The 57,671-nt window shown below is 46.3% G+C and carries 57 protein-coding genes and 1 riboswitch (2 of these 58 cut by a window edge); of the genes, 9 read left to right on the top strand and 48 right to left on the bottom strand.

Features of this window, described 5'->3' with window-relative positions; all coding sequences use genetic code 11:
• Window positions 1–342: the 3' portion of a hypothetical protein gene (locus BLR65_RS09390; RefSeq protein ID WP_093793934.1), read on the top strand. 252 nt of this gene lie to the left of the window's left edge; the window shows 342 of its 594 coding nt (coding positions 253–594); its start codon lies beyond the left edge, outside the window; the stop codon is at window positions 340–342.
• Window positions 343–437: 95 nt separating this feature from the next.
• On the opposite strand, the gene spoIIE is transcribed toward BLR65_RS09390, so the two are convergent.
• The 6 genes from spoIIE to yabP form a co-directional block, all read right to left on the bottom strand.
• Window positions 438–2,894 carry a stage II sporulation protein E gene (gene spoIIE / locus BLR65_RS09385; protein ID WP_093793933.1) on the bottom strand — a complete coding sequence of 819 codons (2,457 nt, stop codon included), beginning with the start codon at window positions 2,892–2,894 and terminating at the stop codon, window positions 438–440.
• 215 nt (window positions 2,895–3,109) lie between these two features.
• A complete protein-coding gene (locus tag BLR65_RS09380) occupies window positions 3,110–3,529 on the bottom strand; it encodes a S1 RNA-binding domain-containing protein (protein ID WP_093793932.1) in 420 nt (139 codons plus the stop codon).
• A 104-nt stretch (window positions 3,530–3,633) separates the two neighbouring features.
• Window positions 3,634–3,861, bottom strand: coding sequence for an FtsB family cell division protein (locus tag BLR65_RS09375; protein ID WP_245692649.1), 228 nt, complete (start codon window positions 3,859–3,861; stop codon window positions 3,634–3,636).
• Between the two features lie 155 nt (window positions 3,862–4,016).
• Window positions 4,017–4,499 carry a spore cortex biosynthesis protein YabQ gene (gene yabQ / locus BLR65_RS09370; RefSeq protein WP_169716716.1) on the bottom strand — a complete coding sequence of 161 codons (483 nt, stop codon included), beginning with the start codon at window positions 4,497–4,499 and terminating at the stop codon, window positions 4,017–4,019.
• Between the two features lie 67 nt (window positions 4,500–4,566).
• Window positions 4,567–5,295: a lytic transglycosylase domain-containing protein gene (locus BLR65_RS09365; RefSeq protein WP_093793929.1), complete on the bottom strand. Its 729-nt coding sequence runs from the start codon at window positions 5,293–5,295 to the stop codon at window positions 4,567–4,569.
• A 1-nt stretch (window position 5,296) separates the two neighbouring features.
• Window positions 5,297–5,578, bottom strand: a complete 282-nt coding sequence (gene yabP / locus BLR65_RS09360) for a sporulation protein YabP (RefSeq protein WP_093793928.1) — start codon at window positions 5,576–5,578, stop codon at window positions 5,297–5,299.
• A 140-nt stretch (window positions 5,579–5,718) separates the two neighbouring features.
• On the opposite strand from yabP, the gene BLR65_RS09355 reads away from it, so the two are divergent.
• Window positions 5,719–5,949, top strand: coding sequence for a hypothetical protein (locus BLR65_RS09355; RefSeq protein WP_093793927.1), 231 nt, complete (start codon window positions 5,719–5,721; stop codon window positions 5,947–5,949).
• Window positions 5,950–6,073: 124 nt separating this feature from the next.
• On the opposite strand, the gene BLR65_RS09350 is transcribed toward BLR65_RS09355, so the two are convergent.
• Genes BLR65_RS09350 through BLR65_RS09335 form a run of 4 tightly spaced genes read right to left on the bottom strand, consistent with a single transcriptional unit; the run spans window position 6,074 to window position 11,066 of the window.
• The gene (locus tag BLR65_RS09350; protein WP_093793926.1) at window positions 6,074–7,294 is read right to left on the bottom strand and encodes a Ger(x)C family spore germination protein; all 1,221 of its coding nucleotides are present in this window, start codon (window positions 7,292–7,294) and stop codon (window positions 6,074–6,076) included.
• On the bottom strand, window positions 7,291–8,436 hold the full coding sequence (locus BLR65_RS09345; RefSeq protein WP_143122541.1) for a GerAB/ArcD/ProY family transporter: 1,146 nt from the start codon (window positions 8,434–8,436) through the stop codon (window positions 7,291–7,293). Before BLR65_RS09345 ends, BLR65_RS09350 begins: the two co-directional genes overlap by 4 nt.
• Window positions 8,381–10,045, bottom strand: coding sequence for a spore germination protein (locus tag BLR65_RS09340; protein ID WP_245692646.1), 1,665 nt, complete (start codon window positions 10,043–10,045; stop codon window positions 8,381–8,383). Before BLR65_RS09340 ends, BLR65_RS09345 begins: the two co-directional genes overlap by 56 nt.
• Before the next feature lie 55 nt (window positions 10,046–10,100).
• On the bottom strand, window positions 10,101–11,066 hold the full coding sequence (locus BLR65_RS09335) for a SpoIID/LytB domain-containing protein (RefSeq protein WP_093793923.1): 966 nt from the start codon (window positions 11,064–11,066) through the stop codon (window positions 10,101–10,103).
• A 158-nt stretch (window positions 11,067–11,224) separates the two neighbouring features.
• Between BLR65_RS09335 and BLR65_RS09330 the strand changes: the two genes are divergently transcribed.
• The 3 genes from BLR65_RS09330 to BLR65_RS09320 all read left to right on the top strand — a co-directional run bounded on the left by BLR65_RS09330 (window position 11,225) and on the right by BLR65_RS09320 (window position 16,153).
• Complete coding sequence (locus BLR65_RS09330; protein ID WP_169716715.1) at window positions 11,225–13,117, top strand: GGDEF domain-containing protein; 1,893 nt, start codon at window positions 11,225–11,227, stop codon at window positions 13,115–13,117.
• A gap of 184 nt (window positions 13,118–13,301) precedes the next feature.
• Window positions 13,302–14,480, top strand: a complete 1,179-nt coding sequence (locus tag BLR65_RS09325) for an MGDG synthase family glycosyltransferase (RefSeq protein ID WP_169716714.1) — start codon at window positions 13,302–13,304, stop codon at window positions 14,478–14,480.
• Window positions 14,477–16,153 carry a CYTH and CHAD domain-containing protein gene (locus BLR65_RS09320; RefSeq protein ID WP_093793920.1) on the top strand — a complete coding sequence of 559 codons (1,677 nt, stop codon included), beginning with the start codon at window positions 14,477–14,479 and terminating at the stop codon, window positions 16,151–16,153. The genes BLR65_RS09325 and BLR65_RS09320 overlap by 4 nt, the downstream gene beginning before the upstream one ends.
• A gap of 21 nt (window positions 16,154–16,174) precedes the next feature.
• Here BLR65_RS09320 and pstA read toward each other — a convergent pair whose 3' ends face one another.
• From pstA to BLR65_RS09305, 3 genes are all read right to left on the bottom strand, one after another.
• Window positions 16,175–17,035: a phosphate ABC transporter permease PstA gene (gene pstA, locus BLR65_RS09315; protein WP_093793919.1), complete on the bottom strand. Its 861-nt coding sequence runs from the start codon at window positions 17,033–17,035 to the stop codon at window positions 16,175–16,177.
• Complete coding sequence (pstC, locus tag BLR65_RS09310) at window positions 17,035–17,922, bottom strand: phosphate ABC transporter permease subunit PstC (RefSeq protein ID WP_093793958.1); 888 nt, start codon at window positions 17,920–17,922, stop codon at window positions 17,035–17,037. Before pstC ends, pstA begins: the two co-directional genes overlap by 1 nt.
• Window positions 17,923–18,156: 234 nt before the next feature.
• The gene (locus BLR65_RS09305; protein WP_093793918.1) at window positions 18,157–19,023 is read right to left on the bottom strand and encodes a phosphate ABC transporter substrate-binding protein; all 867 of its coding nucleotides are present in this window, start codon (window positions 19,021–19,023) and stop codon (window positions 18,157–18,159) included.
• 177 nt (window positions 19,024–19,200) lie between these two features.
• Between BLR65_RS09305 and BLR65_RS09300 the strand changes: the two genes are divergently transcribed.
• Window positions 19,201–20,988, top strand: coding sequence for a sensor histidine kinase (locus BLR65_RS09300; protein WP_093793917.1), 1,788 nt, complete (start codon window positions 19,201–19,203; stop codon window positions 20,986–20,988).
• Window positions 20,989–21,193: 205 nt separating this feature from the next.
• Here BLR65_RS09300 and phoU read toward each other — a convergent pair whose 3' ends face one another.
• The 7 genes from phoU to BLR65_RS09270 form a co-directional block, all read right to left on the bottom strand.
• The gene (gene phoU / locus BLR65_RS09295) at window positions 21,194–21,790 is read right to left on the bottom strand and encodes a phosphate signaling complex protein PhoU (RefSeq protein ID WP_373657735.1); all 597 of its coding nucleotides are present in this window, start codon (window positions 21,788–21,790) and stop codon (window positions 21,194–21,196) included.
• Window positions 21,791–21,865: 75 nt separating this feature from the next.
• Window positions 21,866–22,621: a phosphate ABC transporter ATP-binding protein PstB gene (gene pstB, locus BLR65_RS09290; RefSeq protein ID WP_093793915.1), complete on the bottom strand. Its 756-nt coding sequence runs from the start codon at window positions 22,619–22,621 to the stop codon at window positions 21,866–21,868.
• A 221-nt stretch (window positions 22,622–22,842) separates the two neighbouring features.
• Window positions 22,843–23,988 carry a tyrosine-type recombinase/integrase gene (locus tag BLR65_RS09285; protein ID WP_093793914.1) on the bottom strand — a complete coding sequence of 382 codons (1,146 nt, stop codon included), beginning with the start codon at window positions 23,986–23,988 and terminating at the stop codon, window positions 22,843–22,845.
• A gap of 203 nt (window positions 23,989–24,191) precedes the next feature.
• The gene (locus BLR65_RS09280) at window positions 24,192–24,593 is read right to left on the bottom strand and encodes a hypothetical protein (protein WP_093793913.1); all 402 of its coding nucleotides are present in this window, start codon (window positions 24,591–24,593) and stop codon (window positions 24,192–24,194) included.
• A gap of 1 nt (window position 24,594) precedes the next feature.
• Complete coding sequence (locus BLR65_RS09275; protein ID WP_093793912.1) at window positions 24,595–24,783, bottom strand: hypothetical protein; 189 nt, start codon at window positions 24,781–24,783, stop codon at window positions 24,595–24,597.
• Entirely contained in the window at window positions 24,780–24,926 is a 147-nt protein-coding gene (locus BLR65_RS29665) for a hypothetical protein (RefSeq protein ID WP_169716713.1), read from the bottom strand. The genes BLR65_RS09275 and BLR65_RS29665 overlap by 4 nt, the downstream gene beginning before the upstream one ends.
• 130 nt (window positions 24,927–25,056) lie before the next feature.
• On the bottom strand, window positions 25,057–25,260 hold the full coding sequence (locus BLR65_RS09270) for a helix-turn-helix domain-containing protein (protein ID WP_169716712.1): 204 nt from the start codon (window positions 25,258–25,260) through the stop codon (window positions 25,057–25,059).
• Between the two features lie 550 nt (window positions 25,261–25,810).
• Between BLR65_RS09270 and BLR65_RS09265 the strand changes: the two genes are divergently transcribed.
• The gene (locus tag BLR65_RS09265; RefSeq protein WP_093793910.1) at window positions 25,811–26,176 is read left to right on the top strand and encodes a hypothetical protein; all 366 of its coding nucleotides are present in this window, start codon (window positions 25,811–25,813) and stop codon (window positions 26,174–26,176) included.
• Window positions 26,177–26,535: 359 nt separating this feature from the next.
• Here the strand turns inward: BLR65_RS09265 and BLR65_RS09260 are convergent, their stop codons facing one another.
• The 21 genes from BLR65_RS09260 to BLR65_RS29655 form a co-directional block, all read right to left on the bottom strand.
• The gene (locus tag BLR65_RS09260) at window positions 26,536–26,856 is read right to left on the bottom strand and encodes a hypothetical protein (RefSeq protein WP_093793909.1); all 321 of its coding nucleotides are present in this window, start codon (window positions 26,854–26,856) and stop codon (window positions 26,536–26,538) included.
• A gap of 1,009 nt (window positions 26,857–27,865) precedes the next feature.
• Window positions 27,866–28,372 (bottom strand): hypothetical protein, encoded by a 507-nt coding sequence (locus BLR65_RS09255; RefSeq protein WP_093793908.1) that lies wholly within the window; start codon window positions 28,370–28,372, stop codon window positions 27,866–27,868.
• Between the two features lie 55 nt (window positions 28,373–28,427).
• The gene (locus BLR65_RS09250) at window positions 28,428–32,009 is read right to left on the bottom strand and encodes a hypothetical protein (RefSeq protein WP_093793907.1); all 3,582 of its coding nucleotides are present in this window, start codon (window positions 32,007–32,009) and stop codon (window positions 28,428–28,430) included.
• 65 nt (window positions 32,010–32,074) lie between these two features.
• The gene (locus BLR65_RS29660; protein WP_169716711.1) at window positions 32,075–32,242 is read right to left on the bottom strand and encodes a hypothetical protein; all 168 of its coding nucleotides are present in this window, start codon (window positions 32,240–32,242) and stop codon (window positions 32,075–32,077) included.
• A gap of 29 nt (window positions 32,243–32,271) precedes the next feature.
• The gene (locus BLR65_RS09240) at window positions 32,272–32,727 is read right to left on the bottom strand and encodes a DUF6631 family protein (protein ID WP_093793905.1); all 456 of its coding nucleotides are present in this window, start codon (window positions 32,725–32,727) and stop codon (window positions 32,272–32,274) included.
• Between the two features lie 58 nt (window positions 32,728–32,785).
• Window positions 32,786–33,511 (bottom strand): hypothetical protein, encoded by a 726-nt coding sequence (locus BLR65_RS09235; protein ID WP_093793904.1) that lies wholly within the window; start codon window positions 33,509–33,511, stop codon window positions 32,786–32,788.
• Between the two features lie 79 nt (window positions 33,512–33,590).
• Complete coding sequence (locus tag BLR65_RS09230) at window positions 33,591–34,145, bottom strand: YozE family protein (protein ID WP_093793903.1); 555 nt, start codon at window positions 34,143–34,145, stop codon at window positions 33,591–33,593.
• Window positions 34,135–34,494: a hypothetical protein gene (locus BLR65_RS09225; protein ID WP_093793902.1), complete on the bottom strand. Its 360-nt coding sequence runs from the start codon at window positions 34,492–34,494 to the stop codon at window positions 34,135–34,137. The genes BLR65_RS09230 and BLR65_RS09225 overlap by 11 nt, the downstream gene beginning before the upstream one ends.
• 217 nt (window positions 34,495–34,711) lie before the next feature.
• A complete protein-coding gene (locus BLR65_RS09220; RefSeq protein WP_143122539.1) occupies window positions 34,712–36,505 on the bottom strand; it encodes a hypothetical protein in 1,794 nt (597 codons plus the stop codon).
• A gap of 62 nt (window positions 36,506–36,567) precedes the next feature.
• Window positions 36,568–37,143: a CHC2 zinc finger domain-containing protein gene (locus BLR65_RS09215; protein WP_093793900.1), complete on the bottom strand. Its 576-nt coding sequence runs from the start codon at window positions 37,141–37,143 to the stop codon at window positions 36,568–36,570.
• Between the two features lie 3 nt (window positions 37,144–37,146).
• A complete protein-coding gene (locus tag BLR65_RS09210) occupies window positions 37,147–37,437 on the bottom strand; it encodes a helix-turn-helix domain-containing protein (protein WP_093793899.1) in 291 nt (96 codons plus the stop codon).
• Window positions 37,438–37,486: 49 nt separating this feature from the next.
• Window positions 37,487–37,945, bottom strand: coding sequence for a hypothetical protein (locus BLR65_RS09205; protein WP_093793898.1), 459 nt, complete (start codon window positions 37,943–37,945; stop codon window positions 37,487–37,489).
• A gap of 438 nt (window positions 37,946–38,383) precedes the next feature.
• On the bottom strand, window positions 38,384–39,079 hold the full coding sequence (locus BLR65_RS09200) for a response regulator (protein WP_093793897.1): 696 nt from the start codon (window positions 39,077–39,079) through the stop codon (window positions 38,384–38,386).
• Window positions 39,080–39,257: 178 nt separating this feature from the next.
• Window positions 39,258–39,533 carry an HU family DNA-binding protein gene (locus BLR65_RS09195; protein WP_093793896.1) on the bottom strand — a complete coding sequence of 92 codons (276 nt, stop codon included), beginning with the start codon at window positions 39,531–39,533 and terminating at the stop codon, window positions 39,258–39,260.
• A gap of 95 nt (window positions 39,534–39,628) precedes the next feature.
• The gene (gene yabN / locus BLR65_RS09190) at window positions 39,629–41,098 is read right to left on the bottom strand and encodes a bifunctional methyltransferase/pyrophosphohydrolase YabN (RefSeq protein WP_093793895.1); all 1,470 of its coding nucleotides are present in this window, start codon (window positions 41,096–41,098) and stop codon (window positions 39,629–39,631) included.
• A 2-nt stretch (window positions 41,099–41,100) separates the two neighbouring features.
• Complete coding sequence (locus BLR65_RS09185) at window positions 41,101–42,702, bottom strand: putative polysaccharide biosynthesis protein (protein ID WP_093793894.1); 1,602 nt, start codon at window positions 42,700–42,702, stop codon at window positions 41,101–41,103.
• Window positions 42,703–42,883: 181 nt separating this feature from the next.
• Complete coding sequence (spoVT, locus tag BLR65_RS09180) at window positions 42,884–43,450, bottom strand: stage V sporulation protein T (protein WP_093793893.1); 567 nt, start codon at window positions 43,448–43,450, stop codon at window positions 42,884–42,886.
• 191 nt (window positions 43,451–43,641) lie between these two features.
• Window positions 43,642–46,950 carry a transcription-repair coupling factor gene (gene mfd / locus BLR65_RS09175; RefSeq protein WP_093793892.1) on the bottom strand — a complete coding sequence of 1,103 codons (3,309 nt, stop codon included), beginning with the start codon at window positions 46,948–46,950 and terminating at the stop codon, window positions 43,642–43,644.
• A gap of 84 nt (window positions 46,951–47,034) precedes the next feature.
• On the bottom strand, window positions 47,035–47,283 hold the full coding sequence (locus BLR65_RS09170; RefSeq protein ID WP_093793891.1) for an anti-sigma-F factor Fin: 249 nt from the start codon (window positions 47,281–47,283) through the stop codon (window positions 47,035–47,037).
• A complete protein-coding gene (locus BLR65_RS09165) occupies window positions 47,280–47,699 on the bottom strand; it encodes a hypothetical protein (RefSeq protein ID WP_093793890.1) in 420 nt (139 codons plus the stop codon). Before BLR65_RS09165 ends, BLR65_RS09170 begins: the two co-directional genes overlap by 4 nt.
• A 42-nt stretch (window positions 47,700–47,741) precedes the next feature.
• Window positions 47,742–47,891 (bottom strand): hypothetical protein, encoded by a 150-nt coding sequence (locus BLR65_RS29655; RefSeq protein WP_176772716.1) that lies wholly within the window; start codon window positions 47,889–47,891, stop codon window positions 47,742–47,744.
• Between BLR65_RS29655 and BLR65_RS09160 the strand changes: the two genes are divergently transcribed.
• Entirely contained in the window at window positions 47,886–48,818 is a 933-nt protein-coding gene (locus tag BLR65_RS09160) for a bifunctional UDP-sugar hydrolase/5'-nucleotidase (protein WP_093793889.1), read from the top strand. The genes BLR65_RS29655 and BLR65_RS09160 overlap by 6 nt on opposite strands.
• A 52-nt stretch (window positions 48,819–48,870) precedes the next feature.
• Here BLR65_RS09160 and BLR65_RS09155 read toward each other — a convergent pair whose 3' ends face one another.
• The 7 genes from BLR65_RS09155 to BLR65_RS09125 all read right to left on the bottom strand — a co-directional run bounded on the left by BLR65_RS09155 (window position 48,871) and on the right by BLR65_RS09125 (window position 55,995).
• Window positions 48,871–49,743: a peptidoglycan DD-metalloendopeptidase family protein gene (locus BLR65_RS09155; RefSeq protein WP_245692643.1), complete on the bottom strand. Its 873-nt coding sequence runs from the start codon at window positions 49,741–49,743 to the stop codon at window positions 48,871–48,873.
• A 238-nt stretch (window positions 49,744–49,981) separates the two neighbouring features.
• The gene (locus BLR65_RS09150; RefSeq protein WP_176772715.1) at window positions 49,982–51,259 is read right to left on the bottom strand and encodes an Nramp family divalent metal transporter; all 1,278 of its coding nucleotides are present in this window, start codon (window positions 51,257–51,259) and stop codon (window positions 49,982–49,984) included.
• The gene (locus tag BLR65_RS09145; protein ID WP_245692641.1) at window positions 51,259–52,539 is read right to left on the bottom strand and encodes a magnesium transporter MgtE N-terminal domain-containing protein; all 1,281 of its coding nucleotides are present in this window, start codon (window positions 52,537–52,539) and stop codon (window positions 51,259–51,261) included. The genes BLR65_RS09150 and BLR65_RS09145 overlap by 1 nt, the downstream gene beginning before the upstream one ends.
• Window positions 52,540–52,734: 195 nt before the next feature.
• Window positions 52,735–52,904, bottom strand: a riboswitch (M-box (ykoK) riboswitch).
• Window positions 52,905–53,051: 147 nt separating this feature from the next.
• Entirely contained in the window at window positions 53,052–54,017 is a 966-nt protein-coding gene (gene glpX, locus BLR65_RS09140; protein WP_093793886.1) for a class II fructose-bisphosphatase, read from the bottom strand.
• A 108-nt stretch (window positions 54,018–54,125) separates the two neighbouring features.
• The gene (gene fsa, locus BLR65_RS09135; protein WP_093793885.1) at window positions 54,126–54,770 is read right to left on the bottom strand and encodes a fructose-6-phosphate aldolase; all 645 of its coding nucleotides are present in this window, start codon (window positions 54,768–54,770) and stop codon (window positions 54,126–54,128) included.
• A 42-nt stretch (window positions 54,771–54,812) separates the two neighbouring features.
• On the bottom strand, window positions 54,813–55,562 hold the full coding sequence (locus BLR65_RS09130; RefSeq protein ID WP_143122538.1) for a hypothetical protein: 750 nt from the start codon (window positions 55,560–55,562) through the stop codon (window positions 54,813–54,815).
• A gap of 28 nt (window positions 55,563–55,590) precedes the next feature.
• Complete coding sequence (locus tag BLR65_RS09125) at window positions 55,591–55,995, bottom strand: response regulator (RefSeq protein WP_093793883.1); 405 nt, start codon at window positions 55,993–55,995, stop codon at window positions 55,591–55,593.
• A gap of 211 nt (window positions 55,996–56,206) precedes the next feature.
• Here BLR65_RS09125 and BLR65_RS09120 point away from each other — a divergent pair, with 211 nt between their 5' ends.
• A protein-coding gene (locus tag BLR65_RS09120) for a DUF6044 family protein (RefSeq protein WP_093793882.1) crosses the window boundary here: on the top strand, window positions 56,207–57,671 show its 5' portion. 284 nt of this gene lie beyond the right edge of the window; only the first 1,465 of its 1,749 coding nucleotides appear in the window; it begins with the start codon at window positions 56,207–56,209; its stop codon lies off the right edge, out of view.

Genomic DNA, 57,671 nt, shown 5'->3' with positions numbered 1-57,671 from the left:
TTGCATTTGACCAACGAAAAAAGTCTGACTGCCATCGCCAACAAATTATCGGCCGACATTGTAGTCGTTGTTGAATTGTCAAGGGCCAAACAAACTAGATTTTCCTCATTCCGTCTTGACGACACTTATGTTGAGTCTGATGTAGCGCTCACCTGCTACGCCTATTCCGCTTTAACTAAAAAATATGACGTACTGAAAGTAAAAAAATGGGAAACAGAACCGGAAAGCGTTGATACCGCCATGTCTGTAATTTTAAAAGAACTTACCGAGGAACTTTTAGTAAAGCTGCCTTATAAACGCATACCGCAAGCAGGACTAGAGAAACCCGAAAACAATGTGTAAACTTCAGTTAAAAAACACGGCTACTCATATTTCATAAAATTCCATGTGCCTCCAAAAAAACTCCCGGATTATTAGCCGGGAGTTTTTTTGCGTCATTATTGAACAAGGTCAGGTCGTTCAGTCACCCTGGCGACCAGCACGGCCATATCATCTTTGGTTACACCGCCAGACAATTCAATTGCCTGCCGCAACAGTCTGTCGGCAATATCCTGCGGCCGGTCACTGCCTATGCGGCGAAGAAGATTAGCAATCCAGTTTTCCCTATCCGCTCCATGCACAACATCGGTGACGCCATCGCTTACCATTACTACGATATCACCTGGTGCCAGCACACGCCTGACAGGCTCAATTTCAATGTGCTCAAGTATCCCTATCGGCGGCGAAGCCGGGTTGATGATTGTTACTTCCCGCACCCGTTTGATATAGCTTGGCGCTGACCCAATTTTTAAAAACTCGGTTTCACCGGTAAAGGTGTCAACGACCGCCATATCGATAGTAGCAAATGTATCGCCCGGTATTTTTATCAGCAACATAGAATTAACGGTCTTAATAGCGGTATCCACCTCAAACCCCGCAGTCAACAGCTTTTGTAAAAATTTAACTGCCTGACGGCTGCTGTTGGCCGCATTTTTACCACTGCCCATGCCGTCACTTAAAATAAGGGCGGTTCGCCCCCGGGCAAGCGGCTGAACCACACACGTATCACCACATGCATCGCCCGTATTTTTAGCGGCGGTAGCCATACCTGTTTCGATCTGATACCGTTCATCCAATTCCATGGTCAGCCTACAATTTTTGTGTCTGATTTTATTGCCACAAGTGGCATGCAACGTCATTTTTTCCTGCAATAAGTTGGCCGTTATCGGCAAAATTGTATTAACACATTCCCGCGTCCCGTTGCAGACAGTTTTTTGCGCTTCCACCATAACCTTACTCCGCTCGCTGGTTACCCGAATTCCCGCCAGCGGGCAACCTAATGCAGCCGCCCGTTCTGTCAGCATTTCAGCGACCTCGGCATCAGTCTGTGGACCTTTTCTTAACTCCTGGGCCAAATTGCCGATAATTGTTCCCGTAGCTTGCATTTGTTCCAAAGCTACTTGCCGGCATTCGCCCAATTTCTTATGCCAATAGCGGTTCGTTCTATTACTGTCCGCCACCTGCTTAATCTGGTCGAAAAGCGCCTGCCGATGAATACACGAGTCTTTCATCATAGCGGGCATTGTAGCGTCTTTCAGATTTCCACCTTCGGCCATCGCCAACATGTCAAGCATCGCCTGATAAGTTTGATAAAAGTTACGATCCCAGCATCCATCCCGCTGTGTGCAAGGACCACAGACTTTTTCACCCACACGTGAAAGCATCTCTGCCAGTTGGGCCTCCTTGATCTTCGTATCATACGCTGTACTTTCTTCTGTGCTGCCAGTACCGAAAGTACCGGCTAAATCGCCAAAAATTTCAGACATATTTTCCAGTTTATCAACAGCAGCATGAATTGCCCGCTGCGCAGCCACAGAACTATCTGCTTCCAAACTCATTTCGCGCCACCGGCCGATTTTACCAACAGGCACCAGCATAAAAGCTGCCCCGGCAACTGACGCCTCGACCAAAGCCAGCAATAACTGACTTGGTTGTCCCAAATACAGCACGGCGATGGCACTGCCAAGAATGAACCCCAACAATACGGCAGGTTTTCCCATCTCACGAAATAAACCGCCGATCATGCCAGCCAATGCATACATAGCAATGGCCGCTGCGGCATCGCCATCATTTAACCCGATTACCAGCCCAATAATAACCCCTACTGTTGTGCCAACTCCTGAACCACCGCTAAAAGCCAGTGTCATAGCAACCAGCGAGCCGGCAATATTGCGCAAGCTATAATCAAACAATGTCAAATTTCCAAAGCCGGCAACCGCCGTGGCCAGCATAATAGTGCCACACAATAAATTTTCGGCCCCGGTCTGTTCATCCTTGTCTCGGACAAGGAACAATGGCGCGCCATAACGAAAAATAAAGATTAGTGTCATACATAAGGTTGCTTCAATCGCCACCAGCATCATACTGTATAGTGTTGAGTCCCGCCAGGGCAATAACGCGGTGCCGCTTACCAATATACAGGCAAATAAAAATAGCGGAATGGTCTGCGTCTTTGTCTCATACCGTGTCAGCCTGTCCGAAAACCGCCAATACAAAAGCATCGATAATAGATAGATAACTCCCTCCTGATAAAAGCCGGCACTAAGCACGCCGGCCAGTGCCCATATACCGACAACGGCCGTTCGCTCTCTGGCCAGACTGGCAACTGCGGCAAAGAGTGCTAAACCAAATGGGGCCATCTCTCCCAGCAGAGAAACCCGGCCCATGAAAAACGCCAGGACATTGAGCGGTAAGTTTTGTTGATGAAACAATGACTTGCCGCCGACACCCACCCAGTCAAAAAACACTTGCCACGGAAACCCGGGCTTGTCTTCCTCCACGGTAGCCACTGGCGGTTTGGCAGGTGGTGCCTGCAGGACTTCCTCAGGCAGTGTAATAACAGATACTTTCGGCATGGTTCTTCACCCCTGTAAAAATGTGTCTTACACCTGTGCTTAAATTTTACAGAAGTTTCCAATAAAATATCTGTCTGTTTAAGTACCCTTACACACAAAAAAATCCGACATAAATTCAATGCAAGCGGCAAAAAACCACCTGGCTATTCCTCACCAGGCGGTTCTTAATCTACTTCACATTAAATTATTCCGTTTTTTTGTCGAGAGAAAACTATTTACTCGGCCCGGCGCGCTACGCCGCCACGGCCCCCACTACCACGCTTAGACTCAGTATTTCGTTTCAGATCAGACAACCGTTCATCACTGTCTTTTAGAAATTTACTCAACTTATCCTCAAATGTCAGGCTGTTGACTTTATTAGAACGGCGGAAATCGTTGGCATGCTGTTTTCTTGGTGCCGGAGGTTGCAGCTGCTTAATGGAAAGGCCAATTTTGCCGCGATCATCTACAGATAAGACTTTAACTTTCACTTTGTCCTGTTCCTTTAAAAAATCCTTAACATCGCGGACGTATACGTCAGCAACTTCGGAGATGTGAATTAAACCTACCTTTCCACCCGGCAACTCGACAAAAGCGCCAAAGTTAGTAATGCCGGTCACAACTCCTTCTACAACACTGCCAACTTCAATGGACATACTAATCAAATTTCCTCCTTAAAATCTTTCGTACTTTTTATTTTTAGGAACCCGCAATCCATATTATACCCTTGCCAGTGAAAATGTGTCAAGAAATGACTTACTTACCGTGACGGAATATAAGGCACTTCTCCCGGTTTCACTAACCCAAGCTGCTCGCGGGCCACCTTTTCGATATAAGTAGCTGTATTTAGCTTTTCTTTTTCAGCGACCAGACTTTTATTCAATTCAACCGCCTCAGCCATCCGGGAATTCACCATTTCCGTTTCCTGGTGAATTCTGGCCAACTCAGTCTGTTGTCCAATAATAGCATAGCAAAAATATCCTGCCATAACTAAAAGACACAGTCGAAACCAGCTAAACTTTCTGATTGTCTTCTGCCTTTCGCTCATAAGCATCACCACAATACATTGATTATTATTTTATTCGCTCTTTATACGTCAATTCCTCTTTATGCTGGGAAATTATATAAAAAATTCCTCAACATTTATTTCTGCGGTGGCGTCTCATTGGGCGGCAGCGGCGGCGATTGCCATTTTTTATACCATTTTTTGGATTTTATAGTCAGGTATCTGGCCGGCCATGAGACTGTTTTGATAAGGCAAATGACCGGCTTAACAATCGCAAACCCAAATACTTTTTTAATCATCCGCCAAACCCTGACTGTCGTTTTTAGCAAAACGACGATCATTTTCAGCACCGGCCGGCTAACCAGCCTGAAATAAAAAAATATACCGGAAAATAAGGCGATTACCACATAAAATCTAAGTTCACCCCAATTGCTGATAAGCAGGGCGGCAAATGCAATTGCCGCTGCCAGCAGGCAATAAATAAGATCAGCTACTGATGTCACTAGCCAGGGCGGCCGAAAATACCGCTGCAGCACTCTATATAGATCAAACAGCATCCCCAGGAAAACCCCTGTGGCTGCAATAATGAAAAATGTTTTAACCTGAGTCCCAAAATCCACCTGCTCCCCTCCTTCCAGCCTGCTCACTTGCCTTATATTGTATCTGTCCTGAGCGCAAAACAGCAGCTTACCGCCAATAGAAAGAATGGAAGCGTTTAAATAAGCACCTACCTGCCACGATGACCGCAGCAGCAGTGGTCATCATGCTCCAACTCAAAACCACAGTTATCTTCAGCCAAATCTCATTTGACAACAAGCCTGGTGGTAATTGTCCGCTTATCCGATACCAATAATTTATCACTCTGCCTACATATTCTTTGGTTTCGGCATAAGGCGGAATTCCTCCATATTTATCAACAGCTCCCGGTCCGGCATTATAGGCCGCCACCGCTAACTCGGCATGATTTTTGTACCGCTTCATAAGTTCACCAAGATAGCAAGTACCAACTGCGATATTTAACTCGGGATTATAAAAACAGTCACTGCCGCACTCCCCGTCGTGGCGGCCGGTACACACCAGCGCTTGACGATTGACAAGCCGCCAGGTGTCAGGCATAACCTGCATGATACCATAAGCACCGGCCTTGGAAAGAGCCCGGGGATCAAAGGCGCTTTCGGCCTTTATAATCGCAGCAACAAGTTCAGGACTTACTCCGTAGGTTTTGCCGGCCCTATTCATAAGGTCAGCATAGGGTAACCCCTTCACTTCCCGCAAAGAAGCTGTTTTTGCCGTGAAATGATCATATACGGCACGCCGACTATACTCAGCAAGGCTGATTGCCAGGCTGTAAACCATCCCTTGTACGACCAATAACAACAGCAGGAACAGCCATAGTGACAACGCCCGGCTGCGCACGCTACTTCAAAAACCGATCCAGCAGACCTTTTTTCTGGCGCAGTTCTTCTTCATAGTTTAGCCCTTTTACCGTACCTTCGATAATAATATTTCCTTCCTCTAGATTCAGTTGTTTAATATTAAGGCCTTCGCCTCTGATCGTTAATATGCCTTGTTCGGTCTCCATGACAATTTCCTTTTCGTCATAGCTTCCCAGGCTGACAACGCCGTCGACATTAAGTTCTTCCCGTTCAACAAGCGTCAACTGATGCCGCCATTTAGGAGTTTTATTATCTATCGGCATAAAATTTCCCCTCCCAGTTAATGCTATTTCAAGTTATGTATATGCCAGGAAAGCAGATAATAGTACAACGAGATGATCCTGTCACTGTTAGAAAAAAGTCCGGAGTAAACGAAAAACCGAATTTACGGGAGGCTTTAGCATTGGATATTCTAGCCTATTATTGGCAAAAACTTGCCTACCAAATCGTTCACAAGACTACCCTGTGGCTGCTCATTGTTTTTTTTGTGACAGCGGTGGTTGCCTGGGGGCTTAGCCTGGTTTTATATCAACAAAACGTCCGCTACCGTGAAGCGAATTTCGCACGCAAAACGGCGGCCTTCTATGCCGCCGCCGCACTGACCCTGTGGCTATTTACCGTTATTTTTAAATAGTTATTTGCTTTCAATCAACTGCAGACTTCCTCTACCCCTAAGATAAATTCGCCCCGACTGTTTCGTTTTCATCAAGATAGCCAGTCCTTATAACGCCTTTTAACCGCCTGCATAAGGTGCTGTTTCATTTGTGCTCACCTAATTGGTTAATAACCACATTGACCGATACCACTAACGGGACATTCGGAAAGATTTCACCCCAATGGTCTTTGATTTTCGCCCAGGTTTTAGGATAATCGGTCTTAAGCTTTGACGAAAAAGTAAGAATATCCACTCCCATTGATTGACAGGTATCTTTCCCGTACAGCACAATTCGTTTAACTTCCTCGGCTGTTTTGACCTCAATTCGCTGAATAAAAGCGGGATCCCCTGCCCCCTTCACCTGATTCCGGGCCTGATACTCTCCCAGATTTCCCCGCATAGTAATATCAAGCGTAAAATAAATGTGCTCACCATCTACATGGGGTTCCAGCTGGGTGTCATGAGAAAACAATTCATAGGTTACCACCTCGCCGGGGTTGTCACCTGGCACGGTTATAACGGCAGACTTTTCTGTTCCCCGGATATATTTTATCCCGGCTACCGCCTGCTCATCAGCATAACCGACAAACTTGTCTTTTTTAAATAAAGCAACACCTCTGGCTTTTACGATATTGTCGGTCATTTCCAGGCACGGAATACCCATATCCTGTTTATTTTCCAGCATAACACTGATATTACCAAGATCGGTTCGCGCCCCAGCAACATGGACATTTTTCAGATGGTTGCGAAGAATATTAGCCAGATAGATGCCGCCCGCTTCTTTGCTTGGCGGCGCATATTCAATGATTGGCCTGGCCTCGCCGGGTGTGACAAATACCTTTATCCGCCAGCGCATTTCCGCATCGCGCAAAAACCAGTCAAGGATAGGTTTTAACCCTGCCTGCCGTACGGCCGCTTCACTAATTACAATAGCCTGAATGTGTTCAAAATAAAGCGATTTGCTGCTTTGTCCCAGCATATCGCGCACCATTTCAAACAACGACTGGCCGGTATTTGACATCACATAGGTTCTAGGCCCCGTCTTGCCGCCTGCTTGCTGACTATCCTCGCCCCCGCCCGCTTGCCCCAACCGCAGAATCTGGAGACTGAGCCGGTACTGTTTGTCGCCATGCGGTTGGACGAAGGTTTTGGTCTGCAGCCCGGCCTGACTTTGGCCGGGCTTTTTACCGGCGTCGGCCACATCAATGGCTACCGCCAAGACAAAGTTTCTGTCCTGAAGTTCACGCCGGTCCCAACAGCCACTAATAAGTATGGAAATCAGCACAACAAACACAAGACCGGTCAACCGCCGCTTCCCCTTCACCTGACACTACTCCGCCTGCGCCGTTTGGCCAGTAGATAAACCACGGGCATAATGCCTACTGATAAGGCAAGTCCCAGCCAGGTGAGCACCTGATCAGTCAGTTTCATTAATTCCGGTCCATTCAGCAGGGTCGCTCCGGTAAAGATGACGGGGGTCAGCGCCAGCACCCAGGGCCGATGGTCAGCAAAGCCCCATAGCTTAGCCAGTGTCTGACTGCAAATATAAACAAAAATTGCCAGAGTCTTAAAAATCGAAGGGATCCAGGCGACAAGCAGGTAATTTTCCAGCCGCTCGATAAATGTGCCCGGCAGTTCAACACTTCTGACCACAACCAATGTCGGATAAGATTCACTTTTTACCCCTTCTACTGTCAAAACACCAACGGTAAAAACGACAATTATGACACTTGTCACCACAACAAAAGCTATAGCAGCGGCCAGCGCCAGGGTAAGGCTGCCTTTTTCCTTATTAATAAGCGGAAAAAACAGCAGAATTATTTCGTAGCCGCCATAGACGCCCCATATGTCAATGGCCCCCTTTACCATGCCTAGCGGCTTATCGGTCCAAAAGGGCAGCATATTTTCGGGCTGGAAATTAAAGATGCCCAGCAACCAAATCGTCCCCATCATGAGGGTAGCAACAAAGAAGTTAAACTCAACAACCCGGATAATAGTACCCAAATCCTGTAATGCACAATAAACAACCACGCCCAGCATTCCCATAATAACAACATCACTGGGTGTCCGGTCAAACATGAAAAATGTCAACGCCTGACTGAACTGGCTGAGATTAGCCCAGGAAACAATAAGAAACAAGCCAATAAATCCACCAATGACGGCCAATCCCGGCCATTTTCCCAAAAGTCTGGGTAGATATTCAGTATAGTCGCAATCAGGATAGAGTTCTCCCAGTTTCAGCATCAGCCAGGCTGCCGCGAAGAACAGGCCACCGCCGAGGATAATACTTACCCAGGCAAATTGTTCGGCCTGAGGGACAAGTTTACTGGGCAGCCCGATAATCTGGCCGCCAAACATGGCCGCAGTCACTAAAATAGCAAACTGGGCAACCGACATTTTGTTTTTAACTTCAAGATTGACCATAATCTGTGCCGTCACCACGCCGTTTTTTGTCTTGCGCCCCAAATTCAACCGGCCTGCTCTTCATAAACTTATGCGGCAGCCGGACAAACCCGTCTTTCCAATCAGTCAAAAGATTCACATCCAATATACCGCCTAAATAAGATTCGCCGAAATTTTTTAAGGAGCACAAATGAACCGTAATAATAATGACACCCAGCATAACGCCATACAGGCCCAATGTTGAGGCCAGGAATAAAATCGGTATCCGTAATGATCGCAGTGCCAAACCTAAGGAATAGTGAGGCATTACATAGGAGGCAATTGCCGTAATCGCCGTAACCACCACCAAGAACGGATTGACCAAACCGGCTTGTACGACCGTTGTCCCGATAACAAAAGCCCCAACCATACTGGCCGCGCTGGAAAGCTTTTTAGGCAACCTGGCGACAGACTCCTGGAATAGTTCCAGCATGATTTCCATAATGATAGCTTCCAAAAAGGATGGGAAGGGCGTACGTGCCCTGAGTTCCGCCAGCGAAATCGCTAAACCGGTCGGCAGCATGCCCGGATGAAAGGAGACAATCGCAATATAAAGCGCCGGTGTATAAATGGCGATAAACGCTGCCACATGACGGCTCACACGGACAAGGCAGGCTACCGATGCCGGCATGGTGTAATCTTCCACGGCGTTCATCATACTGGCGTAAGTACATGGTACAATGATACTAAAAGGCGTATTATCCACAAGCACGCCTACCCGGCCTTCATAAACAGCTGCTACCACTTTCTCCGGCCGTTCCGTCACGTCAAGCTGGGGGAAAGGTGTCCAAGGATGATCTACCATGGCATCTTCCACCACTTTGGATACCAACACTTGATCTACTTTCAAGTCTTTGATGCGCCGCTCGACTTCCTCCACAAGTCCGGGTTTGACCAAAGCAGCCGAATAAATAACCGCCACTGAGGTTTTGCTGCGTGTACCGACTGTAATGACACGGACTTTTATATTTGTGTCTTTTGCCCGGCGGCGAATCAGAACAATATTATCTGCCAGAGTTTCATTAAAGGCGTCCTGCGGCCCCCGGATATTTTCTTCCGTCACCGGTGTGCTAACACTTCGTTTTACATGCTTGGTCGCACTGACTGACAGAATATCGGCAATCCCATCAATCATGACCAGGGCGTTGCCGCTCATCAAGGCTTCAATGGCAGCGCTTCCCTGATCCTCAATAGTTACGTTAGTCACAGTTAACCGTTCTTCAACGAAGCGCCTTAAGTCGAAATTGCCTGCAGGGGCTTGCATAAGCGGCTGCAAAATATTATCTTCCAGTGTAGGAGTATCTGTCATTCCATCTAAAGTTACCAGCAGCGCCTGCCGGCCTGCGGTTTTAAAGAAACGAAATTTTACATCATCGCAATCGCGAAATATTGTTTTTAGCAGTTGAACATTCAGCCCCAGTTGCGGGGTAAACAGAAATTGCTCTTCACCGGCAGCCGGTACCGCCCTAAGCTCGGCAACAATACCGGACATGTCTTCGCCGAGTTCGGTGCTGTCTTTTACCAATTGCTTTAGGGCGGCAACACGTACCTTCAATGTATCCAGAGAATTGCCCGGCAGAATATCCGACAGTTTTCTAAAAGAGCACGTTTTTTTCGTATTGGATAGCCCCACCGCCAGACAGCCTCCTCAGCATTTACCGGATCGAACGGACGCCGCCATGTAAGCCCTAATTCCAGCGCTTTTCTATGGTTATATCCTTGAAGTAATGGCTAACAATCTCTTCCGGTTTTTTTCCGTCTTTGGCCATCCGGTTAGCCCCCCACTGGGACATGCCGACACCATGGCCATACCCTTTGCCGGCAAAGGTAACTCCCTCTTCGCCGACAATTATTTTATCCAGCAGCATCGATTTTAGTTTGGTGCTATCCAGCGCCACTCTAAAATCAGGTCCCGATACTTCTACTTGCTTATTAATCATCAATATCGTAGCCCTTCCTGACGGACCCTTTTGCGAAATTTCGACACTGCTGATGTCAGATACTTTTTTCCCCAGTTTGGCCAGTGCGTTGATAATATCTTCTTTCGGGAAAACAATGGTCCAATTTTTAACGTCATCAGGGGCGAGTTCATCCGGCGATTGCACTGATAGAATATAGGGCGGCTCGGCATCCCGGTAGTTCAGGCCTTCTTTGGCCGTAGCAGTAATCCCGCCCGCCGATGCGTGAAACCAGCTTTTGGTTGGCTTGCCTTGATAGGTCATAATCATGCCGCGTGTCATTTCAACGGCCTTGCGCACATTATCATTCACGGCTTTGGCATCATAGGCCTGAAATTCCTTGATATCAGTAGATGCCTGCGTGCCGCGCTCAGGGACGCCCCCCTTGGTTTCTATAGCCTCCAGCGTAAAGGTACGGGCAATAATCGCCTGAGCTGCCAATGCCTCTACCGGCCAATCGTTTTTCATTTCTCCCGCAACCACCCCGGCTATATAATCCTCCATCTTCATGGTTTTCTTTTCGCCGGTTTCATGCATAAATACGGTAATTGCCGGCTCATTCTGCTCAGCCGCCTGTTGGGGAGGCGTTGGAGACGGCTGCGTATCAGGTTTTTTCTGGGGCTGCATACTGCAGCCAATGAGCAACAAACATAAAAATACAAGTATAGCCACAAAACTAAAACTCTTTCTATTCATCCTACATGCACCTCACTCAACATATTCTTCTATGTTATTATGGCAATGAGACGCCCGGTCCATACATTGCCAAAAAATTAACAGAATAATTACAAAGCCTTATCCCGCTCTGAGCTATAATAATGATATGGACTCCACACTCGGGGGAGGTAATCTCTTTGTCGCTTACGATGTTTAAAAATTTCTATAATAATTTTCCTTTCAATATCCAATCATTGGCTTTTGATACTTTGTCATTATCCTATAATTTCCTGCCTGCAAGACATCCTTTCTTAACAATCGACCTGCAAAAAGAGCTTGAGATAATTATTAAAGATAAAAAAATCACTCCGGTATTTCAACCTATTGTTAATTTGAAAACAGGAATAATTATGGGCTATGAAGCCTTAAGCCGAGGGCCGGCAAACAGTCCGCTGCACTTTCCTGCAAAGTTATTTAGCATTGCTATAGAAACCAACAGGTTGTTACCGCTAGAGCAGGTCTGCCGCGAGGCCGCATTAAATCATATGACGGCTTTAGGAAAAAAGCAGCGACTATTTCTTAATATGAACGCCGAGGTTATCAAAGATCCCAACTTTCGCGGCGGCTTAACCAAAGCATTTTTAATTGAAAATGGTATCAATCCGTCACAAGTAACTTTTGAAATCACGGAACGGACAGCTATTAATGATTTTGAAAGTTTTTCCAAATCACTCAATCACTACCGCGAACAAGGCTACAGCATTGCCGTAGATGATGCCGGTGCCGGCTATTCCAGCCTGGAGGCCATTGCAGCGCTCAGGCCTAACTATATTAAACTGGATCGCTCAATCGTCCACGAAGTTGACAAGGATCCTCTTAAGCAGGCAATGCTTGATGCCATGGTCAAACTAGCTGCCATAATTAACAGTAAGCTGATTGCCGAAGGGATCGAGACGGCGGCTGAACTAGCCATTCTTATTCGTAAGGGTGTGCATTACGGTCAAGGCTACTTTTTGGCGCGCCCAGCCTTTCCTCCGCCGGCAATAACACAGGAGGTGTTGGAATTGATTGCCGAGTACAACTTTCAGGATGCACAGGCAAAATCCCGCTCTCGCCAGGGACTTGGAGTTAGCATCGGCGAAATTGTTGAACAAATTCCTATCGTTAATCCCGCTACCACGGTAAACACTGTTGAGGAAATTTTTACTACTGAAAAAGTCAATGGTATTGTCATCGTTGACTCAGCCCGTCCTGTTGGTTTGTTAATGAAAGATAAACTTTATTACCAGTTAGGAACAAATTATGGTATATCCCTTTATTATCGCCGCCCTGTCGAGCGGGTAATGGACAAAAAACCACTGATCGTCAGTGCCGAGCTGCCGCTTGAGACCGTATCCCAAATGGCGATGAACCGGAAAGAGTATCACCTGTATGATTTTATTATTGTCGTCAAAGCCGGAGAATATTTAGGCATTGTTTCGATTATGTCCCTGTTAAACCATATCACCAATCTGCAAATCCATCAGGCGCACAACTCCAATCCCCTTACAGGCCTGCCGGGTAATTGGGTAATTGAAGAGCGCTTAAAAAAGCTTGTCGCCTCCCAGGAACCTTTTGCCGTTATGTATCTTGACCTTGATAACTTTAAAGCGTACAATGATAAATATGGATTTGAACGTGGCGATCAGATTCTGCTTTTGACCTCTCAGATCGTAAGCCGAAGTATTGGCAAATCCGGTTCTACTGATGACTTTCTCGGTCATATTGGCGGCGACGATTTTATCCTTATTACCAGACCTGAGTTTATAGAGAGCCTGTCGGAAAAAATTATTGAACTATTTGACCGGGAGATTAAAAATAAATATTCTCTTACTGATTTAACAAAAGGCTATATAGAAGTGAAAAACCGTCGCGGGCAGTTGGAACAGTTCCCGATTATGTCGATTTCTATTGCTGCCGTAACCAACCGGCTCCAGAAATTCACCAATTATCTTGAAATAGCGGAAGTAGCCGCCGACTTAAAGAAACTGGCCAAACAGCGTCCGGGTTCTTGCGTTGTTTATGACCGACGGAGCAGTGTTTTTCAGTAACCATAGTCAAATAAGGTAAGATATACTGCGCCGCGCTGATATTGCAAGCCCACTAGCAATGAACGCGCGGGTTTTTTTACATTAATTAGCTCTACCTGTTCCGTAATGTCCCCATGTAATTCTGAATCGCCAAGCTTTGCCAGCATGATATAATTATAATGAGGTTATTGACGAGGTGATTACTTTGTCTTCCACTACGAAACCGGCAAAAATCTTATTAGTCTCAGCATCAGTCGGCGATGGTCACACCCAAGCCGCACTGGCTATCAAAACAGCCCTAGAAAACCAAAAGCTATTCACCGCACAAATGGTCGATTTTATGGCCGGTGAAAACTCTTATCTAAACACGCTGGTAAAAGAAGCCTACCTCAAACTTATTGATATTTTTCCTGATATATATGACCTTCTTTACCGCTTTTCCCAGATGCCGGTACCGGGCAGCAAAGTGCAAAGCCTGATGGCTATGGCGATGAAACGCAGCATGCTTAAACTGATTGAAGCCCACCGACCGGATGCGCTTATCTGTACTCACCCTTTTCCGTGCGGTGCCGCTGCCTATCTTAAACGCAACCATAAGATCAATCTGCCGCTAATCGGCGTTATCACCGATTTTGCCATCCATCGGTTCTGGTGTTATCGCGAAACGGATTTATATTTTGTAGCTACCCCTGAGCTCAAACAGCAATTAGCGCGGCAAAATATTGATCTGTCCCGCATTCATGCTACCGGCATACCTGTCAATGAGAAATTCAGCCATATACCCAGCCAGGTAGAACTTGACTCGCTTCGCCGGCTGCTGGGCTTTGCCAACCCCCATCCGGTAATTCTCATTATGGGCGGCGGCTTGGGATTAGGCGACCTTGAACAAGCCGTACTGGCCCTTGATACTTTGCCATTACCCCTTAATTTGGTAGTCGTAACCGGGCGAAACGCCACTTTGCGCCGCAGCCTCTTATCCAAGGCACCAAACTTTGTTCACCCGCTTAAGGTGCTTGGCTATACCCGGCATATCCCGGAATTCATGTCGGTGGCCGATCTTTTAATTACGAAACCGGGCGCCCTCACCATCAGCGAAGCATTGTCAATGAAGCTCCCGCTGCTGTTGTATCAAGCTATCCCCGGCCATGAAGAGGAAAACGCCGCTTATTTAATTGGCAAGGGAGCGGCATTATGGTCACAAAACAGCCACAGTCTTACGGCCACAGTCCATGACCTTCTTGCCAATCCGCAGCAAATTAGCTCTATGCGCGAGATGGCAACCCAAATTGGTCGTCCAATGGCCTCCCAGGCCATTGCAGCGATAATCTGGCAAAAATTATTTGAACCAGATTTCGGATCCCTGTCAGGCGGACGCTTCATTTGATTGGAGCCAAAATCGCAAGGACTCCATCTGTCAAACCGCCACATTTCCCCCGGGCCATATCCAAGGAGGTGTTTCCCATTTCCAATACGGAAGCCGAGTTAAAACTACGTCTGGCCGATCCTGCCTGCTTAAAAAATTTGCTCAATGCCCACTTATTACAGGAATTGTTATCCCAGCCGGCCTACTGCCAACTGCTTGAGACCACTTATTATGATACGGCTGATCAACGATTACTGAAATCGCGCCTGTCATACCGCTTGCGCTCAGCAGATGGTAAGTGGACAGCAACCGTTAAAGCAGATGGTACAAGTGACGGCGGGCTGCACCAGCGTACTGAGTACAACCTATCGGTAGACAACCCGCTTCCCAGCCTGGAACCCTTTATGACCACAGCCATCGGCCCAAGGCTGGCAGCGGCCGTACAGAATATGCCCCTGGAACCTATCTTCCGCACCCGGTTCAATCGCCACATTATGAACCTCACGGCCCCGGATGGCAGTGAGATCGAACTGGCACTGGATGATGGCGACATCAGCGCCGGCAATAAACAGCAACAATTGCTGGAGCTGGAATTAGAATTAAAAGCAGGAAAACCACGGGCTTTGATTTGGCTGGGAGCGGCTTTGGCAAAAGATTTTCCTTTGCTGCCTGAACAAAATAGCAAATTGTACCGGGCAACTGTCCTAGCCGGCTTGGCTGATGGCCTTGGGCAGGACAGCCCGCTTCCCTGCCCGCTAAAAAAATCCACGGCAGTTCTCCCTGCCGACCAACTGCTCAGTCAATTACTGATCTATCATATACATACGACAATCAGAGCGCAGCAGACTTATTTATCCACTCCAGACCAAAGCGCCACACTAAACCAGTTTCGTGTGGCGCTGAGCAAACTGCATGCGTTACTGGAGCTTAGCGAACCGCTGCTTCCAGGCGAAGATTATTCTTCTTATGTGACCAGTCTCTCTGCCTGGCAGGAAAAACTTGATTACATTCACGCTCTTGCAAGATTTTGCCTTGGTTGGACTGAGAGCATGCGGTCTATGAGCAATGTGCTTGCCAATAAGGCCGGCAAACCAGCCCTAATACCCTTAGTTGACAATAAGCTTCAAGTAACCAAGGCCGCTTTTTTCACCGAAATTGCCACCGGTCAATGCACCCCCGTGTTCTTAGGCTTATGGTCAATTATAGAACACTGGTCCGCCAACATCTCCACAACACCTGTTAGCTGTAAAAAGTTTGTCCGGGAACGGTTAGCAGACTGGCTTGCCCATTTATTACAGCAGGGTGACAACCTGGATCCGGCTAACGAGGAAGCCGCTCATAGTCTATACCTTGCCGGCGAACGCCTGCGGTGCGCATTAGACTCGCTGGCACCTGCCCTGCCCGGCAATACCGGCGTGCTGTACCGACGTTTAGAACAACTCCAGGATGCATTAGGCAAAATTCTCGATACTGCGTTTACTCTGTCTCTTTTGCAAGAACTTGTCAAAGCCTCGGCCAGCCGTCTCACTCACCATGATTCCGGTCTCATCACCGGCTGGCACTTAGCCCGGTCAGCCACTACCCTGGAAAACTGGGATAGGACCTGGAGCAAAATAAGAAAAGCCGCCTACAAAGTAAAAAAACTAAGACCCCTTGAGGACGAAGCCATTTATAGAAGAAGTCCTGAACTGTAACCAGTTCAGGACTTCTCTTGTTTAGTGACCGCCGCCAGCCATTTTTCGTTGAATATATTTACTGGGAAGCGTGAACATCAGGTTAAAAATCAAAATCGTAATAATCAGCAGGGCACCCGTACCGTCGGCAATTGCTCCCCGGTCAGGCACCAGGCCGACAGCCATAACATACCACATGTGCACGGCCAGCGTTTCGCCGGCAGCCGTAATATCAAAATCAGGTACCGTGCGCGATACGGTCGTGCCGGCGGTAAATATCAAAATTGCAGTTTCTCCCAGTGCCCGTCCGGCGGTGAGCGTAATACCCGTAATAATTCCCGGCATGGCATTAGGCAAAACCACCCGCCAGATGGTTTGCCATTTAGTCGCCCCCAACGCCAGGCTGGCTTCCCGGTAATGCACCGGTACCGTACGAATGGATTCTTCCGTTACCCGTACCAGTACAGGTAAATTAAGCAGCATTAAAGTCAGTGAGCCACCGATAATACTAAACCCCATACCAAACAAATTAACAAAAATAATCATGCCGAATAATCCAAGAACAATGGAAGGTACGGTAGCCAAGCTTTCGGTGCTTAGCCGGATCATATCGGTTAAGCGGCCAGCGCCGGCATATTCGGCTAAATAAACCCCGGCACCTACGGCTGCCGGAATAGAAAACAGCATCGATAGCCCCAGAATATAAAACGAATTAAACAACTGCGGCCCCACACCGCCGCCAACGTTAATATCGCTAGGCATCCCGGTAATAAAATTCCAGCTCAAAACAGGCAACCCTCTTACCAGCATATATCCTAAAAAGGTAACAAGTATTGCCAATATTGCCGTACCGGCCAGCCACATAACGGCCGTAGCCAGTTTATCCAGACTTCGTGCCGACATTATGCCATCCTCCTTGCCGCAATTCTCCTAATAAGTAAAATCATAATCAATGATATAATGAGCAACACCAAAGCCATCAAAAACAATGAATTTCCCCAGGCCGAACCAAACGGTGTGTTACCCATCTCAACAACAATTTCACTGGGAAGAGTTGACGTGGGGGAAAACAGCGACTTTGCCATTTGCGGTGTATTGCCGATTACCATTTGTACCGCCATGGTCTCACCAATCGCTCTGGCCATGGCTAGAATAATAGCTGTCAAAATACCGGGCAAGGCAGTTGGTACAAGAACCTTGGAAATGGTTTGCCAACGGGTTGCCCCCAAGGCCAGGGAAGCCTCCTCCAAATTTTTAGGCACTGCCCGCAGGGCATCCTCGGATATACTAATAATGGTCGGTAAAATCATGATGGAGAGAATCAGGGCAGCCGCAAACAAACCAAAGCCGGTACTCACGTGGAAAAATTCACGGATAAACGGCACAAATACCGTCAATCCCACATAACCGTATACAACCGACGGAATGGCAACATACAAGTCTGTGGCCGGCCGCATAATTTCCCGCAGCCAGCCGGGTGCGATCTTGGCCATAAAGATGGCTCCTGCCAACCCAAGCGGCGCGCCAAACAACAACGCCAATAAGGTGACATATACCGAACCCATCAAAAAGCTCAAAGCACCGTATTGATCCTCCGCCGGATCCCACTTTGCCGTTAAGAAAAATTCCACAGGACTGACATCTTTAAAAGTTGCCAGCCCTTGTTGTCCCACAAAAATAATGATTGATAAAATAATGACCGTCATCAAAAAAGCACTAGCAATAAATAAATAACGAACATACCGGTCATAAATAAGTTTTGGTTGATGTTGCCGGTTGTCGGCCGCTATCGCCACTTCGCCACATCCTATCTAAAAGTTGTTTTTCTTAAATTATACGGTATTAGTATTTTGCGGTTGTTAATGCAATATTAAGATTGTGTTAATTTTTATATCGCTGAAATTCAGTCACAAGGTTCTGCGGCGAGTCGTTATTATCCAACAGGCTCAGCAAAAAGCCTTGCGCCGGTTTTGCGCAAAGCTTTTTAGTCACCCTATTCAGTTATTAACGTCAAAACAGGTTCACTATTTTTTCATACTGGTAATGGGAATGAAGCCACTCTTGGCGGCATAAGCCTCCTGAAATTCTTTACTCATAACAAAATCGATGAAAGCTTTAACAGCACCGGTAGGCTCTCCCTTGGTATACATATGTTCATAAGCAAAAACCGGATATTTGCCGTTAATAACGCTTTCCGGAGTATACTTTTCGCCGTTATAAGCCAAAGTCTTGACCGAATTATCCGCATACGCGGCATCTACATAACCGATAGAACCGGGAGTGCTGGCGATGGCGGCTTTTACCGCGCCATTCGAATCCTGGATAACTGCATTGTCCGTAAAGGCGGCATTTTTCAGAACAATTTCAGCAATAGTGGCGCGGGAACCGGAGGATTTAGCCCGGTGAATAATGCTAATTTTTTGGTCTTTGCCCCCAACTTCGTTCCAGTTGGTAATCTTGCCGGTAAAAATATCCGTATATTGTTGTTGGGTCAGATTATCAACAGTCACATCGGTGTTAGCAATGAAAACAAAGGGAGCCACAGCTACCTGATGATCAACCAGTCCTTTGTCTTTCAGTTCCGCTGTCAGAAAAACATCTGAGTTGCCAATGTTAACCGAGCCGGCAGCAACCTGATTCATGCCGGTAAAAGAACCGCCACCCGCAATATTCACCGTTACTTTCGGATTCTTTTTCTGGAATTCTTCCTGAGCCGGTTTTAAGAAAGGTAAGAGTGCTGTCGACCCGGAAGCAGTCACCGTACCGGATATTTCAGCTTGCGCTTTTCCCGCATCCTTCGGCGCCTCTTTTTGACCACCACAGCCAGCCAGTAGACTTACGCCCAGCATCATTGCCAGTGCGCTGGCTAGCATTCTTTTGGAAAGTTTCATGGTTTTTATTGCCCTCCTCGAAGTTTGTACGCTTGATGATTTTATTGTAATTGATTTTACATTCGATTGTGTTAAGTCCATGTTAAGGAAATGTTAAGATAGCAACTATATCCTATGCAGCCTCTATAGAAAAATGATATGATGGAATCAAACTTCACTGAGGGAGGCAATGAACAAGTGTTTACCCGTAACCTCCGCAACCGGCTGGTTATTTCTTTTTTAGCGCTCATCCTTTTTACGCTATTAGCACTTGGCGGCTATATATTGTGGTTCTTTTACCAGCATAACATTGCCAGTCTTAATGCCACTATGCTCAACCAAGCTAAAATCATTGAGGAATTAATTTACCCGGATATGGCCGGCCCTATCCAAAAAGGACAAATTGACGAAAAGGTTAAAGAACTTAGTTCCCGTACTGATTTACGGGTTACGGTAGTTGATACAACCGGAGTTGTCATTGCCGACTCGCAGCAAAATCCGGCGCTTATGGAAAACCACAGCGACCGGTCCGAAATAGCTCAGGCACTTGCCGGCAATAATGGCTACAGCGTTCGGGCAAGTACTACCCTGGACAGATCCCTGCTGTATGTGTCCACTCCCATTTATTATAATAACGAAATTACCGGCGTTGTCCGGGTCGCCATACCCTTGGATCACGTGGACGAGGGCTATCGCCGAATATTATCCGCCCTTTTAGTCGCTAGTTGTTTGACCTTTCTTGTAGCTATTTCCTTTAGTTTGGCCCTTGCTTATAAGTATACCCGCCCGCTCGAAAGAATTATCGATACGGCCAACGAAATTGCCCAAGGCGAGCTAAGTAAACGAATTTTTATTAAAACAGGGGATGAACTTGAACTGCTTGCCCATTCCCTCAACAACTTGACCTCAAGTTTGGAAGATAAAGTAACCGATATTATTGCCCAAAACCACAAGCTGGAGCTCATTCTCGAAAACATGGGCGATGCTGTTATCTTGCTTGACCGCTTTGGTAAGGTAACAACCGCCAATAAAACGGCAATAATATCCTTCGGCATCACCGAACAAATGCTTGGGCAGCATAATATCCAAGTCATCGGCAATAGCCTATTAGAGCAAGCGGCACAAGATACCCTACGGCTAAAACAAAGCCGGGTTATTGACTTAAAGACCAATATACACGACAAAAAGCGGGTATTTCAGGTATTCCTGGCCCCCATGATGAATGGAGAACAAGAACCTTCCGGCATTCTGGCAGTTTTTCACGATATAACAACTCTGCAAGAAATTCATGACCGCCAGGCTGATTTTGTTACCAATGCCTCGCATGAACTAGCTACACCGCTCACTGCGATCAAAGGCTTTGCCGAAACTTTGCTCGACGGTGCGCTAACGCAGCCTGAGTTAGGAAAGAAATTTGTCCGCATTATCTATGACGAATCTGACCGCATGCATCGCCTGATCCAGGATTTACTCCAACTAGCCCGGCTTGATGCCCAGGAATACCGCGAACAAATTAAATTGGAGCCGGTTGCTATTTTATCGGTACTGACGGCCGCCAAACAGGATCTGACGCCGCGTTGGCAGCAAAAAAAACAAGTCGTTGCTTTAGAGTGCTGTCAAGAATCCATTAACGCCCTGGCTCATCCCGACTGGCTCAAACAAGTTGTCGTTAATCTGTTGGAAAATAGTATCAAATATACCCCGGAGGCAGGTAAAATTACACTGTCCTGCTGGCTGGAAGACAATCAGGTGAAACTTGCCGTCAAAGATTCCGGCATTGGTATTCCGGCTAAAGACCTGCCGTTAATATTTGACCGGTTTTACCGGGTAGACAAGGCCCGTACCCGTTCGGCCGGCGGCAGCGGCCTGGGGTTGGCTATTGTTAAATTTATCGTTGAAATGCTGGGTGGACGCATTGATGTTGAAAGCCAGGTAAATGTCGGAACCACCTTTACCATAACACTCTCCAGGGCGTTAGAACCATAAAGAATACTGGACTTGTGCCAAGTCCTTCAAGATGCAGACAGAAGCTCTAGTCGGTTTTCTTTATTATCAGAAAAGATCAGTCCAATAATATGAAAAAAGGCGGGATTTACGTTACAGGTCTTGCAATAAACCGGAGTGAACTCCGGCCATTGCAAGTGCCTGCACGGCAATCCCGCCTTATCTTTATTTCCATTTACGCCACTATCTACTTTTTCCTTCTTCTCTGTCCCGTCACTAAATAAATGGTCCATTCGGCGATATTGGTGGCGTGATCGGCAATCCGTTCCAGGTAACGAGTAACAAAAATAAGCTGCGTAGCCTGGGTAATTGTTGTGGGATCTTCCATCATGTAGGTCAATAATTCCCTGAATACCTGATTATAGATATGATCAACTTCATCATCATTGAGACAAACCTGTTCAGCCAGCGTTATATCCAAAGCCGTATAAGCCTCTAAAGAATCCTTAAGCATCTTTTGGGCTAATTGTGCCATACGCGGGATATCGACAAGCGGTTTAATCAACGGTTGATTGTTCATCGAGAGCGCAATTTTGGCAATATCGTAAGCATGATCACCCATTCGCTCCAAATCAGTGGTAATCTTAAGACCAGTGCCAATAACGCGCAGATCGCGGGCTAAAGGTTGCTGCCTGGCGATTAAAACCATACATTTATCTTCAATCTCAACTTCCATCCGGTCGATTTCGTCATCGTCATCCATCACTTTGCGGGCTAATTTTTCATCCTGTCGGGCCAATGAAGCAACTGCCTCGTCAATCGCAATAGCTACCGCGTTGCCCATATTCAGTAAGTCCCGGCGCAAATACTCCAGTTCCTGGTCATAACTGTTTCTTGTTGTCACTTAATGTTTCCTCCTTTAACCAAAGCGTCCGGTAATATAATCTTCGGTTCGTTTATCCTGCGGCCGGGTAAAAATGTTATCGGTTCTATCATGCTCGACCAGATCACCGCTTAAGAAAAAGCCGGTATAGTCGGATACCCGGGCCGCCTGCTGCATATTGTGCGTAACCATAACAATCGTATACCTTGCTTTTAACTCTGTTACTAATTCTTCAATTTTCATCGTAGATATAGGGTCAAGCGCTGAGCAAGGCTCATCCATTAACAAGACTTCCGGTTCCACTGCCAGCAACCGGGCAATGCAAAGCCGTTGCTGCTGACCGCCGGATAGGCCCATAGCCGAAGAATGCAGCCGGTCTTTCACCTCATCCCACAACGCCGAACCTGTTAAGCTCTTCTCGACAATTTCATTCAAAACGGCTCGGTTGGATTGACCATGAATACGCGGCCCGTAAGCAATATTATCATAAATAGACATGGGAAATGGATTGGGCCGCTGAAAAACCATGCCTACCCGTTTCCGCAGCATGACTGTATCAATTTTGGGGTGATAAATATTCTCGCCGTCAAGCAATACTTCTCCCTCAATTTTGACACTTTCAATCAGGTCATTCATCCGATTAAGAGTTTTGAGAAAAGTCGACTTACCGCAACCGGACGGACCAATTAAGGCCAGCACGCTGTTTTCTGCAATATTAATCGAAATCTTTTTTAAAGCCAGGACGTCCCCGTAATACAGCTTTAATTTATTAACCTGAATTTTATAGTTCATAAGCCAGTCTAGCCTCCTGTAGTTTCTCATATGCAATATACCACAAAAACAGGGAGACGAATGTTAATATCTTGTTATTTTTTTCTTAATTTTTTATGATTAACTATACCCAAATATGCTTAATTTTACTAGCTTCTTGCACAATTACGCTTAATGTTAATTAACTGTAAATAATGCTAACTGTCCAAAAAACTGTCCAGTAAATACATGAAATAAGCAGGCTATTCGCCTGCTAAATAAGCCGTTATTGCGTTGGCTATGCTCTCCTTATCTCCGGGCATCAAGTGACCATAAGTATTATAGGTAATGCCAACATTTGAATGACCAAGGTATTCGGACAGTGCTTTTACATTCTCCTTCCGGGATATGCATATGCTGGCAAAGGTATGCCGCAAATCGTGAAATGTCCGGCGTTCTATTCCTGATTCCTTAACAATAGCATTGAATTTAGATGCAAGGACTGTCAGGGATAAGATTTCCCCTGTAGGCTTAGCAAACACCAGATTATTCTTTTCATATGCGTCCCCTAGCTCTAATTTCTCGGCCGCCTGCTTGGCCTTATGCTTCTTTAGTTCGGCAAGCACAGTAGCATGTATGGGAATAGACCTATGTCCATCGGTCTTAGTGCTGCCTATAATAAACTTTCTATTTGCCCGATCATACTTCACACTATGCTGAATATGAATCTTTTTGGCTTTAAAATCTATATCATCCCATGTAAGCGCTGCCAGCTCTCCCTTTCTTGCTCCGGTATGAATGGCTAGGTAAATTATCGTATAAAAGGGACTACCCTCAGCAGCTTTTAACAGCTTAACAATTTCATCTTTAACCAAAGGCTTAATCTTTTTTGCCTCTGGAGTTGGTAGCGCTATCTTGACTAAGGGATTCTTGGTTATATAACCGTCCACAACCGCCATATTTAAGGCGTCATTTAATATGGCTTTTATTAGTTTAAGTGTGCTTGGTGATAGCTTCTCACCTTTTTTATTAAAAAACTCTTGGATGTGTACTCTTTGAAGTTTTTTAAGCTGGCTATCGCCAAGTTCTGGAATAATATGCTGGTTAATCTGGTGTTCATATGCTGCATAGGTTGTAATTTCTGATATAGGAGGCTTCTTATATACCTCCAGCCACTTAGTAAGCCATTGCCCTAGCGTCTTTATGTCCGTTGCTGCTTTAAGGCCGTCCGCAAGCTCTTTTAGAAAGGTTTTTTCATTGGCCTTGCATTGCGCTTCTGAATTGCCGTAAATATTCTTTCTACCTTTATTGCCATAGTTATCCGTGTAACTAATCTTTTTCCACCACTTACCGTTAGCAAGTTGTTTAGGTTTAGTGCCTGCGCCGTTTTCCCGGCGTTCCTTTGCCATAATAACCCCTCCCAATCTGTTTTAAATTAAAACTTCCCATCCTAGCACGCTTACCACCAAATAGAGAACAAAAAACGGCTCCGCTGTCTCCGCATCTCCGCAAAGCAGCGCTGTTACTGGGCTGGCAGTGCGGAGATACTTGCGGAGCAACATTATTTAATATCTCCGCTAAGTCTCCGCAACAGGCTATCCCGCCCCAACACTCAGCCAGCAGCAAACGGTAATAGCTTCACCGCCAGCCGAAATTTATCACCGGCAATCATTTTGGCATTAGTCATAGCTCTTTTTACTTCTAAAGGCTTGAGCGTCCCTACATTCGCAATATGTGATATAACTTGCCCTGATTCGCTCTTAGTAACAATCAAGGCATAATTAATCGTTAACGGTTCTATTCGCTCTCTTAAAATAGCGCCGGGCAGTTCATCTAAAATAGCTAACCCTGTGTCCCAGCATTCCATTAAAATGTTTAGCTGCTGGAGCTGCCCTGCCGTTAGATCTGCCGATAATTGACGGTATAGCCGCCCGGCACGCCTTACGGCCCGTTTATGCTTTTCCGCAATGCTCTCTGATTGCAACATTTCTATACGATACTGCTTTTTATCCATATCACACGCCCCCATCAATTTTCATTTGCTGCTTAATGCCGGCCACCAGTTCAATTGCCGCCCTAGTCATGCTGGCCGCTGCCGCCTGTGCAGGAGTTTCCGGGTACTGCAAGATTTTTTGAATTGTGGTCAAAAATTGTTCGGCATCGCCTATGTACCAGTTAAGCCGTTCGCGCTTAAAGTCGGTCATGGCTTGTTCACCAATACGAGAAGTAATTTCTTAACGACTCTCGCCTGTTCTCTGGGGGTTAAATGAGGCATGTGGCATTGAAATGTAAATGAAGCAGTACGTCCCTCATAATCAATGGACATGGTCTTTTTGATACGTTTCATAAAGCTTTTCCTCCTATCATTTGACTGTTCTCCCGCCGCCTGATAGAATGAAAGGGCGGCAGGGTTCTGTAAAGGTTTCCTGACTGCTTGGCCTGTTCGGTGGCGTTAACACCGGCAGGCCCTTTGATTTTTAATCAGTGTCTAGCTCTTCCGCAATAGGTTTACAAGTATTCGCTTTGATATATTCCCTTACACTGATTTCTGATATACGCCACTGACGGCCAACTTTAAAACCTACAAGTCGACCAGATTTTAGTTCATCAGCAATAACTTGTTCAGACACTTTTAATAATTCCGCTAGTTCTTTTGGCGTATATACTGATTCTAAAACCAAGAATTCACCCCCTTTATATATTCTATAGCTATATTATATATTTAACTATATCTAAGTGTCAATAATTATATTAAACTATATGTAGTTGTCATAAGAGATATTATCGGACATAAAAATTATAAATTCCCACAACCCCAGTAAAATCAATACTCCCCAGCCTTTTATTCCTTCAAGGCAATAATTATCAGGACCATAACCCTTGATAATTTCCAATTTTTACAGCATGTCCACGTGGAGGAAACACATTTTAGTATTTTTACTGTTTTTTATTTTTCTCTAAGGGGGTTATATACCTGCATATGACGTTACCGGCGTTACCACCTCTTACAAGTCCTTGATTCATAAGGCTTTAACCGGTAACGTCATTGATTTTTTTGGCGTTACCTCGGCGTTACCTTTCTTTAAAATGGCGTTACCTCGGCGTTACCTTTCTTTAAAATGGCGTTACCTCGGCTGATATTCTCGCCCCCGATCAGGACACCAAACAATAGTTTCTGCTTGTCTTACCCGCCCCGGGCGAGATATAATATCTTTAAAGGTAGGTGTCAGTATGGAGAATCAAGAGTTATTGCAGGCCATCCGCTCTGTGATTCAAGAGGAAGTTAATCCCATTAAAGAAGAAATTAAAAGCCTAAAAGAAGGCCAGCAGCAAACCAATAAACGCCTTGACCGGATAGAATCTGACATGGCAAGCGAACGCCAACAAATTGAAATTAGCCAAATTGTTCACGGCCTCCGGCATAACTCAGAAGAAGTTAACGCCCAGCTTCATAATCTCGGCCACAATCTGAATGTTTTAACCGGTAAAGCGGCCACCAAAGAGGATATGGCTGAATTAAACGCTAAGCTTGAAGTCCTTAATTCCCGCCAATTCCAGCAAGAAGCAGCCATACATCAACTAAAAGCAGTTAAGTAGTTATCCCGGCCATTGCGCCGGTTATTTTTTTTGCTCTGGGGCGGGGCAACTGTTTCTGGCTGTCGAATTGTCGGGAGCCAGGTTCCCGGCAATTAGCTATCGCCCCGAACGATAGCTATGAATATTTTGAATGTTGGCCATTATAGGCTTTATGAGCACTCCCACTGCACCTGCAAAGGGTATTCATTCAATAAGCCCATTGTTATCCGTCAGAAAGATAACAATTTGCTGCCGGCCTAAACGACAACAGGACAGGTGTCCAAGTTGGATACCTCAACCGGCTCCGATCGGGACGGCTGTTAATGTGTTCGTAAAGTCAAGCTGCCCTCAGAATTGAGGGCAGCGCAAAATTCTGCTCTCTAATTCAAATTTTCTTTGTCCTGTTGCCCATTAACCAAAAGCCATGCCTCTATTGCCGACTGCAATATCAGTGCCGTAAGGCTTTCATCCCGCCCTGTGTCGTTTATCAGCCCCGTGGCCCGCAAGGACGCTGCTGCCATTGACGCAGGGGAATACAATAAATCCTGCTCCGGCTCTGTCGTAAACATTAGATATGCTCTAAGATTGATTAGTGCCTTGCGCTCACGGGATTCTTTCGGTTGTGAATCTATGAGCGCTTGCAGTTCATCCAGCATATTGTCGCTATCGCTAAACAATACCTGCTCCAACTCATTTTTCATGATGTACACTCTCCGATCTGGCCGGGAATAACCCCGGCTATTTATTTTTTGCGGCTTAAATGTAAGCCGTAAATTATTAAGCACTGAGCTATTTCTACAGAGCTTATGCAAATTCCGCACGCCCCCCACTTTGGACTTTGGGGAAACCTCCGAAACTGCCTCCCTTTCCTCCCGTACCTCCCAATGCCGCGAATTTACTAGCTTCCTTAACGGGAGGGTAATTGGGAGGTTAAAATTTGCCTCCCATTCATTCTTATTTGCCTCCCATAAAAAAGCCGCGCCATTACTGGGATTGGGAGGAACGGGAGATATGGGAGGGATTTTCCGTAATTCTACTAAGTCCGAAAGCGTACTCTAGCCGGACTATTCCCGGTTATTTATTTTTTTCGGCCAACTTCTTATATGTGTTGGAATTCCCACAGGGGGCAGACGTGGGGAAATTCCCCAACACATTATCGACTTGGAGGGGACGTTCCTTGCCGTCTACACCAATGTTTGTTTCTAACTGCGGAATTTCCGCAGTTCGTTGGTTCTTAACGCAATTAATCACGCAATCATTACGCGCAATTAATCACACGGATAATCACGCCGAAAGTAGTGTAGTACTGTAGTAATACACTCTGCAAATCCGTAGTACTACAGTGGAGCGTTCCTTTAAAATGCTCCACTCCAAAGTGGAGCGCCCCAAGAACGAAATCCCCTCAGTAATGGTAACATTACCATTAAGGCGAATAGTAACGCGTTACCATTTGCCCCACGGTGGACGCTGCACCCTACTGCACCCTTTTTGCGTCCGGATGCACACTTTTTAAGATGCATGGACGCATACAAAATTGCATCGCGATTTTTACTGCCGGGCAACGAAAAACCCTAAATCAAGTTTTTCCTCCGGACAGAAAAGTCCAGGAAAGCACTGGTAAACCCTTCCACATTATTTGAGTTAATTCCAAAAAAGGGCAGGCTGGTGCACGTACCGCGCGGCGCCAGCCTGCCCCTCATTACATAGCAATCATTTTTCCGCAGCAATGACCTCTTGCCATTCAGCCAGGACTTTTTGCGGCACAACAAGATCAACAGAAGGCTGATTGTCAAAATAAATTCTTAATGTAACAGTGTCGACGTCTTTCAGTTTACTAATCACTTCATTAGGAAACATAATATGCGTGTTCGTATAAAACGGTAAATACCCATTATCCTTAATATATTGACTATCTGACCGGTATACTGGAAGTGACTTTATTGCATCGCCTATCTTAATCTCTAAAAAATTACTTGAAAAAAACCACCAATTATCATGAGTGTATTTTGCAAGAGTAAGCATATAATTGGGAGTAGTCGAATTTTTAGTGTATCCTTTAGCAAATACAATACGGTTTAAATCACCAATATTTGAAACTATACTTGATACCCCATAATAGTCACTAAAAGAATCGTATTGCCTGGATATTTTAGCCTCTGAAGTCGATGTTAAACAAAATAGCACGACCAGTACGAAGAGACCTATAAATTTCTTCATTGAAATCACCCTTTTTGCTTTGACTATACCATTTTTTGCCGTTTTTCGTCAATTATCATATCCTTAAAATACGTTTTATGGTTCCCGCATCTTCTTTAATATAGTTCAGTAAAGCTCGCTTACCTTCACGAGATTTAACAAACTTGCTCATCGTGCCAGGATCAATAAAATTCGCGATACTGAGCGGAATAGTAGTACTATTGTTATTAACCAGTGAAGCGGCCAGTTCTTGCGGCCCGGGAATCGCGGCAACATTCCTATCTGTTAGCAAACCACCCGTAGCATAGTTTTTAAATATCTTTCTAGGGTCAACGCCATCATTCAATGCCGCCAATGCCCTTTCTCCAAGATTTTGTACCGCCCTACCGGTTAATATGCCCTCCCCGTTACCGATATTAATGATCTTGCCGAACTTTTGCGCGTAAGCCAATATGCTGTCACTTGTACTGGTACCGGGACCATGAACCACGCCGAAAGAATCGACAAAGCTGCCGCCTGTAGCGAAACTCCCGTCTGCTTTAAACGGCCCTTGTACGGCAATTCCGTTCACTGTCGGGCGTACCGGTGAAGTTAACCCCAAAGCTGCCATAATATTTTTTGTCAGGGCTTGCGCATAAATCCTCTGAATAGCGCTTAATACGGTAACCGCTAAGTTCCGGAAAGCTTCTCCAAGAGTTGCGCATTTTGTTATGCCGTCAGTAAGAAAAGTTAGTAGGCCGTCTTCGAAGGCGTCTTTTGAAGCTTTACGTACCTGTTCTAATATTGTCACGTATTTAGATGTTTCAGTAGATAAATTAGCTTGATTGGCTGCAATATTTGCCATGATCTCGGCGCCTTTATTCCCCTGCGCCAAAATAGCATCTGCCTGCATTCCATAAACAACCGCCTTTTTCGCCGCGGTAGCCCGCTGAGCGGCCTCAATCAAATCTGTTTTTTGGAGCGGCGTCAAATCCAGATTAGCGTTGATAGCGTCAATCTGCTGCTGCAAGGCTTTATCCAGGGCGTCAAGCAAATCCGTGATATAGTCCAGGACAGTGCCTTTTACTTCCCTTAATTTCTGCTCAATCTCCCGGGCTTTAGCCATCCAGCCAATTTCCTTGGCGGCGGCAAGCGCGGCATTCAGCTTGTCCACATACGTTTTGATTTTAGTATCAAAATCAGCCTGAAATTGCTTGATAGAATCGCCGGCAGCAGTGGTCCCGTCCAAGACGCTTTGAATTAGCTTACCCTGTGCCAGGCCCATATCGTTGACAACATAACCAATATTAGTCGTAGCATCCGTAACCTGTGCTTCAATAATACTGGCGGCATTGGACGCCTGCTGCGCCTTCAAGGCAAGATCGGCCTTATTAGCCGCAAGCTTGGCCAGCCGTTTCACATTCTCCGACTTCTGCAATTCCATTCGCGCCGCCTGCTCTAAGTTGCCTTCCAGCTTCAGCAGTAAGATTTGCGCATCCAGTGCCTGATCTTTGGATTCCAGCGCAGCCTGCCGGTATTCATAGGAATTCGTGCTTTGTGCCTCGGCCAGTTCAATTTCTTTGACGCGAATCTCAGACAGCAACGCCTCAATCTCGGCCTCTATGTTCTTCTTATCCGCAGCCGTATAATTCTTATTGCTCATCGCCTCGGTTTTATCGGCAATCTCCCCGCGAATCGTTTCGATCTGCGCGACAACCTTTTGTGTTAGAATCGTGCCGATTTGCTCAAAGTATTCATTGTCACCGATTTCTGCGGACTGAAACTGCTGCTTTAGCTTTGTTTCCTGCTGCGAAAGCTGGGCAATATATTCTTTTTCTATCCCTTCCCGCTGCGCTTCCAAAAATTTTAATTCCGCTTCTTTTAGTTCTTTAGCTGTTTGCGGCGGGTCAGTAAGATTAAGGTCATTTTCTTCGGAAAAATTTAAGTCCAAATGCGGCCCCCACATATCCGCTTTACTAGGGTCTGCCGGCGCGGTCATTTCATCAAGCACTGCTATCCCAAATTCTTTCGCAAGGCTCATTATCTGTTGCCTGAAAAACGGGTCTTCTGTGCCGGCCACATAGATGTCGGCTTTTTCGCCCCGGCCATGGCCACCCGTATCACCTGGCCGGAATCCGCTGGTAACCGTTACAGCATTATCAGGAAACATATAATTTATGGCAGCTATAAATTTTTCTAATTTGTCCATTGTGCCTTGCTTTAAACCCATGTTTACATCGGGATTTACATTATATACGGGCTTTTCCAGTTTGCCTTCAAGTTGCTGTGGTAGAGGAGAATTGATGTTTTCTTTTTCCTTGAAGTAGTCAGTTTTTGCTTTGCCGGCCTTGCTTAAATTCTCATACAGCTTGAACGCCTGATCGGCAGCATAGCCAATTGCAACCGCCAGTAATCCCCAGCCGGTAGTAGCCAACAGAGATTTTATGACCGTGCCTGTAGTTATTAGCGTAGCTTTAAAAGTCCCGCTCGTTGCTACCAGCATTCGAAAAATAGAAAGTTGATACTGCAATTGCAGAAGAATATCGGCTAGTATTGGCCGTAGCTTGCTAATGGACATCCATGCCAACAATGTGAAAGTCACCTGGCCGGCATTATCAAGAATCAGCTTAATCACAGACAATAGCAACGGAGCCGGACCGGAGGCTATCTTAGCTAGGGTAACAGAAAAGTTGACACCGCTTTTTATCAGTCCGGAAAGGTATTCTGAACTCTCTTTCAAAGCTGAAACTACTTCCGGATTCATTTCAACTTTTTTAATAGTCTTGCCGAATTCATCGGTTTTGACGGTCGTTATTGTCAAATATCCAATTATTGCATCCAGGCCAGCCTTTGCCGTGTCAATCAGCGGTTTAAATCCTTGTTCCGATACCAGGCTAAGAGCCGCATTCAGCATGTCGGTTTTCCCGGCAAGGGTTTTCGGGATCTCCCCGGCCACCAGCAAAAAGCCCTTCAGTTTATCATTAAGGTACTGGAACAACCCGCCCGCCGTCTGCTTAGCCTGCGCCACCTCTGTTGCCGTTATTCCCAACGCCTTTGATACCTGGCTGTCCATATTGATGTCACCGGAAACCATGGCTCTAAGTTCTTGAATTACTTGCATCGAATCCAACCCAAAACTTTTGACCGCCTTGGTACCGGTAGTAGCGATTTGAACTATTTCCTCCAGCGTCATCTGCGCCGCCAGGCCAGGCCCGACTATAGCCTGAAAGGCGCCCGCCGTATCTTTAATATTGAGATTAAATTGCAAGGAGCGCTGCTGCAGTGATTCGAAAGTCTGTTCTGAAATAGACAATGCCTCATTGAGTTCTAACTGCCGGCCATTCAGTTCCGTCATGGACAGCAGAATACCGGCCACGCCGACACGCGCCGACTCCATCTGTTTTGTATAATCAATCCCGGGAGCAATCGCTTTCGCCAGTATATCTCTGATTTTGCCGACTACATTAACAACGCCGTTGGCTATGATAGTCACATTCGCCAGGGTCTGGCCAAACGCCGCGGTACTGGCTGAGGCGTTGCTAAAGCCCGTTCCCGCGGAGCTGCCGGCTTGAACAAGCGCGCGTTCCGCAGCCTTGGCCATCTCCACCGTATGAAAAATAGCCTTTACAAAGCCCTGGTTGTCGGCGGTAATTTTTACGACAATCGCCTTACCTGCCATACATAAAAACCTCCATTCTTTTTAGGGCAGGCTTTTGGGAAAGCCTGCCCTGTCAACTTTATTGATTATTTCTTGGTCTGCTCTTCCATCATTCTATTGAGTGTGGAGCCGTCCAGATAAACGGCTGCCCGTACAGCATAAATAAAATCAGTCCGCCGTTCGATTTCCTGCTCTTTGGCTGCATCATAGTAGAATATCAACTGATCTTTAGTGTAAAGTTCAATTTCACGCATTCTGTGGCCGTTATGCAACAACGTGGCAATTATCTGTCCCCAGCCGATATCGTTGTCGCGAGTCCCGCCGTCAGCATTGGAAATTTGGGGAGGACCCGCCCGGAAAAAAAATCTCTGTTTACCTGCATGACATGTATAAGGAGCGTCATACCGTCATCGCCCGGCAGGGCCTCCACCCATGACCGGGGTTTATTGGCCCCGATTGCCAGGATATCTAAAAGATCATCACCACCCTCACTAAAGAGGCGAATAACAAAATTAACAATTTCTGGACTTATCTTGAAGCGATCATTGTCTAGTGAAATATCAAATAGCGCCTCACCATGTTTTTGGTACTCTTCAATTGCAATGCCGACAATACCAGTTGCCAAGGCGATAATCTTAGGCCACTTCCCGAAAGGGAATGGTGAAATTGTTATGGTTTCTTGCGATAATACCACCTCACGTTCCGGGAAAATAATGCTCATTTCGTCTTTATCATTCATATTTCACTACTCCTTTATATTTTTACAAATAACGTCTTTGTAATCATTCAAAGCTTTTTTATTCATCCATTACCAGGCCATATGGCGCTGATTCTTTTGCTTCTTGCTTACCGCCGCCGAAATACCAATCCTTTCCTTTTTCGGTACTAATGTCATTCGACAGTATTTGCAGGTTTTGTTCAATATTCATTGATTCCGTAAATAATAATGTTTCTCGCCGCTGCAATTCTTCCAATTTGGTAGCATTTGCTGCAATCCACTTCTTTTCTTGCGGCGTCTGTTCAGCAGTACAAGCTTCATTGTAGAGCTGATTAAGACGTGCCCGTAAACCGGTGCCATTAATGTCGAACCGCTCAAAGCCTTGCTTGATACCCAGGAACCCTCTTACAACCGCAGCCGGATTCTCTTGAATAGCATCGCTCACTGCAGCCAAAAACTTATCAGCCGTATCAGCCATAGAGAGCTTCGTTATTAATCTTTCAAAAGACCGCTGCTCAGCCGCCAGTGCGACAGACTGTGCAAGCAGCGTAGCAATACCGATATCTGCTGAAGCCATACTTTCGTGATTCGGTATTGACACTTTCGGCAAAGGCCGGACAAATTTTGATTTTCGCATTTCATTAATTTGTCCCCTAACAGCTTCGATGTGTGTTTTATTAATATTCTGTTCTGACAACAATTCTTCGCGGGTTTGCTTTTGCAATTCCGATATTTTGCTTTTTTTGCCAGCGTCCGAAAGCATCCGATCATTAAGGATCGCTCGTTTTTTGTCAAAATAGTCCATTTGTAAGTTTCCCCCTCAAAATTTTATTGATGTTTTGATGAAAAGTACGGCGCCGGCGGCGGCCTGCCCAATGCCTGCATTATTTTGACCCCCTGTCCGCCATGGCAGGGACGCGAGTCCAAAACTTGAACACGCGCACAATTTCATTTTGCGGTCTGTCTAATGCGCGCCCTTGCTTTGCGATCGATGCGCACCAGGCGCGGTGAATTTCCGCCATTGTATTGTTGTCCAGGTTATGGGCTGTTTGGAATTCGTGATAAGCTTTAATAATCATTTTGCGAACCTTGAATTTTGCAATCTTGCGATTCTCTTCTGCCTGGTTGTTATCATCAAAAAGGGTCAACAACAAATCTGTTTGTTTCCATTGCTTACAGACTTGATAAATCTGATTTGCAATCTCCTGTCGATATGCCACTACTAAATCAGTCATGGCCCCCTCCTTGCTCCACTCGTTACAGGCCTTTTGCAATGCCTCCAATGCCCCCGGGCAGGCGTCACACCTTCGCAGATATCGGATAAGACTTTTAAGATCACCCGAATACGGAAAGTTCTTGTCTTTCGCAACATCCCTGGCGATATCACCTATTGAATCATCCCGGCGTCCCTGAGCTATTATGAATTGTTTAAAACTCATAGTTTCCTTCTTTTGCCTCGCCGATCACGCCGCCAAACATGCGTTTCGCGTCGATCAGACAGCGCAACTCTTCTATTCCATCCATTGCCGTTTCAACGACAAGTTTTAATTCCTCTGTAGTAAAAACCAATTCAACTTCTGCCTGCCGCTTACGGGCGGCTGTCTCCGGATTAGAACATACCCATACAGCGAGGCCCAAAACTTGCTGATATTCCGGTAATACTTTGATTAAAACCGAACCGTTGAATGTGCCAGCATAAATGGCATTTATGACGCATTCCGCCGTTGAATAGCGATTCTGCTCAGCCGGTTTCTTATTAACTTCAAAATCAATACCCGGCATTAACATTTTTCTTATCACCTCCACCGCTTTTTATTTTTTAGAAGAAGGGGCCTATTTTGGCGTTACCGACGTTACCTTTAGTAGCAAGGTAACGCCATTTTCTAGAAAGGTAACGCCGCGGTAACGCCATTTTTTGCCTTGGTGTTACCGCTGAATCCCGCGAATTATAAGGAGTTTCAGGGTCTGGTAACGCCGGTAACGTCTTTTCGCGCCCATAGAGCCCCTAGGATTTCAGAAACTCCTTTCGCAAATACATCACACGCACTGCTTTTCCCTCGATTTTTTTTAGCATACTGGCGGTGCCATTTTCAGAATGAATCATTTCTTCCTGTGCCAAGCGCTTCAATAATGTAGCAGTAGTTGTGGTAAAAAAACCTCCTTGAGATTGATAATGTTTAACAACTGCAGACAATGCGGTTCCTGTTATCAAATAATAAAACTTATCGTCAAACCAGCCGATAAATTGACCATTTCCTTCGGTGCTGTTGCCTCGAATGTTTTTCACCCAAACAGTTTTTGAATCCAATAATTCTTGAAGGGCGCTGACAAAACGTGTCGTTATCTTTTCTTCGCGTGTTTTTGCTGCTTGCTTGTTACCCAATTCGGTAAAAATGTTCCAAGCCTGGCGGCACAGCGCTTCTTTTTCCTTTAAATCCAATGCTCCTACCTGTTCGGCGAATTCCAACCCTGTGCAAAAACCCATATACAACCAGGAAATTTCCTCAGCAACTCTAGCGTGCTGGCTATCATCGGCGGCCTGTTGTCGGAGTGCGATGAAATCCTCTTTAAATTGTTTAGGCAGCTTGTCCAGCTGAGGAATCAACCACTCCAAATATCCCTTCATCGCTAAAGAATAACACCTGGCCTCACCTTGTCTAGCTGTCATAGTCCCACTGTCAATGTCGCCTTTTTTCAGTTCAACCACAATCTGCCGCGCGCCAGCACTCTCGCCAATATTGCCCAAATCTTCCCCAGTCACAAGGCACATCCCGCGCGCCACATACGCTTTTTTGGTTGTTGTATCCGAATTCATTCGGCTCCGGCCATGGCGGTCACCATAGCCACGACTTAACCGCTGTACGGATTCCCTCATGCGATCCTCCTCTTTTCGATTAGTTGGAGGATGAAAATCATCTACGACAAGTAGGCTATCCTTGACAAGGAAGGTCTTGCGTTCCAAAATGTTTGCTGTGTCTTTGAAATTTGCCGGCAATGCTAATTTGTCCGGAAATACCCCGAAATGATTTAAAATAAGTGCTGCCACGCTGCTTTTCATCGCCCCGGAATGCCCAAGCAGCCAAATCAAAAACGATGGCTCGCACCCGCCTAAGCGCATTAGCTCACATAACGGCGCAAGGTACACCGTTGCCCATAACGTATAAAAAGTCTCCAGCGGCTGCATTGTTAACAATTTTAGTGAAGCTTGTACTGCAGACCTATAGTCACCTGGCGCTGTCGGTAAAGCGTACTGTTGAAGGTTATCCTGCGTCAAGTCGACCGATAGTTTTCCATCTAAATCCCCCACAGCGCCGGCGCCGTGCAGATAAAACCATTTTCCTCCAATTTTGCGCCACCCTAGGTGCCCATAAATTGTTTCGCGCTGGCAGCTCTCCCCCGTGCACTGAATTGCATGTCGCAAATAGTCGCGCATAGTACTGCCGGGCGAGGGATTTGCGACAGCTCCCCAACTATCGACTGCCCAAATCATTGAGCTAAATTTTGATGTAGGGACATGAATTCGCTTAAGCTTTCTGCCGCTGCTCGTTATACCTTCGATAACGAATTCAGTGGCCTCGTCTTGGCCATTATCTCTGACTACTTCTTTAATGATTTTGGCGGCGAAGCTCGCAAGGCAAATCTTTTTTTTGTCTCCATTTCTATCCTCTGACACCCGGACCAGGCGGCCATTTTCAACCAAATACGGCGTTCCAAAAAACAACTTGTTCCACTCGGCAAATTTATCTGATGTGTCCGCCGGATGGAATTTATTATCTTGTCCAACAGTTACTTTTTTCATTGCCTCATCCTGCTTTAACAACTTTAATGCTGCTTTTTTCTGTGCGTCCGTTACCAGCAAATTTACACCTCCTGCGACTGTGTCAATGCCCACATTTGAAACTCAAAATTGTCGCTTAACAACATGTCGATCAAAATTTCTGTATTCCCCATGAGACAAATCGTGTCAGCTACTCCCGCATTGTTTAAGTTGCGTGGCTGAATTTCTTTTAATTGCTCTTCGCATAATGCGTGTAATCTTCTCAACTTACGAAATGCATTTACAACACTTTGCTCATATTGACTGACTGCTTCCCGCTGCCGCTGCTCTTCTTGCCATGCTCGCCGCCGCTCCCGAACGGCTTCGGTATCGGTCTCATAGGTTAAGCCCAAGTCTGAAGCTAATAACTTGACTGTTTCCGACAAGGAAAGATTTAATATTTTTGCCACTAGGTCAAGCTGATCGCCATGCTCCCCACAACCGAAGCAGTGGAAATTATTTCGATCCGGATTTATCATAAAGCTTGGCGTTTTTTCACCGTGGAAAGGGCAACAGCACCAAAATTTATGTCCTCTTCTTTTAAGTTCTGACCCCGGAATATATTGTTGGATGGCTGTCAAAATGTCCAGTTGCCATTTAATTTCATCAATAATCTTCATCTATCAAGTACGTTCCAAAAATTCCCTGATTGCTTCGACCGGTATCAGCCATCGCTTGCCTGCTTTTTTTGCTCGAATTTGTCCCGTGTATAATAGCCGCATGAACGTATTACGCGCGAGTCCAAGCATTTTTCGACCTTCTTCTGGTGTTACGGTGATGCGTGTAACTGGTTCATTTTCTTGTAGCTCGACTAGTTCGCCATTTTTAACGGTATATTTTTTATTGGTACCGTTTTCTTGTTTCAAAGTGTAAATAGTAATGATAAATACCTCCTTTTGACTTTGACTATTCATGGTTATGAAAAGTTATTTTTTTTAAAAAACGCCATTTATTTTGGCGTTTTTACACTATTCCCAGTAATATCTGACCACGTTTTTTTGCTTCTAGCCAAGCATGTATACCAAATTGAATAAAAGCAACTCCTATGGGCTTATCCATCAACTTTTCCAGCGTATACGCAAACAGTCCTGAATTAAAAGATTCCTGCCCCTTGTTTTCATCCATGTCTCGGGCTACACTTCGACTAATTGAAATTACTTTAGGGCTTAGCCTAGGTTCCTTGCCATCGGCAAACAACTTTTTGGAATTATCATCATAAATATAATCGCCGTGCATTAATGCGTACGCTGCGTATGCTTCAATAACTGTTTCTGCCGGGTAATCAGTATACCGTCCACCAGGGCCACCCCCGCCGCGCTTCGGTTCAGGAATCAGCCATTGATTTTCATATCGCATCAAAGTCGACCTTGATATTTTTACGCCCATCCGTTGCAATTTTTCCAATACTTCATCAGGAGACATATACTACCTCCAATATAAATTTTAAGTATGCATGTTCGTGATTATTTAAATTCTAACATGATCATTGTTGCTCGTCAATATATCTCAACAGTTATTTTTCAACCTAACTGTCCAAAAAACTGTCCAGAAAGAGAAAAATACTACATTACTAATCATCCAACAATGTAGTATTTACGGTCCTTAAACGATACTTTTCCATTAACGACGAATGTTAATATCTTGTTAAAGTTTTAAGAAATCGGCGCCCATATAAGAAAAGGCTCGGCCTGTGCCAAGTCTTTTCTTATGTGGGCGCCGGCAGAGGCTGGCCGTCTTTGTTTATTATAGAAGAGTTTATCCTTGTTATTGTAAAAAAACTGTTTCAACTAACCCTGCGTACTTCATTGCGGAAGTGGCTGCAGGCCGATAGTGAAACAGTCTTGTGAAACCCTATTGTAGCTATTCCAGTTCCCGAAAACGATAGCCAACACCACGTACAGTTTCTATAGCTTCAGCAACGTCATTCTCTGGCGCCAGTTTCATTCTCAAATGCCGTACATGCACATCAACAGTTCTGGTATCGCCAAAATATTCATAGCCCCATACCTTTTCCAGCAGTTGCTCTCTGGTAAATACCTTGCCAATATTCGTTGCAAACAATTTAAGCATTTCATATTCCTTGGGGGTAAGTTCAAGCTTTGTTGATCCCAGATAAGCCTCATAGCGGCTAAAATTAAGTTTAAGCTTACCGAGAAGCAGCTCGCCGCCAACCGCGCTTTCTTTCTGGCTTCGCCTGAGGACGGCCTTAATTCTGGCCAGAAGTTCACGGGGGCTGAATGGCTTGGTCATGTAGTCGTCCGCCCCTAATTCCAAGCCAATGACTTTATCAATTTCCTCGCTTTTGGCAGTGAGCATAATAATGGGAATAGCCGCTGTTTCCCGGCTGTTTTTCACCAGCCGGCACACTTCAAGGCCATCAATACCCGGTAGCATTAGATCAAGCACAATCAATTCCGGTTTTTCAGTTTTCACCTTGCTGATCGCAGTCTGGCCTTCATCTGCCTCAATGACCTTATAACCGGACTTCTCCAGATTGAACTTTAACAATTCACGGATATTAGCCTCATCATCTACTATTAAAATCTTACCTGCCATAAATGATGTCTCTCCTCATTTTCGCTAAATAACATGGTTTGCACCAAGTTGTACGGTAAAAACGCACATACCCGGAATTAAGATAAGAGTTGATGCGAGCGACCTAGCCTTTTCCCGGATAAGTAAAAACCAGGTTTAGAAAAAAACCTGGTTTATAGTAGTCTTGTCCACTTTTGAATTAGGCGTTTACAGCATCCTTCAACCCCTTACCGGCTTTAAATACCGGGTTCTTGGAAGCTGGGATGGTAATCTCTTTGCCGGTTTGCGGATTACGGCCCTTGCGTTCTTCGCGGGTTTTTACTTCGAAAGTACCAAATCCGATAATTTGTACTTTATCATCATTGGCTAAGGCTTCTTCAATAGCGGCAAATACAGAATTAATTGCTTTCTCAGCATCCTTCTGAGTCATATCCGCCTTTTGGGCTACTGCTTTGACAAGATCAGTTTTATTCACAATTGTGCTCCCCCTAACGTAAATCGATTACGATTAGCTTTATTCGCTACGCAACTTTTTATTCCTGCTTTTATTAAAAAATTTGGTAAAAAAACTCAACTTTTCACCTCTTTTTTTTTGGCTTCTTCCCACAAGCCATCCAAATCAGCCAGATTCACGTCTTCCCAGCGTTTATTTTGCTGCTTTAAGCTTGTCTCAATATGATCAAACCGCCGGCGAAATTTGTTATTTGTATGGTTAAGCGCAATCTCCGCATCAATCCCCATAAACCGGGCCAGGTTAACAATAGCGAACAGGACGTCCCCTAATTCGTCTTCCATGCGCAGACAGCGTTCAGCCGCCGGCAATGCAGCCGCCTCCTTTAGCTCAGCCAGTTCTTCGGCTACCTTGTCCCACACCGGGCCGATTTCCTGCCAGTCAAAACCTACCTTGGCCGCTTTTGACTGGAGCTTGTAAGCCGTCATCAACGCCGGCAGGCCAATAGGGACACCATCAAGCACTTTTTCCCTTTCTCCGGCTTTTTCCCGCTTCTTGATTTTCTCCCAATTAACTACCACCTCAGCCGCATCACGTACCGTAATCCCGCCAAATACATGCGGGTGACGTCGAATCATCTTCTCGGTAACTGAGTCTATCACGTCCTGCATGGTAAACCCGCCGCTTTCTTCCGCGACGCGCGCGTGAAATACAATCTGCAGCAGCAAATCGCCAAGTTCCTCACACAGTTTAACGCCATCGGCCAGTTCTATAGCCTCCAGCACTTCGTATACCTCTTCCACAATATACCGGCGTAAACTAAGATGTGTCTGTTCAATATCCCAGACACAGCCGCCGGGGGATCGCAAGCGGGCCATGACGTCAACTACCGGATCAAGGGAAAATACTTTGGTGCTCACCGGCCGGGGCGGTACATAGACACTCGTAAGATGGTCAATACCATTAAGCCGGTCCAGTTCAAACAGCATCGTGTTGATGATCTGTTCCTCCGGCAGACCCAAATGGCGGACAACCGTAACCTGGTATTCATCGCCATAATAATCCATTAACGTCAATTTTGCATCCGATGCCACCTGCCGGCTGTATACCTGGGTCACAATCAGGCCTGTTGCCAGATCAGGCGGCAACAGCGCCAAATCGGCGGCATCGACAATTGTGACACCGGTAATCGGATCGATGCCCAGTCGTGTGTACAGCACTTCCAAAAAACTCATCGCCGGAACAATGGTAAGTTCAATGCCGGCGGCTTTCGCCTGCAAGCTGATTAACTCCACCGTTTTTTCCGCCACCAGCGGACTGCCCGGCACAACATATACAATATCCTGCCCCTGTTTCGCCTTTTCTATTACAGCGGCGGCAATTTCCTGATAGAGGCCGGCAAAATCCCCGGCCTGATCATACAGGTAATCAAAGCTGGTAAAGGGAACGCCTCGTGCTTTAAGTGTTTCGACACAGGGGTGCTTAGCAGTACGCAGCAAGACGGGATTGTTCCCGGTCAAAAGCTCCCAGGTCTCCAGTGTAATATGCTTAAAGTTGCCGGGGCCCAGCCCGGTAATTGTAATTCCCATAATTATCGCCTCAACAGTCTTAATTTTGTTAAAACAGCAGCCAATTTTCCGCCGATTCGCGGCAGTTGCTCAATATCGCGGACCTCAATCCCGCCAATTAATAACAAGACAACTCCAAACACGGTGCCCCCCACTACAATCGATCCCAAGGTAGCGAGGCTGTTATGCAGCAAGTGGCTCATGATGGCATCATAACTCAAAAGCACGGCAACGCCCATAACGGCGGAAGCCGCAAGTGCCTTACAGGTATCGTTCAGATTAAGGCTAAAACCGACATAACGATATACAAAAAATATATTTAAGAGGGCGGCGACACCAAAATCGGCCACCGTCGCCCAGGCAGCTCCCATAATACCAAGGGCAGGGACGGCGGTAAGCACCCAACTCATAATAATTTTGCCGATAGCGGAAATTCCCATATTTATTACAGGGATCGCCGTATGTCCAAGGCCTTGCAGCACACCTGTCGTTACCTGATGCATACCCAAGAGAACAATACCGACCGCCAAAATTGCGATCGATGTACCGGCATTCGGTGTCCCATACAACAGTAGGGAAATGGGTGTTGCCAACAGCCACATGCCCACAAAGCTGGGAATCGTAATAAGATTGGAAATCCGCATGGCTGTGGCTATCCGTTGATAAATTAACTGCTTGTTGCCAAGAGTATACGCTTCCGATACAGCGGGTACTAGACTGGCAGCAAGCGAAGCAGTCAAAATGGTTGCTAAATTAACAAGCGGTACGGCCATGCCTGTTAAATAGCCGAACAACTCGGTAGCCTGCTCGACGGAATAACCGGCAACCTCCAGTCTGGCCGGCACGATTAACAGGTCAATATTCGACACTACCGGCAGCATGATATTCGCTAAAGAAACCGGCAAAGCAAGCTTGACAATCCGGCTGATAATACGAATGCCGGATTCCTGGGGCAGCGGCGGCTGCATTTTCATTTTATGCGTAAAGCCCGGTTTGTGGCGCCAATAAAAGTACAAGAGAACCATCAAGCCGGCAACAGCCCCCGGACCGGCGCCAAAACTTGCTCCGGCGGCGGCAAACTCCAGCCCCTGCGGCAGGAGAATATAGGCAAAAGCAATCATGGTAATAACCCGGAACAGTTGCTCAAAAATCTGAGAAACCGCCGTGGGTGTCATCATTTGCAGTCCCTGAAAATAGCCCCGGTAACTGGAAAGCACAGTAACAAAGAAGATGGCCGGGGCTAAAGCGGCAATTGCATAATAGGCGCGGGCATCACGCACAAAATGATGTTCAATCAGCCAGCCGGCACCATAGTACAGGACAAAGGTAAACAAAAGACCGGTAACCGCCAAAACCCCCAGCGAAATGCGAAACACGCGGCCCGCGCCGCGATAATCGCCGCGCGCCAGTTTTTCAGCTACAATAATGGAAATGGCTACCGGAATACCGGCCGATGAAATGCTAAGTGCCAGTAAATAAATAGGATAGGCCATCTGGTAGAGGCCAACCCCTTCACCGCCCAGCAGACGGGACAATAGAATGCGGTTAACTGAGCCGATAATTTTAACGACAATACCGGCTACTGTTAATATCAACGCGCCTTTTAAAAATGTATCTTTGCTCAATACCGAGTCATTCCTCTCCAAAATCTGGCCTAGCCGGCCACTTTAACTATTATAGCAAAATCTCCCTATCAATTAAACAATAAATAACTGTCTTGGTTACTATATAGATAACATAAAAGTAGCGAACTTAACAGAATTGTTATTGTCCGCTACTTACGCCACTAAAACATGTGTGTAACTGTTATTGAGCCATTTGTTTTGCTAAAAAACCTGCTGCTGTTTCGGCCAGTTTGACCTCCATATCCCCCATTTGCGCCCCGGGCTCTTTGGAACAAATAATAACGGCACCGATGGCATCTCCTTCTACAATAATGGGGGCGATCACTTCCGAAGTAAATTTACAGGTTTCGTCATCTTCGCACTGCGCGGCACAGCCTTTGCAATGTTTGTATTCACCAGGGTTACTGATTAATACAGCCTTGCGTTCCTCCATCACTTTCTCTACAGCCGGGCCGAGGGGCTTGCTTAAGAATTCTTTTTTAGAAGCGCCAGCGACCGCGACTACATTATCACGATCGGCAATCAGGATAATATGGCCAACCGCTTCAAATAGAGAATCAGCGTATTCTTTGGCGAAATCACCTAATTCCCCGACCGGAGAATATTTTTTAAGAATTACCTCTCCATCGCGGTCAACGTATATTTCGAGCGGATCACCTTCACGGATTCTAAGGGTTCTTCTAATTTCTTTGGGTATTACAACCCGGCCTAAATCATCAATTCTGCGTACAATTCCGGTTGCTTTCACCAATATCCCCCTTTCTACAGCTTGTGCAGACTAGTAAATTCGAGACAAAAGTCAAAAATAACTACGGAAAACAATCGCAAATAATCTCCTCTTTCTCAGTAAATAACACTCTTGCATTTGATAGTAGTATATATCCAGGTGATACGTTTTATTCATTTTTCTGGCTAGAAAACTGGTAAATAAGTTAACATTTATTTTATATTTGTAAACCCAGCCAAACAGGTCAGCAGCTTTGTTAACACGTCAACAAGCGGCATAGTAATCCGGGAAGTATTAAGCCGCATAGCCTGCGGAGGACCAGGCATAAAGGAAAGCTTGCCGGGAAAAAGGCTCCTGGCCTTGACCAAGCCGTCTTCAGCCAAATTCGGTGTGTCTCCAAAGATAATTTCTACTTTTCCACTTCGCTCGGTTATTGTCCGAATGCCCAGGTGGCGCGCTACATTTTTTATTCTGGCAACCCCTAACAGATTGGTAACCGGTAATGGGGGCTCACCAAAGCGGTCAATCAGCTCATCCAGCAGTTCTCGCAAATGCTCTTCATTACGAATCGCGGCAATGCGCTGATAAATTTCAATTTTATGCATGGCGTCACTGATATAATCACCGGTCAGGTAGGCATCCACGGTAAGTTCAATGGTTGGTTCCGGCGGCGGCAGCGTGATCTTGCCTGTTTTCAATTCCTCAACAGCCTCATCCAGCAGCCGGCAATACATTTCAAAGCCGACACTGACAATATGTCCATGTTGTTCACGCCCCAGAAGATTGCCTGCTCCCCGGATCTCCAGATCCCGCATGGCAATTTTAAAGCCTGACCCGAGTTCGGCAAATTCTTTGATGGCCTGCAGCCGCTTTTCCGCCACTTCTGTTAACACCTTATCCTGCCGGTAAGTAAAATAAGCATACGCCATGCGATGGGAACGGCCAACCCGTCCCCGCATTTGATAAAGTTGCGACAAACCGAAGTGATCGGCGTCATACACGATAATCGTATTGGCATTAGGCACATCGAGCCCATTTTCGATGATGCTTGTGCATAGTAAAACATCGTCCCGTCCCTCATAAAAATCGAGCATAACCTGCTCCAAAAGCTCTTCCGGCATTTGCCCGTGACCGGTCTTAATCATAGCATCCGGCAGAATTTCACTTAGGCGCTGCCGTATTTTATCAATAGTTTGTACCCGGTTATACACAAAATACACCTGACCGCCGCGCTTAAGTTCCCGCACGATAGCCTCACGGATAATTTCCTCATTATACTCAACCACATAGCTTTGCACCGGAAACCGGTCTTCCGGCGGAGTCTCAATAATGCTCATATCCCGCGCGCCAACCAGCGACATATGCAAAGTACGCGGAATCGGCGTGGCACTTAACGTAAGTACGTCGAGATTGGCCCGCCATTTTTTCATTTTTTCCTTTTGGGCCACACCAAAGCGCTGCTCTTCATCAACAATTAACAGGCCGATATCTTTAAAAGCAATATCTGATTGCAAAATCCGGTGTGTACCGATCAGCACGTCAATTTGGCCTAAGGCCAGTTTGTGCAGGGTGGCCTTCTGCTCGCGCGCACTTCTAAACCGGCTGATAACATCTACCACTGTACCAAATTCCTTAAAGCGCGAGCTAAAGGTCTGATAGTGCTGCTGGGCAAGTACGGTTGTCGGCACCAGCACCGCTACCTGTTTACCACCCATAACGGCCTTAAAGGCCGCTCTGATAGCCACTTCCGTTTTGCCAAAGCCGACATCACCGCATAACAGACGATCCATGGGCCGGGGCTGTTCCATATCATGCTTAACCTCGGCAATGGCCTGCAACTGATCCGGTGTTTCCTCATAGGAAAATGCGTCTTCAAATTCACGTTGCCAGGGGGTATCCGGGCCGAAAGCATGGCCAACCTGCAGTTGGCGCTGAGCATAAAGCGTAATCAATTCCCTGGCCATATCGGCTACGGCTGCTTTCGCTCTTGTCTTGACTTTTAGCCATTCGCTGCCGCCCATTTTACTAAGTCGCGGCACTTCCCCCTCAGAGCCGATATATTTCTGCAACAAGCCCACCTGATCGGTAGGCACATATAATTTATCATCGCCTGCATAGCGAATGTGCAAATAGTCTTTATGAACACCGCCTATTTCCAGCGTTTCCACACCCACATATTTGCCAATTCCGTGATTAACATGGACTACATAATCGCCGATATTGATATCACGGAAATAGGTAATCTGCTGCTCTTTGCTGACCCGTGGCCGGCGTTTTTTCTTCTGACGCCCAAAAATATCCAGTTCGGTCAGCACCACCAGCTTCGCCTGGGGAAACTCAAAGCCGCCGGATAAGGAACCGGTAACAACTACCACGGCGCCTGGCACAAGCGGCATTGTCCCGCTCGCGGCCATAACAGTCGTAATTCCCTCATTAGCCAGGTTGTGTTCGATATTTAACGCCTTATCGCGGCTGGGCATATATAAAGCAATATTATATTTTTTGTCCTGCCAGTTTTTAATTTCCGCAATAAGCGGCTCAATCTGGCGGTGAAAGGGGGCAATGCCTTTCGCTGTGATACTAATGATCTCCGTTGGCTGTGCTCCCGGAATCTTTTGCAGCAGCAAGGATAAATAAATTACGTGATAGGCCTGACAAACCGCCACAAGCTCTGCCCAACTAAAAACCCTGCGTTTTATCTCCGGATTTTCCTTGACCAGCTTAGCCATCTGTTCTCTGAGCCGCGCCGGTTCATCCAACACCGTAGCCGCGCCTTCAGGCAGATAGGAAACAAATACAGCGGGCTTGCCGCTATGCTCGGGTTCGGTCAACGGCATAATGTCAGCCAAGACCAGGTCTTGTACCGAACGCTGGCTGACGGGATCAAACTCGCGCAGGGAATCAACCTCGTCATCGAACAGTTCAAGCCGGAGCGGCAGGCTGCGGTTAACGGCAAATATATCGATAATACCGCCGCGTACACAAAACTGGCCGGCACTGTCTACCTGATCAACCCGCTCATAGCCAAACCCGACAAGAGAACCAACCAACTCTTCCCGGGATATTACACTGTTAGTATGAATCGTTATTCGGCTATTTAAAAACTCTTGTTTGGGCAACACTTTCTGCATGGCGGCTTCGACTGTGGCTAAAACAATAATTTTCTCGCCCCTGGCAATCCGGCTCAAAACATCCATCCGTTTTGCCGCCAATTCAACGCTCTTGGCCGCGGCGGCAAAAGTTACAATATCAATGGCCGGCAGTTCTACCACTGGCACCGCCGGCAGGAGAGCGGCAAAGTCAGACCGATATCCGTCTATGGCTTCATGATTAGCCGCAATAATGACAATTGGCCGCGCAGCCGCCTGAAAAGCCGATGCGATCAGCACACTTTTTTGCGCACCTGTCACACCATAAATTAAACTCTGCGTATTTGCTGACGAAAATGCTGCCTGGGCCTGCCGTAAGGCTTTATCCGCCTGTAAGGCGGCAAATAATGTCAGCGTTGTTTTTTCTCCCATAAAAAACCTCATCCATCCTGGTAGTGCTAAAAGGGCTTTAGCCTAGGCTAAAGCCCTTTATATGTATTTTTTAATGATCATGCCCTAATGAATATATCCTTTATTAACCTCCGGTATGCCGAGCGCAATCGGGTCATCCAGTCCCATCGAAGCGATACATTGGTCACACAGCGATTTTACGTAGATGGTATTTTGCGCAGCATCAGTCTTAATTATATCTTGACGTTCCTGGGCCGTCAAGCGATCAAAGCCAAACTTGACTTCATCCACTTCATCTACTTCTAATGTATCAATATGATCCCCGCAATATTCGCACGTATATAAAATTTTCATGGATTATCCCTCTCTTCTGAATTGTTCCCGTTTCTTGCAGCCAGCCATTTAATAACAGCGACATTATACGTCATGTGAAGAATTAGACCGGCAGCCAGACCACCCCAGATGCCGCCTGTCAGGGATAACATCCCGGCGGTTGCCGCTCCGAACAGGCTATGACCGCCAATACTAAAAAAAGGGGCGGCCAGATTTCCCCGCCGGCCCTGCCACCAGTCATAGCCGGCCTCAATCATGCCGAATACAACATGGACAGTCATAATATCAGCTCCCAGATAGTAAGCGAATAAGGTTTTGGCTGTCTCTTCCACCACCGGGCCCGTACTAATAACGGTTATCGACCCAATGTAGTACAAACAAAACCGATTGAGCAGGAAACTCAACGCGGCCATGAGAATAGCAATTAAATAGGCCATGATCCCCTCGCAGCTTTGCCAGCCTTGTTTAAACCATGTTTATTATTCCCCCAGAAAATAGCCTTCTATACCGCCAATCCCCAAATCGGTAATTTTTGCTTTTACAGGTATTCTCCGACAGGAAAAAACTGCTTGCATGACGAAATGATGATGACAGGAAACAGTAATATTTCTGGAGGGATAGTCTTGCAAAACTCGTATAAACAATTATTTCGGCTGGTGGCGCTGGCATTAACCGTAATCTGGTGCCTGCCAGCCAGTTCGTTTGCCGCCAAAAAATCGCCCGTAACGGCACCGGCACCGGTTAAAGTAACCATCATGGCGACGGCAGGCGTTAATGGTCATTTGATCAACTGGGATTATAATTTTCCCCGGACAGCCGAATTCGGCTTAGTTAAAGTTGCCAGCCTGGTAAAAAAAGAACGGCAGAGCAATCCGTATACCATCCTGGTGGATGGCGGCAACATGCTTTCCGGTTCTGCGCTGACTGACTATTTTGCCATTACGCCATCCAAGCTGCCAAACCCCATGATGGCCATGTATAATTATCTCGACTATGATGCTGTCGTGCTCGGCGCGGGCGAATTCGCCTATGGTCCGCTCTATCTTTCTAAAGCAATGGCCCTTGCCAAATTCCCCGTACTGGCAGCTAATATCCGCACCTCGGATAAAACCTGGTCGGCGCTTAAGCCTTATACCATTAAGGAACTTAATGTGGGTAAGGACAAAAAGAAGGAAAAAATCCGTATCGGTATTATCGGCGTTTCATCTGCCCAGCCGGATATTACGGATAAAAATTACGCCGGCCTTAAAGTAACCGATCAGGCAGACGCCATTTTGAGTGCCACCAAACAATTACAAAATAAAGTCGATACGATTATCGTGATCAAAAACGATGGTATCGTCATTAACGGTGTGGCGGCGGCTACTCCCACTAAATTCGGCAGCAGTATCAGCAAAACGGATCTGACTTTCGAAAAAATAGGTAAAAAGTGGTTGGTTACTCATACGGAAACCAACAATGTGTATGCTGCCCTCGCTCCGGCTGACAAGGGTATGAGCGACGCCGCCTGGCCTTACCATGATGCTACACTGCAGCATCTTAGCAAACGTCCATAACCGTGAGAAAATAAATGAGAAATGCCGCGTCGGCCGACGCGGCATTTCTCATTTACGGCAGATACCCCATAGGATCTACCGGTTGGCCATCTTTTTGGATTTCAAAGTGCAGGTGCGGTCCTGTCGAATTGCCGGTATTGCCCATAGAGGCTATCCGCTGACCGGCCCGTACAAATTGCCCGCGTTCCACATAAAAGTCACTTAAATGGCCATATAAACTGACATAACCACCACCATGATCAATCATAACCGCATAACCGTAACCGCCCCGCCAGCCGGCCCAAATCACCTGGCCGGCCCTTGCGGACATAACATAGGTGCCAATATCATTGGCAATGTCAACGCCCTCGTGGAGCCGGCCCCATCGCCAGCCGAACGGCGAGGATATCTCGCCTTTTGTCGGCCAGATAAACCGGCTGGCCGAGCCCCGGGCCACCGCCGTATCGACCCGGGCCCAACGCGCACCGGGAATAAAGAGTTTTTCACCGGCAGCTACCTGATCACTATCTTTAGCATTAGCCGTTTTAATTGATTCTATCTGCACTCCGTATGTATGGGCAATATCCCATAAGGTATCGCCGGTGCTTACCTGATGAATAGCTCCCTTTTGCGGCAATATAACTAGCTCATCACCCGGGTGGATGAGTTCACTTATACCCGGATTGGCGGCTTCTAATGTTTCCAAATCAATACCATATTGTTCGGCTATCCCTGATAACGTATCTCCGTCTTTTACAGTGTGATTCTTTATCACCGGTTGCGGAGAAACTGCCGCAACCTGTACCTTGGCAGGCTGATTTTCAGTTGTCGACGGGGAATTAATAACATCCGGCAGCGGTTTTGGTCCAATAGGAAGAGCGCATATACCGGCGAACAAGGCAGCGCCTCCCAGACAGGCCCATTGCTTGGCATCATATTTCGGCAAAATACCTCACCTCGCTTACTGGTCTTATTTTGGTTAACAGCTGTTGCCCAATCTGCTAATACAATCCCCAGTATTAGCATATCGGGCAGGCTCTCAAATTATGCATAACTTGGATTATTTTTCTTAGCTTTTTATCCTATGGCTGTCTGCAACAGTATTCCGGATATTCATAAATTTAAAAAGAGTTACCCGCAGGTAACCCTTTTAAATCGGCAATATTCCCGGTGTACTACATGAATTACAGGCCAAAAAAAACCATGACCCAGTCCACTGCGTCCGGTGCGACTGTAGCGGCCAGTAATAGTACAGTCAACAGGATCAGCACAATGGTGAAAAACCAGGAAAGCACATTATACATCCGGGAATTGGCATACTCACCCATAATATTTTTATCATTGGCGATTACAACCATAAAGATTAAGATCGGCGGCAGCAAAACGCCGTTGACCACTTGCGAAATAAGCATCACATTGTAAAGTGACAATCCCGGCAGGAGCACCAAGGCGGCGCCGATTGCAATCAGCGCCGTATACAAGCCAAAAAACACCGGGGCTTCCTCATAGGATTTACCCATGCCATGTTCGAAACCAAACGCTTCACAAATCGCATAAGCCGTACTCAAAGGCAAAATAAAGGCGGCCAGCATAGAAGCGCCAAATAAGCCAAAACCAAAAAGCAAGCTGGCGTATTTACCGGCAAGCGGCTCTAATGCCAGAGCCGCATCTTTTGCGGTTTCCATGGATATATGGTTAACATACAAAGTTGCCGCTGTGGCTACGATAATAAAAAAGGCAACCAACCCGGTAAAGAACGAACCGATAAATACGTCCCAGCGGGTATACACATAATCTTTGGCCACAATGCCTTTATCGACGATGGAAGCTTGCACGTAAAACTGGCCCCAGGGCGTGATTGTTGTTCCAATTACACCGATTGCCATAAACAGAAATTCGGTATCCCGGGAAAAAGAAGGGGTCACCGAGGCGACCAGGACCTCCTGCCAAGGCGGGTTAACAATAATACCGGATAATATATAGCTAAAAAAAGTTACACACAATGCTAGGAAAATTTTTTCAATCCGTTCATAGCTGCCTTTAACAACTAGCCACCAGACCACTCCGGCTATTACAGGCACCGATAGATATTTATTCACGCCAAATATTTCAAAACTTGTCGCCACTCCGGAAAACTCGGAAGCGGTAGTGCCGATATTAGCAATTAAAAGGACAACCATGGCAAACAGCGTCCACTTGACACCAAATTGCTCACGAATTAAGTCTGCGAGTCCCTTGCCTGTGACAGCACCGGTCCGGGCGGAGATCTCCTGGGCAATAGCCAGACAAACCGTAGCAACAAACATGGTAAATAAGAGAGCATAGCCGTATTTGGCCCCAGCCGCCGCATAAGTGGCAATTCCACCGGCGTCATTATCGGCAAACGCCGTAACAATACCCGGTCCCATAACGGCTAAGAAAAGGCCGAGACGCTCACGAATACCTTTAATCGCTTTCACCATTACCACCTCCAGAGGCGTCTATTGACAATATACCCGGAACCCACATCCCCTCTACCGCGTTCAGGAATCAGGATTTCCAGCACATCATCAACCGTTATGATGCCCAGCATGCTATTTTGCTCATCAACAACCGGAACTGCCAGTAAGCCGTACTTGTGGATAATATCCGCCACTTTGCGGTGACTATCCTCATGCCGTACATAAATCACTTTTTCATGCATAATCGATTCCAACTTAGCCTGGGGAGACGCCAGAATAAGCTCACGTAAGGAAAGTGCTCCCAGTAACATTTCTTTGTCATCCAGAACATAAATATAGTAAATAGTCTCTGCGTTTGGCGCTAATTCGCGTATTTTCTCAATGGTTTCTTCCGCCGTAAGTTTGGCAGACAAGCCAATGTACTCGGTTGTCATCAGGGCACCTGCCGTAGCGTCAGGATAATTCATTAATTCCTGCACTTCTTCGGCATCGTCGGATTCCATTAAGCTCAGCAATGCCTGTGATTTTTCGTCAGGCAGCTCGCCTAAAATATCTGCCGCTTCGTCAGGCGGCATATCTTCCAAAAGATCGGAGGCTTGTTCCTGATCCATTTGAGTAATAATTTCTATCTGGGTATCCAGATCCATTTCAGCCAAAGCCTCAATCGCCTGCCGTGTATCCAAATTCTTGATAAAACTGGCCCTGCTGTTATAATCCAACTGCTCGACAATATCGGCGATATCCGCAGGATGCAGCTGGCTGAACTGCTTCTTGTCACGGCTAAGCTGCAGGCTGGAAGTCCGGTCTTCCAAAGGCTTAATAAACTGCCAGCCAATAAAATTTTGCGCCAAACGTTTGACCAAAAATTCCAAGCCAAGTCGCCGAAAAAGTCCCCGCAACCCGACATCAACGGCCAGCAAGACTAAATTTCGCTGCTGTTCATGGACAATCCACGTCAAAGTAATATCATTGACCCGGACCAGTTTAGATCCCTTAAAATCAATAATCTGCTTATCAAGCAGCCATTTGCGGACGTAAATTTCATCCTCATAGAGCGGCATCATAACCTGCGGGGAAAATTCGCCAGCGAGTTTTACCTGCCTGTCACTCACTTCCGCAACAAACTGTATCGGCACCAAGCCTTGGATATTCCGTCCGTATTTAATGCCTGTTACCCGCGGTGCGGCGCCGTCCCATTTGACTGCCATATCCTTAACCTGGCCAATCCGCCGCCCAGCGATATCAAGAATGGGTTTTCCCAGGAGCTGACTAAAATAAAATTCATTAATCATCACCGTCATATCCATACCTCCTCTTTTGCACAGGCCCGGCCTACCAAATTCACGTGAAGCGATAAGCAGGGCTTTTGCCTGTTATATTGGGTCTTACTCTCAGGGCCGGAATCCACAACACCACCTCCTTCTGGTCAGAAATAAAAAAGACAGACCTTCTCTTTTGTGAAGAAGGTCTATCTGAATCGCTAAGTAACTGTCTGTGACCTTCTCTACTCGTTTAGTTTTAGCACTGCATAACGTAGAGCGGGATATCACTCAGCCACATTAAGTAAAACCTTAATTCGGTAGAACCTGTTAACCCATTGGCGTCTCTCGACGTTTCCGGGCAGTGGCATTTTTCTATGCAGGAGCCTCACCTAACAGAGAATGTTTAGTTTGGTATAGTGTATGATCGAATATCAGGTAACGTCAATCATAAAAATATGATTTCGCTATTCCTTATTAAAAATACCTCTTACAATAAATAATTGCAAGAGGTATCTTTATAAATTTACATGTTTTTAAGAATATCCGCTTTCTTATGCCCGCTTAATAAGCATCGGTTTTTTCTCAAACTTATGAATGGCATCAACAAAGCGAATCGTACCTGTCGATGCGCGCATTACAATAGAATGGGTACGGGCCCCGCCCCCAAAATAGCGTACTCCGTTGAGTAAATCGCCCTGGGTAATGGCTGTTGCGGCAAAGATAACGTCATCCCCCTTAACCAGTTCATCGAGGGTAAAGACCTTATTAATATCAGTAATCCCCATTGTCCTGGCCCGCTCTATATCGGCATCGCTTTCCGGCCACAACCTGCCTTGCATATCGCCGCCCAGGCATTTGATTGCAGCAGCGGCCAATACACCCTCAGGAGCGCCGCCGATACCCAGCAGCATATGAACGCCTGTACCTTCAATAGCCGCATTGATAGCAGGCGATACATCACCATCACTGATCAGCTTAATTCTGGCACCGGCATCACGGGCTTCTTTAATTATGGCAGCATGGCGCGGCCGGTCAAGAATAACCACCGTAACATCTTCCACCTTACGTTGCAGCGCGGCAGCCACGGCTTTGAGGTTCTCGGTCACCGGCGCATTAATGTCAATTTTGCCTCTTGCCATGGGACCTACGGCAATCTTATCCATATACATGTCCGGCGCATGCAGCAGGCAGCCGCACGGTGCAATGGCCAGCACAGCGATTGAACCCGGCAAGCCTTTGGCAACTAAATTTGTTCCTTCCAGCGGATCAACGGCAATGTCTACTTCCGGACCGCCATGACCAACTTCTTCGCCGATATACAGCATGGGTGCTTCGTCCATTTCACCCTCACCAATGACGACCCGGCCGCTAATACTTACCGTATCGAAAGCAGCCCGCATTGCATCTACCGCAGCTTGATCAGCCGCAATTTTATCTCCACGTCCCATCCAGCGACCGCACGCAACAGCCGCAGCCTCAGTAACCCGTACGAACTCTAATGCCAGTTCACGTTCCATAATGCCACATCTCCTTAATTCTTGCTAGGGGAAAAATGATGCCGGGCACCGCCCGGCCTTCCTCTATACATGAGCTTGATACCCTTGTTTACCTATTTACATTTTACCCTATAGATTGGCTTTTTGCCAGTCTTCCAGAAAACGTTTGATACCTGCGTCGGTAAGCGGATGATTTAACAACGTCTTTAATACTTTTGCCGGAACGGTGGCGATATGCGCTCCCGCCAGTGCGGCCTGCGTCACATGGAGCGGATGACGGATACTGGCGGCAATAATTTCTGTCTCTATTCCATGTATGGCAAAAATATCAGCCGTATCTTTTATCAGAGCAATTCCGTCCTGACTGATATCGTCAAGCCGGCCAACAAACGGACTGACAAAGGCGGCTCCCGCCCGCGCAGCCAACAATGCCTGATTTGCTGAAAAAATTAGGGTAACATTGGTTTTAATGCCTTCGGCGGCCAAAGCATGGGTTGTTTTCAGACCGTCAACCGTTACCGGAACTTTAATTACCACGTTGTCACCGAGCTTAGCCAATGCACGCGCTTCGGGCAGCATCTTGTCAAAATTCGTGGCAATAACCTCGGCACTTACCGGTCCCGGCGTCAATGCGGCAATTTCTTTAATTACCGTCTTAATATCCTGCTTTTCTTTAGCAATAAGCGACGGATTAGTGGTTACGCCTGCCACAACCCCCATTGGCAAAATTTCTTTGATTTCGCCAATATTAGCTGTATCAAGGAAAAATTTCACAGGTAACTCACTCACCTTTTCTTTTATTCTCTACCACAAAAGCTATTTACGACTGGTGCGCCTGAGAGGTGCCAGTTCAATAACGCCCATGGCCGATATCCTGGCTAAATCCTGTTCATCTTTAGCTGAGATTACCAGACGCCCCTCGCACTGACTGCAGGAAAGCTCTACAGCATCAACTAGTACATCAACATCAACATCTGTATTGCCGCAAGAGCAGTATACCCCTCCCTGCTCGGCAATATCATGAATTTTATTTAAAATCTCCAGTAAAATTTGAGAATTTTCTATTGCCTGACCATCAGCTTGTCCGTCCAGTTCACTGGCTAAACTAGCCACCTCTTGCTTATGTTTGGCAATAGTCGCCGCAATCGCTTCCGGACTGCCTACAAACCCCAGTTCCAGATTTGCTTGGTCACAGTAAATTTTGCTTACCTTCGGTTGCCGAAACAGGTTACTGTCAAGAAAAATCAGGTGATTTGTTTCGCATACAAGACAAGGAATATCTAATAAATATTGACGCCGTCCCGCACCCGATATAGTCCCTTGTAGTTGACCGCAGCTACAGGCAAGTTGGCAGGCGGAATTATTGATAGCAAACCGGGAGACATGATGAAGCTCTATTTTGCCGCAGCGCGAGCAATATAGTGCTAATGTAGAAACAGCGTTAATGACCAATGGATATCCCCCCTTGTTTCCTGTATTTCGCCGCCAGAGGTAAAAATCCTGCCTGCTCTTTGCAACTTGGTAACATCCGGCAGCACCGATAGCAACGAAAATAAACCGGGACATATGCCCCGGAACTTATTTTCAATAAAAATCAGCCGATCATTAACCGGCGTGCATCGCCAAAGTTAGCGCCAATATTGTTCTGAATAATCTGGCACAGCGAAATAATATCAAATGGTTTGGTAATATAATCCCGCATACCAGCTTCCTTTGCTTCATTAACCATATCCAATTCTCCGTACGCAGTCATCATAATGACCTGATCGCCTTGTCCCTGACGCTTAAGTTCTTTTAGCGCCTCAATTCCGTCCATGCCGGGCATCTTCATATCCATCAGAATGACGTTAGGATTTACAGTCAATGCAGCTTGTATACCCTCGTAGCCGTTAGCGGCCGTAATTACGTGATAACCTTCGTCCTGGAGAACCTCGGTTAGCAATCTCCGAATCCCAGGTTGGTCGTCAATTACCAGAATGGTAGCTTGGGAATTGCTCATGTAATGCACCTTACTTTCTCCGTAGTTTTGACAGAAAATTGGAATTAGTCTTCTTAGTATATCTGTATTCGCACTGAATTAAAAATCTCCTGCTAATTACTGGAAGAAAATAGAAATTCTTTTTAGTTTTTCCAAATTCCTATAAAATAAATTTAAAACCCGGCCCATTTATGCTAAACTTTGTAATGAAACCAATTTGCGAGGTAGAATTATGACACATCCATTCCACAATCTACACAACTATTGGGCCTGGATCACCAGCCATAAGGCGGCTTTATTCTTTTCTTTGTTAGTCGCTATGTATCTGGCCCCTTTTATTATTTTGCGGCAAAACGCCCATTTTACCATTAATGATAACCTTGACTGGATCACCGCTTGGATTGTACTTGTAAAAAGCGGCAAGGTTTTTGACCTAACAGGCACAGTCAGCCAAATGCTGGGCGAACTGCCGCGCAGTTGTCTGCCCAGCGGTTTTAATATCATTACCTGGCTCTATATGATCCTGCCGCCCTTCCGCGCCTACCTGATTAATCTCTTATTGGTCCATATGACGGCCTATATGGGTATGTATCTTTTGCTTAAACACTACGTCTTGGCGGATAATCGCCAGGCTTGGCTGGTTTGGGCCGGCGCCGCGGCATTTGCCACCCTCCCTTTCTATACGGTCTATGGTCTGTCGATCGCCGGACAGCCCTTACTATTCTATGCGATGCTTAATGCCTATTATGACCGGAAAATGAACACAAATGTTCTGATTATTGTCCTATTTGCCCTCTATTCCTCATTACCGCTTGCCGGTGTGTTTATTCTTGCCGTTCTCGGCCTGGCCGCCTTATACGATTACTGGCGTTACCGGCAGCCGCGCCCGAATTTCTGGGGCGCCATTGCCTTCTTAACCGGCTGCTATGTCATAACGGAAATCTGGCTGTTTTATAATTTCTTTTTTAGCCAGGGCTTTCTTTCCAGCCGTGAAGAAATTAACCGGATTGTATTAGGGCAGTCGAAAGACTGGTCCGGTGTTAAAGCCTTAATTGCCGACAACCTGGTTAACGGCCAGTATCATGCCGTCAGTCTGCATAAGTATATTCTTGGTATTGCGGTGCCGCTTGCACTGCTTACCGGCTGGCGGCACCGCCGCGAGCTTAAAGCCATTTTGGTGTTATTGTCAATCGCCCTGGCTATCTCGGCTTTTTACGGATTTCGCTACTCTGAATTTTTTATGTCGGCCGTAGCGGGCAGCAGTTTCTTTAATGCCTTTCAGGTTCAACGGTTTCATTGGCTGCATCCTATTATCTGGTATATAGTTTTTGCCTTATGCCTAAAAATTGTCGCCAACATCCGCTATATCGGTAAAATACTGGCCGCTGTCCTGATCGCCCTGCAGCTAAGTTACCTGTTTGGCAACAACATTGAATATCACTTGGCTTTAAAACAACACGCCGACATATCGGTAATTGAAAATGAATGGCTTTACGAAAATATTACCTACGGTCAGTTTTTCGCCGACAGTCTTTTTCAACAAGTAGACGATTATATCGGCCGTCCCAAAGAAGATTACCGGATAGCCACGATCGGTATTTATCCGGCCATTACCCAATACCATGGTTTTTACACCCTTGACGGACGGCTTAATATTTATCCGCTGGCCTATAAACACGCCTTCCGGCAGATTATGG

This window comes from Sporomusa acidovorans (genome assembly GCF_900101845.1).
Lineage (GTDB): Bacteria > Bacillota > Negativicutes > Sporomusales > Sporomusaceae > Sporomusa > Sporomusa acidovorans.
This window is presented reverse-complemented; position numbering and strand designations above follow the sequence as displayed.

What these genes read in the sequence shown, in the direction of transcription:
- spoIIE (WP_093793933.1), bottom strand. Translation starts at nt 2,894, where the DNA reads ATGCCGAAAGTATCTGTTATTACACTGCCTGAGGAAGTCCTGCAGGCA.
- BLR65_RS09380 (WP_093793932.1), bottom strand. Translation starts at nt 3,529, where the DNA reads ATGTCCATTGAAGTTGGCAGTGTTGTAGAAGGAGTTGTGACCGGCATT.
- BLR65_RS09375 (WP_245692649.1), bottom strand. Translation starts at nt 3,861, where the DNA reads ATGGCAGGATATTTTTGCTATGCTATTATTGGACAACAGACTGAGTTG.
- yabP (WP_093793928.1), bottom strand. Translation starts at nt 5,578, where the DNA reads ATGCCGATAGATAATAAAACTCCTAAATGGCGGCATCAGTTGACGCTT.
- BLR65_RS09335 (WP_093793923.1), bottom strand. Translation starts at nt 11,066, where the DNA reads ATGAATAGAAAGAGTTTTAGTTTTGTGGCTATACTTGTATTTTTATGT.
- pstA (WP_093793919.1), bottom strand. Translation starts at nt 17,035, where the DNA reads ATGTCGGCACGAAGTCTGGATAAACTGGCTACGGCCGTTATGTGGCTG.
- BLR65_RS09305 (WP_093793918.1), bottom strand. Translation starts at nt 19,023, where the DNA reads ATGAAACTTTCCAAAAGAATGCTAGCCAGCGCACTGGCAATGATGCTG.
- phoU (WP_373657735.1), bottom strand. Translation starts at nt 21,790, where the DNA reads ATGGGCAACGCGGTAGCTATTGCGATTGACGAGGCAGTTGCTTCATTG.
- pstB (WP_093793915.1), bottom strand. Translation starts at nt 22,621, where the DNA reads ATGAACTATAAAATTCAGGTTAATAAATTAAAGCTGTATTACGGGGAC.
- BLR65_RS09285 (WP_093793914.1), bottom strand. Translation starts at nt 23,988, where the DNA reads ATGGCAAAGGAACGCCGGGAAAACGGCGCAGGCACTAAACCTAAACAA.
- BLR65_RS09280 (WP_093793913.1), bottom strand. Translation starts at nt 24,593, where the DNA reads ATGGATAAAAAGCAGTATCGTATAGAAATGTTGCAATCAGAGAGCATT.
- BLR65_RS09275 (WP_093793912.1), bottom strand. Translation starts at nt 24,783, where the DNA reads ATGACCGACTTTAAGCGCGAACGGCTTAACTGGTACATAGGCGATGCC.
- BLR65_RS29665 (WP_169716713.1), bottom strand. Translation starts at nt 24,926, where the DNA reads ATGAAACGTATCAAAAAGACCATGTCCATTGATTATGAGGGACGTACT.
- BLR65_RS09265 (WP_093793910.1), top strand. Translation starts at nt 25,811, where the DNA reads ATGGAGAATCAAGAGTTATTGCAGGCCATCCGCTCTGTGATTCAAGAG.
- BLR65_RS09260 (WP_093793909.1), bottom strand. Translation starts at nt 26,856, where the DNA reads ATGAAAAATGAGTTGGAGCAGGTATTGTTTAGCGATAGCGACAATATG.
- BLR65_RS09255 (WP_093793908.1), bottom strand. Translation starts at nt 28,372, where the DNA reads ATGAAGAAATTTATAGGTCTCTTCGTACTGGTCGTGCTATTTTGTTTA.
- BLR65_RS09250 (WP_093793907.1), bottom strand. Translation starts at nt 32,009, where the DNA reads ATGGCAGGTAAGGCGATTGTCGTAAAAATTACCGCCGACAACCAGGGC.
- BLR65_RS29660 (WP_169716711.1), bottom strand. Translation starts at nt 32,242, where the DNA reads ATGCGTGAAATTGAACTTTACACTAAAGATCAGTTGATATTCTACTAT.
- BLR65_RS09240 (WP_093793905.1), bottom strand. Translation starts at nt 32,727, where the DNA reads ATGAATGATAAAGACGAAATGAGCATTATTTTCCCGGAACGTGAGGTG.
- BLR65_RS09235 (WP_093793904.1), bottom strand. Translation starts at nt 33,511, where the DNA reads ATGGACTATTTTGACAAAAAACGAGCGATCCTTAATGATCGGATGCTT.
- BLR65_RS09230 (WP_093793903.1), bottom strand. Translation starts at nt 34,145, where the DNA reads ATGAGTTTTAAACAATTCATAATAGCTCAGGGACGCCGGGATGATTCA.
- BLR65_RS09225 (WP_093793902.1), bottom strand. Translation starts at nt 34,494, where the DNA reads ATGTTAATGCCGGGTATTGATTTTGAAGTTAATAAGAAACCGGCTGAG.
- BLR65_RS09220 (WP_143122539.1), bottom strand. Translation starts at nt 36,505, where the DNA reads ATGAAAAAAGTAACTGTTGGACAAGATAATAAATTCCATCCGGCGGAC.
- BLR65_RS09215 (WP_093793900.1), bottom strand. Translation starts at nt 37,143, where the DNA reads ATGAAGATTATTGATGAAATTAAATGGCAACTGGACATTTTGACAGCC.
- BLR65_RS09210 (WP_093793899.1), bottom strand. Translation starts at nt 37,437, where the DNA reads ATGAATAGTCAAAGTCAAAAGGAGGTATTTATCATTACTATTTACACT.
- BLR65_RS09205 (WP_093793898.1), bottom strand. Translation starts at nt 37,945, where the DNA reads ATGTCTCCTGATGAAGTATTGGAAAAATTGCAACGGATGGGCGTAAAA.
- BLR65_RS09200 (WP_093793897.1), bottom strand. Translation starts at nt 39,079, where the DNA reads ATGGCAGGTAAGATTTTAATAGTAGATGATGAGGCTAATATCCGTGAA.
- yabN (WP_093793895.1), bottom strand. Translation starts at nt 41,098, where the DNA reads ATGGGAATTACAATTACCGGGCTGGGCCCCGGCAACTTTAAGCATATT.
- mfd (WP_093793892.1), bottom strand. Translation starts at nt 46,950, where the DNA reads ATGGGAGAAAAAACAACGCTGACATTATTTGCCGCCTTACAGGCGGAT.
- BLR65_RS09170 (WP_093793891.1), bottom strand. Translation starts at nt 47,283, where the DNA reads ATGAAAATTTTATATACGTGCGAATATTGCGGGGATCATATTGATACA.
- BLR65_RS09165 (WP_093793890.1), bottom strand. Translation starts at nt 47,699, where the DNA reads ATGGCCTATTTAATTGCTATTCTCATGGCCGCGTTGAGTTTCCTGCTC.
- BLR65_RS09150 (WP_176772715.1), bottom strand. Translation starts at nt 51,259, where the DNA reads ATGGTGAAAGCGATTAAAGGTATTCGTGAGCGTCTCGGCCTTTTCTTA.
- BLR65_RS09145 (WP_245692641.1), bottom strand. Translation starts at nt 52,539, where the DNA reads ATGACGGTGATGATTAATGAATTTTATTTTAGTCAGCTCCTGGGAAAA.
- glpX (WP_093793886.1), bottom strand. Translation starts at nt 54,017, where the DNA reads ATGGAACGTGAACTGGCATTAGAGTTCGTACGGGTTACTGAGGCTGCG.
- BLR65_RS09130 (WP_143122538.1), bottom strand. Translation starts at nt 55,562, where the DNA reads ATGTCCCGGTTTATTTTCGTTGCTATCGGTGCTGCCGGATGTTACCAA.
- BLR65_RS09125 (WP_093793883.1), bottom strand. Translation starts at nt 55,995, where the DNA reads ATGAGCAATTCCCAAGCTACCATTCTGGTAATTGACGACCAACCTGGG.